Below are 57,480 nucleotides of genomic sequence, written 5' to 3' on the forward strand. Positions count from 1 at the left end.
GCGCACGAGGCGCCGGGCCACCGGTGTGTCAGGGGCGGCTGCGCAGTGCCGCCCGGGCGGGCAGCGCGGTCGCGGCCAGGCCCAGGGCCAGCGCCGACAGGGCGAAGGCGGCGTAGAGGTGCGGTGGGATGTAGGGCCCTTCACCGGTGAGGGCGCGGGCCATGGGGCCGAGCGTCGCCAGGGCGATGGCCGTCCCCAGCCCGATGCCGGACAGGGCGACCAGCAGCGCCTCCCAGCGGACCATCCGCAGCACCTGGCGGCGGGTGGAGCCGATCAGGCGCAGGGTGCCCAGTTCGCGGCGGCGGTCGGCGATGGTCATCACCAGGGTGTTGGCGGCGGCGGCCGCGGCGAAGCCGCCGAGGACCGCGGCCATCGTGTAGTTGGCCCAGGCGTTGACCTCGCGGTCCACGCTGCGCGAGGCGGCGAGGCCGTCGCGGTCGGTGACCGTGCCCAGGGCGGCGAGGGCCTTGTCGGGACCGCCCCGGGCGGGGGCCGCGGCCGTCGCGGGCGCGGCGGCGGCGCGCTGCGGTGCGGCGGCCGTGTCGTGGGTGCGCAGCAGGATGTCGGTGTCGAAGGCCGCGGTGACATGGGCGGCCAGGGCGGCGCGCGGCAGCGTCACCTGGGCGGTGCCCAGGCCGCGGTCGTAGGTCGCGACGACCTTCGGGGCCACCGCGGTGCCGTCGGGCAGGCGCATCCGCAGGCGGTCGCCCGTCCGTACCCCCGCGGAGTCGGCCAGGCGGCGGTCGACGGCGACCGTGCCGGGCTCGGTGGTCAGGGCGTCCAGGCTGCCCGTACGGACGCCGAGGTCCTGTACGGCGGCCAGTTCGCGGCCGGTGCCGGAGATTCCCTGGGCGGAGGTGCCGCGCAGCTCACGGCCCTCGCCCGAGCCGGTGGGTATCAGGACGGAGGTGCGCAGCACGCCCACGGCCGTGCGCACGCCGTCCACGGCGGCGGCCTCGGCCCTGGCTCCGGCGGGCAGACCGGGCCCTCCCGCCGGAGCGGTGAGCACGCGGTCGGCCGTGACGGCGGCGCGCTGCTCGGCCCCGGTGGCGTGCTCCTCGCTGGTGTGCAGGAAGACCAGCGTCGAGGCGAAGGCCATGGCGAGCACGATGGGGGTGATCGCGGAGGCCAGACGGCGGGCGTTGGCGCGGGAGTTGGCGGCGGCGAGGCCGGCGGAGGCGGAGGCGGCGCGCATGGGCAGCCCCATCAGCCAGGCGCAGGCCCGGGCGATCAGCGGGCCGAGCAGGGCGACGGCGAGCATGAACAGGAAGACGATGCCGGAGGCGGCGTTCGCGGCGTTGTCGCCGCTCGAGGCGGCGGCCAGGCCGCCCAGTGACACTCCGCCGGCCGCGGCGGCCACGCCGAGGACCGTACGGATGGTGCCGGGGCGGGTGCGCTCCACGGAGGACTCGGCCAGGGCCTGGCCCGGCTTGATACGGGCCGGCCTGCGGGCCGCGGCGGCGCCCGCGATCAGCGCCGTGAGCAGGGAGACGCCGACGGCGCTCACCAACGGCAGCCAGGAGACGTGGAGTTGGAGCGCCTCGGGGACGGCGCCCCGGTCCTTCAGCTCGCCGAACCACCAGCGGGCGAGCGCGATACCGGGCAGGCAGCCCAGCAGCCCGGCGGCGGGCGCGACCAGCAGCGCCTCGGTGGCGATGGAGCGGCGCAGCTGGCGCGGGGTCGCCCCGATGGCGCGCAGCAGCGCGAACTCGCGGCTGCGCTGGCCCACGCAGAGGGCGACCGTGCCGGCGGCGGTGAAGGCGGCGACCATCGCGGCGACGCCGCCGAAGGAGCCGCCGAGGCCGGTGAGGGTCTCCTCGGCCGTCGCCATGCCGGGCGTCTCCACCGCTCCCCTGTCCTCTCCCGTACGGACCTCGGCACGGTCGCCGACGGCCCGGGTCACGGCCCGGGCCAGCTCGGCCGTGGTGGTACCGGGGGCGGGCAGTACGGCGATGGCGTCGACCGCGCCGGGGTGGCCGGACAGGCGGCGCGCCTCGGCGTCGGAGAACCACACGGTGGGGCCGGTGGCCGGGCCGGTGGACGCGCGGGTGAGGCCGCGGACGCGGACCCGGTGGGGGCCGTCGGCGGCGGTGACGGTGACGCGGTCGCCGACGGAGACCCCGGCGGCGCGCGCGGCGGCGGCGTCCAGTACGGCTTCGCCGCTGCCGGGCGCGCCGCCGTCGGAGAGCCGGGTGCCGGTGAAGGCGGTCGAGCCCCAGCCGTGGACGGTGACGGAGGCGGCCGGGGAGGCTGCCGGACCTCCCTTCCCGGAGCCGGCGTTGAGGAGCGCGGGGTAGGTGACGTCCGCGACGGCGCGGGCGACGCCGGGCGCCTTGGCGATGTCGTCGGCCAGGGATGCCTTCAGGCGGGCCCGGTCCGGGACCGGCCGGGAGACCTCGGTGCGCGACTCGCCGCTTCCGATGGTGAAGCGGATGCTCTGGTCGGCCTCGGCCACCACGGGGGCGGCGGCGTACCGGCTGGGCGGCACGGAGGCCCGCAGGCCCGTCTCCAGCAGGATGCCGCAGGCACAGACGATCAGCGCGGCCATGGCCAGCGCGACGAAGGTCCCGGCGAACGCGGCGGGCTTGAACCGGACGGCCGCCCTGGCCAGACCGTTGGTCAGGGCTTTCATACCGCCGCGCCCGCCATGGGAGCCGTCGCGCGGGGTGCGTACGCCGTGAGGGTGCTCATGCGGTCGGCGATCTGCTGGGCCGAGCCGCGGGCCAGGCTGTCGGCGATGGAGCCGTCGGCGAGGAAGAGGACCCGGTCGGCCCAGGCGGCTGCCACCGGGTCGTGGGTGACCATCACGACCGTCGCGCCGAGGGTGTCCACGGCGTGCCGCAGCAGGCCCAGGACCTCGGCGGCGGTACGGGTGTCCAGGGCGCCGGTCGGCTCGTCGGCGAAGACCACGTCGGGGCGGGTGACCAGCGCGCGGGCGACGGCGACGCGCTGCTGCTGGCCGCCGGAGAGCTGGCCGGGGCGGCGGCTCGCGTGCTCGTGCAGCCCGACCTGGGCCAGGACCTCGGCCGCGCGGCGGCGGTCGGGGCGGTGTCCGGCCAGCCGCATCGGGAGGAGGACGTTCTGCTCGACGGTGAGGGAGGGCAGCAGGTTGAACGCCTGGAAGACGAACCCGAGGCGGCTGCGGCGCAGTTCGGTGAGCTTGTTCTCGCTCATGCCGGTGATCTCGGTGCCGCCGAGGCGGACGGAGCCGGCGGTGGGCCGGTCCAGCCCGGCGGCGCACTGCAGGAAGGTGGACTTGCCGGAGCCGGAGGGGCCCATGATCGCGGTGAAGCTGCCGCGGGGCAGGGTGAGGTCGATGCCGCGCAGGGCGTGGACGACCTGGGAGCCGCGGCCGTGCCGGCGGCGGACGCCGTGGAGTTCCACGGCGGCGGACCCGTCTGCGGCGGGGGACGTCACCTGGTCCCGTACATCGCGTCGGTTGCTGCGCAGGCCCATGGTTTCGTCCTCTGTCTCGTGCGTCCGATCTACACGTCGAACGTACGGATGCAGAGCCGTACCGGACCATGACGGCCGCCGGTGGATCAGGGGTGGGGAAAACCCGACCATGGGGGTGGGGTGCGGGTGGACCCGCCTTCAGTCCCGGCAGATCAGCAGGAGGGCGCGGTCGTCGTTGACGTCCTTGGCGACGGCCTCGATGAGGTGCCAGGCGGCGCCCGCGAAACCGGAGGCGACATAGCGGTCGGCCTCGCCGGTGAGGCGGTCGATGCCCTCGGCGATGTCCCGGTCGGCGGCCTCGACCAGGCCGTCGGTGAAGAGCATCAGCACGTCACCGGGGCGCAGGGTGCCCTTGACCGGGTCGAACTGGGCGCCGTCCATGATGCCCAGCAGCGGGCCCTCGGCGGCCTTCTCCTCCCAGCGGCCCGTACCGGCGCTGAGCTGGAGGGCGGGGAGGTGGCCCGCGGAGAGGAGTTCGTAGTCGCCGGACTCCAGGTCCAGGACCAGGTGGACCGAGGTGGCGAAGCCCTCGTCCCAGTCCTGGCGCAGCAGGTAGCCGTTGGCGGCGGGGAGGAAGCCGTGCGGCGGGAGGGAGCCCAGGAGGCCGCCGAAGGCGCCGGACAGCAGCAGCGCGCGGGAGGCGGCGTCCATGCCCTTGCCGGAGACGTCGGTCAGCACGACTTCGAGGATGTTGCCGTCGTGGGTGCGCGAGGCGACGACGAAGTCGCCGGAGAAGGACTGGCCGCCGGCCGGGCGCAGCGCCATCTCGCGGTGCCAGCCCGGCGGGAGCTTGGGCAGCTTGCTCTGGACGCGGATACGTTCGCGCAGGTCGAAGAGCATGGTGCCGCCGCGTCTCCAGGGGACGCCGACGCGGCTGCGGAACTGCGCGAGGACCAGCCCGAAGAGGCCGGAGGCGGCCACCACCAGGACGGTGCCGGGGGTGATCCGGTCAGGGCCGGTGTCGTACGGCCCCAGGAGCGCGGCCTCCACGATCAGGGCGGCGGCGGAGGACCCGTACAGGGCCAGCAGGCTGGCGGGGCGCAGCAGCAGGCCGCCCGCCACGACCGGCAGGACCAGCGCGGTGGGCGCGATCCAGTCGGGGCGCAGGACGGTGCCGCAGGCGATGGCCGGGATGGCGATGAGCAGGGCGGCGAAGGCGATCCAGTCGGAGCCGTCGCCGCGGAAGTAGTCGACCCCGGCTTTGCGCACGGCGTTGCGGACCCGGTGCAGTCCTTTGCGCATCCGGGCCGTCAGGGTCTCTGCTCCCGTTCCGCTTGCCATCGCTCTGGGACCTTATCCACCCGTTCGGCGGCGCGTCGATTCACGGCGCGCCAGGCAGCCCCATTCGCGGGAAGCCGCGTTCGAAAAGCGGTCGCGCTGGCGGAGAACGTGCTGCTAGGCATGGCATATGACGACAGACTTGCGGGTGCTGGATCCGGCCGAGTGGGACGGGTGGTACGCGAAGCTGGAGCGGGCCTTCGGCGAGCCCGAAGAGGCCCCTGAGGAAAGGGCCTTGTACCGGGAACTGACGGAGCCCGAGCGCTCCTTCGGTCTGTGGGACGGTGCCGAGTGCGTGGGCACGGCGGGGGCCTTCTCCTTCCGCCTGTCGGTGCCGGGCGGATCACTGGTCCCGGCGGCCGGTGTGACGATGGTCTCGGTCCAGCCCACGCACCGGCGGCGCGGGCTGCTCTCGCGGATGATGCGGCACCAGCTGGACGACGTACGCGCCCGCGGCGAGGAGCCGCTGGCCGTGCTGACCGCGTCCGAGCCCGGGATCTACGGGCGCTTCGGGTACGGCGCCGCGACGGAGCAGATGGCGCTGACGGTCGACACCCTGCGGGCCGGACTGAGGGTGCCCGAGGGCGCCGACGCGGTACGGCTGCGGCTGGTCGATCCGCAGGAGGCGCTGGCGCGATGCGAGGCGGTCTACGCCCGTCTGGTCGAGGACCGGCCCGGCATGCTGGCCCGGCAGCCGGGCTGGGAGCGGCAGCCGCTGCTGGACCCGCCCGCCAACCGCGACGGCGCCAGCGAGCTGCTGTGCGTCCTGGCCGAGGCCGACGGCGAGGTGCGCGGCTATGCGCGCTACGCGGTCAAGCCGGAGTGGGACGAGGCGGGCCCGGACGGCACGGTCCTCCTCCGCGACGTCCAGGCGCTGGACCCGGTGGCGTACGGGGCGCTGTGGCGCTATTTGTTCGACATCGACCTGACCTCGCGTGTCACCTCCAGGAACCGTCCTGCCGACGACCCGCTGCTGCATCTGGTGTCGGACCTGCGGCGGTGCCGGATCAACGTGCGCGAGTCGCTGTTCGTACGGCTGGTTCAGGTGGGCGAGGCGCTCCAGGCGCGGACGTACGCGGCGCCGGTGGATGTGGTGCTGGAGGTCACGGACGCGTTCTGCCCCTGGAACGAGGGGCGTTGGCGGCTGACCGGCGACGGGAAGGGCGCCTCGTGCGCCCGTACCACCGATGCGGCCGATCTGGCGCTGTCCGTACGGGAGTTGGGCGCGGCGTATCTGGGCGGCTTCTCGCTGCGGGCGCTGGCGGGGGCCGGGCGGGTGCGGGAGCTGCGGCGCGGGGCGCTGGCGGAGGCCTCGACGGCCTTCGGCTCCGATGTGCGGCCGTGGCTGCCGCACGGGTTCTGACGTCCCGGGCGGCGTACGGGAGTTGGGGCCGGGCCCCGGTCGCCGGGGGTCAGCGCTGCTGGCAGCCGGGGCACCAGAAGAGGTTGCGGGCGGCGAGATCGGCGGTGCGGATCTCGCCGCCACAGAGGTGGCACGGCTGGTGCGCGCGGCGGTAGACGTACACCTCGCCGCCGTGGTCGTCGACCCGCGGCGGGCGCCCCATGGCCTCGGGGGTGTGCTCCGGCCTGACCGTATCGATGCGGTTGAGGCGGACGCCCTCGCGCATCAGATCGACCAGATCGGACCAGATCGCGTCCCATTCGGACCGGCTGAGATCGCGGCCGAGGCGGTACGGGTCGATCCGGTGCCGGAAAAGGACCTCGGCGCGGTAGACGTTGCCGACGCCCGCGATGACCTTCTGGTCCATCAGCAGCGCGGCGACGGTGGTGCGGCTGCGGCTGATCCGGGCCCAGGCGCGCTCCGGATCGGCGTCCGGACGCAGCGGGTCGGGGCCCAGCCGGTCGTGTATCGCCTGCTTCTCGCCGTCGGTGATCAGGGCGCAGGTGGTGGGGCCGCGCAGGTCGGCGTACGCGGTGGGGCCGGCCAGGCGCAGCCGTACGGTGTCGGTGGGGGGTGGGGCGGGGGTGTCGCCGAAGGTGAGCTTGCCGAAGAGGCCCAGGTGGATGTGGACCCAGCCCGTCTCGGCGAAGCCGAGGAAAAGGTGCTTGCCGTGGGCTTCGGTGCTGGTCAGGGTCTGGCCGTCGATCAAGGCCGCGCTGTCGGAGAACTTGCCCTGGGGGCTGGTGGCCCGGACCTTCTGCTTGCCGAAGCGGGCACGGTAGTCCAGCGCGAGGCGGTGGATGGTGTGCCCCTCGGGCATGCGGGTCTCCTCGTGCTGCGCCATTGCGCCTGCGGCGGGCTGCTGTCCGCCGCGCGGGGCTGTCGGGTGCGGTGACGGGCCCGCGCGGCCTGGTGTGCGGACTGCTTCGCTTTACGTCCGCACACCAGGCCGCTCCGGCCCGTCACCTCCCGTTGGGGGATGAAAAACTACGGCTGGGGGTGGTGGGCCGGGACGGGCGGGAGTTCGCCGGTGGTCTCGTAGGTGGAGAGCATGGCGATGCGGCGGGTGTGGCGCTCCTCGCCGGAGTACGGGGTGCTCAGGAAGACCTCGACGAACTTGGTCGCCTCTTCCTGGGAGTGCATCCGCCCGCCGATGCTGATGACGTTGGCGTCGTTGTGCTCGCGCCCCAGCTTGGCGGTCTCCTCGCTCCAGGCCAGCGCGGCCCGTACGCCCTTGACCTTGTTGGCGGCGATCTGCTCGCCGTTGCCGGAGCCGCCGATGACGATGCCCAGGCTGTCCGCGTCGGCGGCCGTCTTCTCCGCGGCGCGCAGGCAGAACGGCGGGTAGTCGTCCTGGGCGTCGTAGATGTGGGGACCGCAGTCGACGGGCTCGTGGCCGTTGGCCTCGAGCCACTGGACGAGGTGGTTCTTCAGTTCGTAACCGGCGTGATCGGAGCCGAGGTAGACGCGCATGCCCCTGAGTGTGGCATGCGCGGGCCGGGGTAGGCGCTGCCGGGTCTTCGTACGAAAGAACGATTCCCGCGACTCCGGCAACGATCTGGACTCAGATCTTCCAAAACGCTTGTTAACGAAGATCTAATGCGGGGACTCGAACTTGAGAACCACACAAGGACGGTGCACATGGGCGCGCCCCCGCCGACCAAGACGGTGGCCCCGACGACCGGAGACCCCGGCAAGGGCCCCACGCAGGACGGACTGCAGGCAGGACTCAAGAACCGCCATCTGTCGATGATCGCCATCGGCGGCGTGATCGGTGCCGGGCTCTTCGTGGGCTCCGGCGCAGGCATCTCCGCCGCCGGTCCCGGCATCCTCATTTCCTACCTGCTGACGGGCCTGCTGGTCGTCCTGGTGATGCGGATGCTCGGCGAGATGGCCGCCGCCTCCCCCACCTCCGGCTCGTTCTCCGCCTACGCGGACCGGGCGCTGGGGCGCTGGGCGGGCTTCACCATCGGCTGGCTGTACTGGTTCTTCTGGTCGGTGGTGCTGGCCGTGGAGGCGACCGCGGCCGCGGCGATCCTCACCAACTGGGTGCCGGCCGTCCCGCAGTGGGCCTGGGCGCTGCTGGTCATGATCGTGCTGACCGGCACCAACCTGATCTCGGTCGGGTCCTTCGGCGAGTTCGAGTTCTGGTTCGCCGGGATCAAGGTGGTGGCGATCGTCGTCTTCATCGTGATCGGCGCGCTGGCGATCTTCGGCATGCCGCCGGGCGACGCGGCGGTGGGCATGACGAACCTGACCGGGCAGGGCGGATTCCTGCCCAACGGGCCGGGCGCGATCCTCTCCGGCATGCTGCTGGTGGTCTTCTCCTTCATGGGCAGCGAGATCGTCACCCTGGCGGCGAGCGAGTCGCCGGACCCGGTGGTGGCCGTGCGCAAGGCCGTCAACAGCGTCATCTGGCGCGTCGCGCTCTTCTACATCGGCTCGATCACCGTGATCGTCACGCTGCTGCCGTGGAACGACCCGGCGGTCAAGGCGAGCCCGTACGTGGCGGTGCTGGAGTCCCTGAAGATCCCTTACGCGGGCACGGTCATGGACGTCATCGTGCTGTGCGCGGTGCTCTCCTGCCTGAACTCGGGCCTGTACACGGCCTCCCGGATGGCCTTCTCGCTCGGCGAGCGCGGGGATGCGCCGAAGTCCTTCACCCGGCTGAACAAGGGCGGCGTGCCGTCCGTCGCGATCTGGGCCTCGGTCGCCTTCGGCTTCGTCGCCACGATCTTCAGCTACACCTCCAAGGACACCGTCTTCCAGTTCCTGCTGAACTCCTCGGGCGCGGTGGCGCTGTTCGTCTGGCTCGTCATCTGCTTCTCGCAGCTGAAGATGCGCAAGGTCATCGAGCGGGAGATGCCGGAGCGGCTGACGGTACGGATGTGGCTCTACCCCGGACTGACGTACGCCACCATCGGGCTGATCCTCTTCGTCGTGGGCTACATGTTCTACAACCCCGACGGGCGGACCCAGATGGTGATGTCGGTGGTCGTGGGTGCGCTGGTGCTGGTGGTCGGGCTGGTGCTGCAGCGGCGTCGGGCCGCCCAGGGCGTGGCCTCGGGTGCGTCGGGCCCGTCGGGTCAGGACGTGCGGAAGGACTCCGAGACCCGGTCGTAGATGCGCAGGGCGGTGGCCTCGGCGGAGTCCAGGTACCACATGTTCAGCGAGTAGGTCCGGCCCTTGGTACGGAAGCCGAGCTGCCGCCCGTGCGCGGGGGTCTCGCCGTTGCGCAGGAAGGCGAACTCCCAGATGACGGCGGGCTTCCCCTGGAAGGTCGTCCGCTCCAGACGCAGGTTCTGGTAGCCGGGCACATTGTGCTGCTGCGCCTCGAACTGCTGCCAGTTGGCGAGCAGGTCGCCGCCCTCCTGCGGCTTCTGGCGGGCGGAGATCTCGATGGTGCCGTCCGTGGCGAAGTAGCGGATGACGCGGGGGCTCTCCTGCGTGCGGTTGAAGCCCGCGGGCGGCACCCAGTTGAAGCCCTCCTCGAAGCGCCGGGCGCCGTCCGTGGCGGACGCCTGGGTCGGCGGGCGGCTGGTGGCGGTCTGCACCGGGGGGTTGTCGGTGCCGCCGCCCCGGGTGGCCAGCATGATCCCCGCCACGGCCGCGGCGGAGGCGGCCACGGTCCCGGCGGCCAGCAGCGCCCGGCGGGCGGGGCGGCGGGTGCGGGCCAGCGGCTGGTCCTCGGCGGGCCGCGGTGGTGGCTTGTGGTCGGGCTGCGGTGACTGCTCCTGGTCGGGAGGTGACTGTTCCTGTTCGGGGGCCGGGCGCTGCTCGGGCGGTTCGGTGCGTACGGCGCTGTGCGGGGCGTCGGGCTCGGGGGCGGGCTCGGGGCCGGAGTCGGGGTGGGGGTGGGGGTGGGGGTCGGGCGCAGGCTCGGGCTCGTGTGACGTGGGTTCGGTGAGGTCGGTGGCGGCGGCGGGGGTGGGCTCGGGGGCGACCTCTTCCGTTTCCTGCGGTGCTTCCGGTGCTGCTTCTTGCGGTGCTTCCGGTGCCTGCGCTTCTTCCGTCTCCTCCTCTTCCGCCGTCTCCTCGGCTTCCTCTGCCTCTCCGGCTTCCGTCGTCACTTCTGCCGCACCCGGTGTCCCGTTCACCGTGGCCCTGCTGTGGGGGGCCGGGATCTCGGCGGGTACGTCGGCCACGGTGGGCGTATAGCTCACGGTGCCGGGACCGGCAGCGGGCTCGGGCTCGGGCTCAACAGGCGGCGCCTCGGCCGGCGGTGCGCTCGGTGGCCGCGCGACCGTGGGCGTACGGGATTCTGGCGGGTCGGCGGGGAAGAGGGCGGTCAGGGTCTGGGCCACGACGGGCAGGGTGGGGCGGTCCTGCGGGGACTTGCGCAGCAGTGCGGCCAGGAGCTCGCGCAGCGGACCGGCGGCGGGCGGGATCTGCGGCTCCTCGTACAGGACCGCGTGCAGGGTGGCGAGTGTGGTGGGGCGGGTGAACGGCGACTGCCCTGCCAGCGCGGCGCACAGGGTGGCGCCCAGCGACCACAGGTCCGAGGGCGGTCCCTGGGTCTTGCCCTCGACCCGCTCGGGCGCCATGTAGTCCGGCGAGCCGATGAGCATGCCCGCCATGGTGAGCCCGGCCAGGTCCTGCATCGATGCGATGCCGAAGTCGGTCAGCACCACCTCGCCGCGCTCGTCGATGAGGACGTTGCCCGGCTTGATGTCGCGGTGCAGCACGCCCACCGCGTGCACCTCGTGCAGCGCGCGCACCAGCCCGCGGCCGATCCTGGCCGCCCCTTCCGGTGCCAGCGGGCCGTCCTGGACCAGGATCTGTTCCAGGGAGCGGGCGTTGACCAGCTGCATCACGATCCACAGCCGGTCGCCCTCCTCGGCCACGTCGTGGACGCGCACCACGTTGGGGTGGTCGATCCGGGCGGTGGCCCGCGCCTCGCGCAGGCTGCGCTCGCGCTGGATCTCGCTCTCCTCCCCGGCCAGCTCGTCGATGCGTATCTCCTTGACCGCCACCAGCCGGTCCAGGATTTCGTCCCGCGCGCGCCAAACCGATCCCATTCCGCCTCGACCGATCAGTTCCAGAAGCCGGTAACGACCGACCGCCAATCGCCCCAGCCTCGCTTGACTCGAATTCCCCACCATTCCCTGCCCCCACAGCGTGTGCGGAATCTTGTGGTACCCCTCAAATATCCCAGAAGGGGATGGAGATAGGGGGGCTCAGAAATGCACAGGATTCATACCGGAAAGCGTGCGGTATCGGTGAGTGCCGTTGCCGCCGCGCTGCTGCTGTCGGTCGGCTCCGGCGGCGCGGCGTACGCGGCCGAGCCGGAGCCCGGCAGCAGCCAGGGCGGCAAGCCGGGGCCGAGCGTGCCGTCCGGGTACAAACTCACCACCGAACTCCCGAAGACGATCTCTGTCGACAACGACTCCGACGCCACATCACTGACCGCCAAGGTCACCAACAACGGCTCCGCCGCCACCGATGCGATCCGCCTCTCGGTCGTCGGCTTCAAGGGGCTTACGGTCAAAAACGTTGAGGGCTGCGCGCAGATTCCGAAAGAAAAGCTCCCGAAGGGGTCAAACAGCGGATTCGCCTGCGCCATCGACAAGCTGGAGAGCGGAAAGAGCCGCTCGTACAAAGTCACCGCATCCTTCGACCTCAAGCAGGAAGGGCAGATTTGCCTTCCGGTGACACTCGGCGACACCGAAACGCTCCTTTGGCAACAGGGTCCGGTCGACTTCGGAACCTCCAAGCCGATTCCGGACGCACCCGACACACCCCTGCTCCTGGGCGTCAAGAACGCCACGGCCGCCGGCGGCGCCTCCCCCAGCCCCTCACCCACCACCCCTTCCACCCCTGCCCCTCCCGCCGACCCTTCCGGCCCTGACGCTCCCGGCAAGGACGGCCAGAATCCCCCGCAGGACAAGCTGCCCGACACCGGCCCCCCGGACGTGCTGCCGATGGCCGGCGTCGCCGCCGCGCTGCTGCTCGCCGGCGGCGGCGGACTGTGGCTGACGCGCGGACCCTCCCGCAGGGCCGAGCGCCGCTGAGCCGCCGGGGCCGGTACCTGCTTGCGGGCGGCCCCGTACGCACAAGGCCGGGCCCCGCACCACATCGGTGGTGCGGGGCCCGGCCTGTGCTCCGTGGTGCCGGACGCCTCAGCCGCGGCGGCCGAGCAGCTTCCAGGCGGTGGGCAGCGCGCCCATGGCGAGCGCGGCCTTGAGGGCGTCGCCGATGAGGAAGGGGACCAGGCCCGCGGCGACGGCCTCGGACAGCGACAGGTCGGCGGCCAGCGCCAGGTAGGGGACGCCGACCGCGTAGATGATCGCGGAGCCCGCGGCCATGGCGCCCGCGGTACGCAGCACCGAGCGGTCCGCGCCACGGCGGGCCAGCGCGCCGACGACGGTCGCGGCGAGCAGCATGCCGAGCACGTAGCCGAAGGACGGGAAGGCCGCGCCGGCCTTCGCCTCCGCGAACCACGGCATGCCCGCCATGCCGACGAGCGCGTACAGCGCCAGGGAGAGGAAGCCGCGGCGGGCGCCGAGCGCGGTGCCGACGAGCAGGGCGGCGAAGGTCTGGCCGCTGACCGGGACCGGCGAGCCCGGGACGGGGACGGCGATCTGGGCCGCGATGCCGGTGAGCGCGGCGCCGCCGAGGATCAGTGCGGCGTCGCGGACGCGGGCGCGCCCTGCGGTGGCGGCGGGCAGCAGGTCGGCCAGGACCGTGCCGGTACGGCCGGTGGCGCCTGCGCTGAGGGGGGCGGCTGCTGAACTCATCAAGACTCCGCGGGTGTGAGACGGGTACGGGACGGTGGGACGGGCAACGACGCGTTGACGTTAGTTCAGCGGACCGGGCGCGATCATCGTGTGTCGGCGACAAAGGCGCACCGGCCGCCTTGGAGGCTTCCGAACAATCGTGAGGATCCCACGCCGTGCCGCACCGGCGGCCGTTGCACCAGGTCACGTGATGCTCATCACGGCGGCAGCCGCGGCCGGTGGCGCATTTTGTGGTAGCGCGTACCCTGCGGGGACACTGTGGGGATCTCCCAAAAATCCGGAGATCGAGAGATCCATCGCGAGAGTACGGGCCCCATGCACGACGCCAAGGACACCAAGACCGCCGCCGAGCCGCGCCCGGCCGACGGCGCGAAAGAACCGCTGTCCGGCGGGCTCAAGCAGCGCCACCTGACCATGCTCGGGCTGGGCGGGGTGATCGGCGCGGGCCTGTTCGTGGGCTCCGGCGCCGGGATCTCGGTGGCCGGGCCCGGCATCGTGCTCTCGTATCTGATCGCCGGTGCGCTGGCGATGCTGATCATGCGGATGCTGGGCGAGATGTCCTCGGCGATGCCGGCGTCCGGCGCGTTCTCGGTGCACGCGGAGCGGGCGCTGGGGCGCTGGGCGGGCTTCAGCGTCGGCTGGCTGTACTGGTTCCTGCTGGTGGTCGTGCTGGCCGTGGAAGCCACCGCGGCGGCGCAGATCGCCAACGGCTGGGTGCCCGCCGTCCCGCAGTGGGGCTGGGTGCTGATCTTCATGGTGGTGTTCACGGCGGCGAATCTCACGGCCGTGAAGAACTTCGGTGAGTTCGAGTTCTGGTTCGCGGCGCTCAAGGTCGGCGCGATCGTGCTCTTCCTGGCGCTGAGCCTGCTGGCGATCTTCGGCGTGCTGCCCGACACCGACGCGGTGGGGCTGGCCAACCTCACCGGGCAGGGCGGTTTTCTGCCCAACGGCTGGGCGGGCGTGGTCTCCGGCGTACTGGCCGTGGTCTTCGCCTTCGGCGGCCTGGAGGTCGTCACCATCGCGGCGGCCGAGTCGGACGACCCGGCGCGCTCGATGGCGCGGGCGGTGCGCAGCGCGGTGTGGCGGATCCTGTTCTTCTACGTCGGTTCGATGCTGGTCATCGTGACGCTGCTGCCGTGGTCCTCGATGCACGCGGGCCAGAGCCCGTACGTGGCGGTGCTGGACCACATCGGGGTGCCGGGCGCCGGCCAGATCATGAACATCGTGGTGTTCGTGGCGCTGCTCTCCGCGCTGAACGCCAATCTGTACGGCTCCTCGCGGATGGTCTTCTCGCTGGCGGAGCGGGGCGAGGCGCCGCGCGCGCTGCTGAAGGTGTCCAAGGGCGGGGTGCCGCGCCGGGCCGTGCTGGCCTCGGTCGCCTTCGGGTTCGTCTCGGTGCTGCTCAATCTGAAGTGGCCGGATTCGGTCTTCCTCTACATGCTCAACTCGGTCGGCGCGGTGCTGCTGTTCGTCTGGGGTCTGATCGCCGTCTCGCAGCTGCGGCTGCGCCGCCGCATCGAGGCCGAGGCGCCCGAGAAGCTGACCCTGCCGATGTGGTGCTTCCCCTGGCTGACCTGGGCGGCGCTGGCCGGGATGGCCGTGGTGCTGGTGCTGATGCTGACCGACGACGGGGCGCGTCCGCAGCTGCTGTGGTCGGCGGCGGCCACCGGTGCGGTGCTGCTCTTCGCGGGTCTGCGGGAGCTGCGCGCCAAGCGTGCGGGTACGGCGTCCCGTCACTGAGCGTCGTCCCATGGCGCACATGCGCCGCCGTGGGCACACAGCGAACACAGACGGTCACGATCTCGTCTGAATAGCGAACAACTCCTGCACGAGTGTTGCCCTGAGCGGACACCGGCGCTCAGACTGAGCGAACTTTTCCGCCCCATCAGCACCCCCGCCCCGCTCCCCTCTCACATAACGGGACAGGTACGACCATGAATCGGACACCTTCGTCCACCGCGCCCGCGCGCGAGACGACGGGCCAGGCCACCACGGACAGCGGCACCCCGCTCTCCCACGGCCTCAAGCAGCGTCACCTGTCGATGATCGCCCTCGGGGGCGTGATCGGCGCCGGTCTGTTCGTCGGCTCCGGCGCGGGGATCGCGGCGGCGGGCCCCTCGATCGTGCTCGCCTATGCGATATCGGGCTGTCTGGTCATGCTCGTGATGCGCATGCTCGGCGAGATGTCGGCGGCCAACCCGGCCTCGGGGTCCATGTCCGTGCACGCGGAGCGGTCGATCGGCCCCTGGGCGGGGTTCACCGCGGGGTGGATGTTCTGCGTCCAGCTGTGTGTGGCGGTGGCCGCCGAGGCGATCGGCGCCGCGAAGATCATGACCGGCTGGTTCCCCGACACCCCGTCCTGGATGTGGGTGCTGCTGTTCATGCTGATCTTCTGCGGGACGAACCTCGCCGCCGTCGGCAACTTCGGCGAGTTCGAGTTCTGGTTCGCGACGCTGAAGGTGAGCGCGATCTGCATCTTCCTCGTCCTGGGCCTGCTCGCCATCTTCGGCGTGCTGCCGGGCACCCAGGCGCCGGGCGCCACCCACCTCGCCGGCGACGGCGGCTTCATGCCCCAGGGCCTGGACGGGCTCATGATCGGCCTGCTCGCCTCGGTCTTCGCCTACGGCGGCCTGGAGACGGTGACGATCGCCGCCGCGGAGTCCAAGAACCCGGTCCGCGGCGTGGCCGTTGCGGTACGGACCGCGATGTGGCGCATCGCCCTCTTCTACATCGGCTCGATGGCGGTCATCGTCACCGTCATCTCCTGGAAGAACCCCTCGGTCAAGGAGGACGGCCCCTATGTGGCGGTGCTGAACCTCCTGGGGATCCCGGCGGCCGGCCAGATCATGAACGTCGTCATCCTCATCGCCCTGCTGTCCGCGATGAACGCCAACATCTACGGCTCCTCGCGGATGGCCTACTCCCTCACCGCCCGCGGCCAGGGCCCGGCCTTCCTCAGCAAGGTCTCCGGCGGCGTCCCGCGCCGCGCGGTGCTCATGTGCTCCGCCTTCGGCTTCGTCGCGGTGCTGTTCAGCTACTGGTGGCCGGACACCGTCTTCACCTGGCTGCTGAACATGGTCGGCGCCGCGGTCCTGGTGGTCTGGGGCTTCATCGCCGCGGCCCAGCTGCGGATGCGCCGGACGCTGGAGCGCGAGTCGCCCGAGCGGCTGGTCGTACGGATGTGGGCGTTCCCGGTGCTGACCTGGGTGGCCCTGCTCGGCGTGGTGGCGGTGCTGCTGCTGATGCTGCGCGACGGCGAGACCCGCGTCCAGCTGTACTTCACCGGCGGGCTCACGGTGGCGCTCGCGGTCATCGGATATCTGCGGCAGCGGATGGCCTCGCGTGCCCGGCCGTCGGCGGACCTGACAGACACGGCGGATCGCGGCGCGTAGAGCGGATCGCGGCGCGCAAAAGCGCCTGACGGCCAACGCGCAGCACAGGCGGGGCGGGACCTCCTACCGAGGTCCCCCCCCCCCCCCCCCCCCCCCCCCCCCCGCCTCGGTCTTTGGGTCCAAGCCCCGCCCCGGACCCAGCCGATGATCACTGCTGCTGATAGCGTGCTCTTGCAAGTTGATTGCAATTAGAGGTCGTAAGCAGTTGGAGAGGCTCGGCATGGCCATCTACACACTTCCTGAACTTCCGTACGACTACTCGGCGCTGGCCCCGGTCATCAGCCCCGAGATCATCGAGCTGCACCACGACAAGCACCACGCGGCGTACGTGAAGGGTGCCAACGACACCCTGGAGCAGCTCGCGGAAGCCCGCGACAAGGACGCCTGGGGCTCGATCAACGGCCTGGAGAAGAACCTCGCGTTCCACCTCTCCGGCCACATCCTGCACAGCATCTACTGGCACAACATGACCGGCGAGGGCGGCGGCGAGCCGCTGGACAAGGACGGCGTCGGCGAGCTGGCGGACGCCATCGCCGAGAGCTTCGGCTCGTTCGCGAAGTTCAAGGCCCAGCTCACCAAGGCCTCGGCGACCACCCAGGGTTCGGGCTGGGGCGTGCTGGCCTACGAGCCGGTGACCGGCCGTCTGATCGTGGAGCAGATCTACGACCACCAGGGCAACGTCGGCCAGGGCTCGGTCCCGATCCTGGTCTTCGACGCCTGGGAGCACGCCTTCTACCTTCAGTACAAGAACCAGAAGGTGGACTTCATCGAGGCGATGTGGCAGGTCGTCAACTGGCAGGACGTGGCCAAGCGCTACACGGCCGCCAAGGAGCGCGCGAACAACCTGCTGCTGGCCCCGTGAGGCCGTAGCACCCTGAAGCGCCCTGCCTCGTGATCGTCTTCTCAACCTTCGCCAGGCAGGCGGATCAAGGAAAGGCCCCCGTGAGGACGTGACTCACGGGGGCCTTTCTGTGCCCCGGCCGGGCGGCGCACAGTGGCAGCATGACGGAGCTCTGGTGCACCACGTGCAGGGAGTACGAGCCCCACCGGCCGGTGGAGGGCGAGCGGGAGAAGAACTGGGTCCGCAAGCGGATCGACAAGGGCGAGGACGCCTTCGTCGACGACTACTGGATGTGCGAGAAGCGCGGCTGCCGCAACGTCCGTTACCGCTGGTCGACCACCGACGCCCCGGGGAAGATGCCGCCCCTGGACTGACCGGTCCGCAGCCGGGTCAGTCGAAAACCGGCCCCTGGGTGCGGGTGCGCTTGATCTCGTAGAAGCCCGGGATCGAGGCGACGAGCAGGGTGCCGTCCCACAGCTGGGCGGCCTGCTCGCCCTTGGGGGCCGGGGTGACGACCGGGCCGAAGAAGGCGATCTGCTCGCCGTCGGAGCCGGGCACCGCGATCACCGGGGTGCCGACCTCCTGGCCGACCAGGTCGATGCCGGCCGCGTGCGAGGCGCGCAGCTCGGTGTCGTAGGCGTCCGTGTCGGCGGCGTCGGCGAGTTCGGCGGGCAGGCCGGCCTCCTCAAGAGCGTCCAGGATCGTCTCGCGGGTGCGCGGCAGACCCTGGTTGTGGAAGCGGGTGCCCAGCGCGGTGTAGAGCTTGCCGAGCACCTCGTTGCCGTACTTCTGCTCGGCGGCGATGCAGACGCGCACCGGGGCCCAGGCCCGGCCGCCCGGCTGCATGGCCTCGCGGTACTCCTCGGGCAGCTCGTCGAGTTTGTTCTCGTTCAGGACGGCCAGGCTCATCACGTGCCAGCGCACCTCGACCGGGCGGACCTTCTCCACCTCCAGCATCCAGCGGGAGGTCATCCAGGCCCAGGGGCACGCCGGGTCGAACCAGAAGTCGGCCGGGGTCTTCGTGGTGCCCATCGCGGTGTCGGTGGTGTTCGCGGACACGGTGTCTCCTCTGGGAAGTGGGTCGGTGAAAGCTTCAACCACCACCCGGCGTGCCATGATTCCCGTGTTCGATATTCGAGACGAGGACGAGGGAGTCGCGTCGTGCCCGGTGAGAATCTGTCCCGAGACGAGGCCCGTGAGCGGGCCCGCCTGCTGAGCGTCGACGGGTACGAGGTGGCGCTGGATGTGCGCTCCGCCGTGGAACAGGGCGAGGCCGCCCGCACCTTCCGCTCGCGCACGACCGTGCGCTTCCGCTGCGCCGAGCCGGGCGCCACCAGCTTCGCCGACCTCGTCGCCCCCGCCGTGACCGCCGTCCGGCTCAACGGCCGCGAGCTGGACCCGGCCGAGGTCTTCGACGGCGCCCGGATCGCGCTGGCGGACCTGGCCGCCGAGAACACCCTGGAGGTGGACGCGCGCTGCGCCTACAGCCGTACGGGTGAGGGTCTGCACCGCTTCGTGGACCCCGAGGACGGCGAGGTCTACCTCTACACCCAGTACGAGCCGGCCGACGCCCGCCGGGTGTTCGCGAACTTCGAACAGCCGGACCTGAAGGCCCCCTTCCGCTTCGAGGTGACCGCGCCCGAGGGCTGGGTGGTCCTCAGCAACGGCGCCCAGGACGGTCCGGTCCGGGGCGGCACATACCACTTCGTGCCGACCGAGCCGATCTCCACGTACATCACGGCCGTCGTCGCGGGCCCGTACCACTACGTCTCCGACAGCTACCGCCGCACCCTCAAGGACGGCAGCGCGCTGGAGATCCCGCTGGGCGCGCTGTGCCGCAAGGGGCTGGCCAAGCACTTCGACGCGGACGACATCTTCCTGGTCACCAAGCAGGGCCTGGACTTCTTCCACGACCACTTCGACTTCCCCTACCCCTTCGGGAAGTACGACCAGGCCTTCGTGCCGGAGTACAACATCGGGGCGATGGAGAACCCGGGGTGTGTGACCTTCCGCGAGGAGTTCGTCTTCCGGGGGAAGGTGACCACCGCCTCCTACGAGCGGCGGGCCAACGTCATCCTGCACGAGATGGCGCACATGTGGTTCGGCGACCTGGTCACCATGCGCTGGTGGGACGACCTGTGGCTCAAGGAGTCCTTCGCGGACTTCATGGGAGCGCTCTCACTGGTGGAGGCGACCCGCTTCACCAACGGCTGGATCACCTTCGCCAACGGCCGCAAGGCGTGGGCGTACCGCGCCGACCAGCTGCCCTCCACCCACCCGGTCACCGCCGACATCCGGGACCTGGAGGACGCCAAGCTCAACTTCGACGGCATCACCTACGCCAAGGGCGCCTCCGTGCTCAAGCAGCTGGTGGCCTACGTCGGGCGGGACGCCTTCATGGAGGGCGCGCGGCGCTACTTCCAGCGGCACGCCTACGGCAACACCGAGCTGGGCGATCTGCTGAGCGTGCTGGAGGAGACCTCCGGGCGCGACCTGGCCGCCTGGTCCCGGTCGTGGCTGCAGACCGCCGGGGTCAACTCGCTGACCCCGCAGGCCACTTACGACGCGCAGGACCGCATCACGGAGCTGAGCGTGCTCCAGGAGGCGGACGCCGCCCACCCCGAACTGCGCCCGCACCGGGTCGCGGTGGGGCTCTACCGCCGCGAGGAGGCCGACGGGGCGCTGGTGCGCTACGCCCGCGCCGAGCTGGACGTCGCCGGTCCGCGCACCGTCGTCACCGAGCTGGCGGGGGCCGAGCGGCCCGAGCTGATCCTGGTCAACGACGAGGACCTCACGTACTGCAAGATCCGTTTCGACGCGGCGTCGCTGGACACGCTGCGCACCCAACTGGGCCAGCTGACCGACCCGTTGGCGCGCGCCCTGTGCTGGTCGGCGGTGTGGGGCCTGACCCGGGACGGGCTGATGCCGGCCCGCGACTACCTGGACCTCGTCCTGCGCTTCGCGGGCCGCGAGAGCGACATCGGCGTCCTGCAGTCGCTGCACGCCCAGGCCCGGGCCTCGCTGACGCACTACACCGCCCCCGAGCGGCGCGAACAGGCCGCCAGGGAGCTGGCGCAGGGCGCGCTGCGCGAGCTGCGGCTGGCACAGCCGGGCAGCGGACACCAGCTGTCCTGGGCCCGCTTCTTCGCCTCGGTGGCCACCACGCAGGCCGATCTCCAGCTGCTCCAGGGCCTGTTGACGGGCAGTGCCCGCATCGACGGCCTGGAGGTGGACCAGGAGCTGCGCTGGGCGTTCCTGGTGGCGCTGGCCTCGCACGGCGCCGCCGGCGCGGCCGCCGTCGACGCCGAACTGGCCCGGGACGACACCGCTTCGGGCAAGCGGCACCACGTGCGCTGCCTGGCCGCCCGGCCCGACGCCGCCGTCAAGGCGAAGGCCTGGACGGATGTGGTGGAGTCCGACGCGCTGTCCAACGCCCTGGTGGAGGCCACGATTTCAGGCTTCGCGCAGGCCGGTCAGCGCGAGCTGCTGGCGCCGTACGCACCGAAGTACTTCGAGGCGATCGAGCGGGTCTGGCAGCAGCGCTCGATCGAGATCGGGATGGCCGTGGTACGCGGGCTCTTCCCCGCGCTCCAGGGCGACGCGGCGACGCTGGAGGCGGCGGAGACCTGGCTGGCCTCCCACCCGCAGGCGGCCCCCGCGCTGCGGCGGCTGGTCTCGGAGGAGCACGACGATCTGGCGCGGGCACTGCGGGCACAAGCTTGTGACGCAGCGGCCGCCAACAGGCCGTAACCCCCGTCCGGACCTGCCCTTTTCGGCAGTCGAACGCCCGTACTTTAGGACGGGGTTGTCCGGATTTGTCGACGGGCGTGTAACAGCGGTTAGGAGGCGGATCGGGGGCGGGAATGGCCGGGTCATGAACCACAACACCCCGCTCTCGCCCCGCCCCCTCCGCCACCTCACCGACGTCCAGCTGCGCGTCATGACCTCCCGCCAGCTGCGCGAGCACGGGGTCTCGGCGACGGACACCACCGAGCGCTGCCGCCCCGGCGGCCCCTGGCAGCAGATCCTGCCGGGCGTGCACCTGCTGCACCCGGGGCCGCCCACCAGCGAGGAGCGGCTGCACGCGGTGGTGATGTACGCCGCCGGCCGCGCCCCGGCCGTGCCGCAGCAGGGCGCCAGGGACGCCGACGACAGCGCGATGATCACCGGACTGGCGGCGCTGGCCCTGCACCGCTTCGCCTCCGCTCCCCCGCTGCTCTCCCTGGACCGGATCGACGTCCTGGTGGCGCGCACCCGCCGGCTGCGCTCGACCGGCTTCGCGCATGTGGTCCGCGCGCACACCCTCCCCCAGCCGCAGCAGCTCACCGGGGTACCGGTCGCCCCCGTTCCCAGAGCGCTGGCCGACGCGGTCGCCCAGCTCGCCGACGCCTCCGCCGTACGCCGGCTGCTGACCGAGGCGGTGCGCGGCGGGCACTGCGAGGCGGCCTCGGTGGTAAGGGAGCTGACCCAGGCCCGGCTGCTGAACCGGCCGCACGTGGTGGACGCGGTGGACTCCCTGCTGGCCGAGGGGCGGGCGATGGCCGAGGGACGGCTCTACGCGATGGTGCGCGAGTACGGCCTGCCCGACCCGCTGTGGAACGTGGATCTGCGCCTGCCCGGCGGCCCGCACCTGGGCGGGGTGGACGCGTACTGGCCCGACCAGGCCGTGGCACTGGAGATCGACGCGCGGGCACCGCGCCAGGAGGAGGACGCCCTGTGGTCCGAATACGCCCGCAAGCGCGAGCACTTGGAGCGCCTGGGCATCACGGTCGTGCACGTCACGCCGAGGAAGCTGCGGGATTCCCTGGAGCAGCAGGCGGCGGTGGTCCGTACGGCGCTGATCGCGGCCACCGACCGGGACCCGGGGGCGTACGTGGTGGTACTGCCGAGGTAATCGGGGAACCCGGGAACACCGGGGAAACCGGAGGACCAGGGGACCTCCGGGAAGCAGGAGGGGAAGGGAGGGCGGGCCCGGCGGCCCGCCCTCCCTCATGCCGTCAGGCGCGGGGCGTCACCGGCCGCAGAACTCCGCCTCGATGATCGAGGCGGTGTCCCCCGCGTAGTCGCCGTTGAGGTTGAGCGCCAGGGAGTGGCGGGCGTCACGGGTGGTCAGGCCCTCGGATATGGAGCCGTGGATGCCGCCGCCGTGGCCCCACACGGTCACCCCGCACGAGAGCTTGGTGGCGTACACGCCCAGTCCGTAGCGGGCGCCGCCCAGTTCGTCGCCGGTGCCGACCGTGGTGAGCATCTCCTTGAGCTGGGCCTTGGGCAGCACGCGGCCGCCGAACAGGGCGCGGTAGAAGCGGTTGAGGTCGCCGGTGGTGGAGATCATCTCGCCCGCCGCGCCGCCCCAGGAGGGATTCAGCTCGGTGACGTCGTGGATCTTGGCGCTGGGGTCGTCGGTGAGCTTGGAGTAGGCCCGGCCGTGCGGGTCGGGCAGGGTGACGCGGGTGCCGGGCAGGTAGGTGGCGCTCAGCTTGAGCGGTTTGAGGACGCGGCGCTCGATCTCCTTCGCGTACGAGCGCTTGGTGGCCTTCTCGATGACCAGGCCGGCCAGCACGAAGTTGGTGTTGGAGTACTTCCAGCCGGTGCCGGGCTCGAAGTCCGCCTTGTTGCGCAGGGCGATGCGCAACAGCTCGCGCGGGGTGACGGTGTCGAAGCGGTGCTCGAAGAATCCGCGGGAGAGCTTGTCCTGCATCTCGGCGTCCGCGGTGTAGTTGAAGATGCCGCTGGTGTGGTTGAGCAGCTGGCGCAGGGTGATCCTGGAGCCGTCGTGGCCGTTGCCGTGGACGAGGCCGGGCAGCCACGTCTCGACGGTGTCGTCCAGGCTCAGTCTGCCCTCGGCCTCCAGTTGGAGCAGGACCGTGGCCACGAAGGTCTTGGTGATGCTGCCGACGCGGAAGGTGTCCTCGGCGCCGCGCGGGGTCCGGTTCTTCAGGTCGCCCAGGCCCGCGGTGCCCTTCCAGGTGCCGCGCTCGTCCACGGCCCGGGCGAGCACGCCGGGGGCGCCCGCCTTGACGACGGCGTCCAGGGCGGCCTGGGTCCTTTCGTGGCCGGTGGTGGAGGCGGCCGCGGGGGCCGGGCTCGCGGCGAGCGCCGCGGGCGCGGTGAGCACGGTGGTGCTCACCGCCGCGAGCACGGCCAGTCCGGCCACGGTGATCCGCTTGGTACGTGCGGGTGCTGACATGGAGTCCCCTTGGGTCCCGCCAGGCGCGGGCTGCGCCTGGCTGCGGTCGGGGGGCAGGACTCCGCCGGATCGTGGGGAGTTGTCAGGTGCCGTACCGGTTGAGCGTCAACCGGCCAATGTCCGCAATGCGGCGATCAGGGCTTTTCCAGCAGGAGTTCGGCGTTGCGGTCGGGCGCGGTGCCCACGAGATCGGTGCGGGCCTCGGGCGCGTTGAAGGACAGCTCGCGGTAGAGGGCGGCCAGGCCCGTCTGGGAGAGATCGGCGAAATCCGTACGGTGCGGGGCGGCCGACTCCACGAGGGTGGTCAGCAGCGACAGCGTGCCGTCGTGGTTGTCCACCAGCTCGATGACGCGGGCGAGTTGGGGGAAGTCGATGTGCGAGGCGGTGGAGATCTCCCAGAAGGTGCCGTGCGGGGTGATGGCGTTCATGTGGCTGTGGCCGTTGATCCAGGCCAGTACGTTGCGGTGGCGCGAGAGCAGGTGCACGAGCCGGGCACCGCTGTGCCGCTTCTCGTGCGGACGGGCCGGGTCGGGGCGGGTGTTGCGCATGGTCTTGCTGGTGTGGTGGCTGAAGACCAGGACGTAGGAGTCGCGGTGCTCCTTCAAGGTCCGCTCCAGCCAGCGCAGTTGGGAGGTGCCCACCGAGCCGGTGTAGTGGCCGCCGGGGTCGGTGGTGTCCAGGCTGATGCCCAGCACGTTCCCGGCGACGGGGAAGGTGTAGTGGAGGCGGTCCTCGGCGAGGTTGGCCAGGGAGTAGCCGTGGCCGGTGGGGCCGGGGCCGGTGCGGGAGGGGTCGAGGTGTGCGGCGAGGTACTGGAAGCGGGTGAAGGGCGCGCGCCGCTCGTCGGGGGTGACGGTCCTGGCCTTCTTGGCGTGCTCGCGCAGCAGCCCGGTGAACTCCTCGCCCAGGGGGTCCAGCCCCTTCTTCAGAGCCCGCCACACCCGCCGCGCCTGGTCGGCCGGGAGCGTCTCCAGCTTGCGGGCGCCGGTGGCGACCTCGGCGAAGTAAGGGTCGCCCGCCGCGTAGCAGCCGCCGGGCAGCCAGTCGTGGTTGCCCGGCGTGGAGTACCAGGGGATGCGCAGGCCCGGGCTGTCGACGGGGCGGATGGCGGCGGCGAGGAAGCCGGGCAGGCGGGGGAAGCCCAGGCGCTTGTCGGCGTCGCGCAGATCGCTGTCGGGCTGCCAGTACAGCGGGCGGCCGCTGTTCTGTACGCCTTCGTAGAACTGCGGGTCGCCGGTGTTGGGCGTGATCCGCCCGCCGTTCATGGCGGTCAGGAACCAGTCCAGTTCGACGGCCGAGTTGTTGTCGGTGTTGTCGCCGGTGGTCATGACGAAGGAGAGCGGCGCTCCGGTGGCGGGGCCGCCGGGCAGCGCGTTGACCCGCTCGATCAGGGAGACGACGCCGGGCACCGACAGCGCTTCCTGGGGGCGCCAGGCGCTGGCGTCCGGGGTGCGCAGGAACTCGTACCGCAGCGGGCTCTGCACATCGACCAGGTGCAGATCGGTGAACTGCACGAAGGCGGCCAGGACGGTGCGCCGCTGGGCGCGGCCGCGCCGGGCGGCGGCCAGCGCGGTGCGGACCACCCGCTGCCAGGCGGGGCCCTGGGCCAGGCGCCGGTAGGAGGTCTCGGAGGGCCGCCCGGCGGCCACCGAGACCAGCGTGGTACCCCGGGTGAAGGGGGTGGGTACGGGGGCCCGGGTGGGCCGGGGGTGCGGTGCGAAACCACGGGCGGGCGGGGCCTCGGGCGTTGCGGAGGCGGGCCTGGCGTCACCGCCGAGGCCGAAAGCCAACCCGATGCCGGTGGCGGCCCCCACCGCCGAGGTGGCGGCCAGGAAGGTACGGCGGTCGATGGCGGCGACGGCCGCGCGGACACGGGACGGATGAAGGCTGCGGGACATTCGCGTGCTCCCCCCAGGTACGGACGCGATGGGCCGGGACCGCTCGACGGCCCCTCCACCACTGAACGTTGACACCGGGGGTGACCTGCACGTGAACACCACGGCAACGCGGTACGCCGAGCACCGCACAGGGATCTTCAGCCGTGGCGCACCCGGCGCCGGCCGGGACTCGACGGCCCGCCGCGACACCCGGCACGGGCACCCATTCATCACCAATAGCGGGGGTATGGGCGACATACAAGGCGATGTGCAGCCAAGCCGGCGGCGGCCGGGAGGAAGCGGGCCGGGCCCGCCCCCGGCCCCCTTTGGGCGAGGGTCACCGATCCACTCCAGCGGCCACGGAGTGGAACGGATTGGACAAGGCGAGGTGTCTCACACACATGATGGGAGCACTTCTGAGCAGGTGTTCCCACGCAGCACCGATGTCAGGTAAGGAAGAAGGAGTCCCATGAGGATCGGAATCGTCGGAGCCACCGGCCAGGTCGGCGGGGTCATGCGGGGCATTCTCGCCGAGCGGAACTTCCCGGTGGAGCAGCTGCGGCTGTTCGCGTCGGCGCGTTCCGCGGGGCGTACGCTCCCCTGGAAGGACACCGAGATCACGATCGAGGACGCGGCCACCGCCGACTACTCCGGCCTGGACATCGTGCTCTTCTCCGCCGGCGGCTCGACCTCCAAGGCGCTGGCGCGCAAGGTCGCCGAGGCCGGTCCCGTGGTGATCGACAACTCCTCCGCCTGGCGCATGGACCCCGAGGTCCCCCTCGTCGTCGCCGAGGTCAACCCGCACGCGATCGCGGACCGCCCCAAGGGCATCATCGCCAACCCGAACTGCACGACCATGGCCGCGATGCCGGTGCTGCGCCCGCTGCACGCCGAGGCCGGCCTCGTCTCGCTGGTCGTCTCCACCTACCAGGCGGTGTCCGGCAGCGGTCTGGCCGGCGCCGAGGAGCTGGACCAGCAGGTCCGCAAGGTCACCGAGCAGGACGCCACCAAGCTCGTGCACGACGGCGCGGCGGTGGAGTTCCCCGCGCCGAACAAGTACGTGCGCCCCATCGCCTTCAACGTGCTGCCGATGGCGGGCTCCGTCGTCGAGGACGGTCTGAACGAGACCGACGAGGAGCAAAAGCTCCGCAACGAGAGCCGCAAGATCCTGGAGATCCCGGAGCTCAAGGTCTCCGGCACCTGTGTGCGGGTGCCGGTCTTCACCGGCCACTCCCTCCAGGTCAACGCCCGCTTCGAGCGTCCCATCAGCCCGGAGCGCGCCACCGAGCTGCTGGCCGGCGCCGAGGGCGTCGTGCTGTCCGACGTGCCCACCCCGCTGCAGGCCGCCGGCCAGGACCCGTCCTACGTGGGCCGTATCCGCAAGGACGAGACGGTCGAGCACGGCCTGGCCCTGTTCCTCTCCAACGACAACCTCCGCAAGGGCGCGGCCCTGAACGCCGTCCAGATCGCGGAGCTGGTCGCGGCCGAACTGCGCGGCTGATCCGCGTGGGGCTCGTACGGGGATCTCCGTACGAGCCCCATCGCCCTTCACGGCAGGACGCCGCTCCGCCCCCTGGCGGCCGTGGCCCTCAGGCCCCGTCCCGCGCGGCCTCCTCGGCCGGGAAGCCACTGGTGCCGATGGTGAACTCCCGGCCGTCGGCCAGAGACAGCGTGATCGTCTCCCCGTAGGCGAACTTCTCGGGTTCGCCATAGCCGTCGGCGCCTGCGCCTTCGTAGAGGCTGCACATTCGGGAGAAGGGGTCAACGATCAAGTACGTCTCGATGCCGAAGCGGCTGTACTTGGCGACCTTCGTGACGTAGTCGTCGATGTCGTCCTTGGTCGAGACGACTTCGATGGCGGCGACCACGTCCATGTAGACATAGCGCTTGCCCCGCGGCTGGGCGTCCAGGTCGAGGACGGCGATGTCGGGCGCCAGCGACGTCTCGCCCGGGAAGTCGATTCCCACGCCGAAGACCACCGGCGCCGTCTCCCCCAGCGGCCGAGCGGCCTGGAACAGCAGGCTGCGGATCGTGTTCGACGGTTCGGGCTCTGCGGCGTCATGATCACCTTTCCGTCGATGATCTCGACGACACACCCCTCGATGCTGGTCTGGGCTTCCACCTCCCGCCAGAGCCGGTCGAGAACCGTCATGCCCTTCACCTCCGCGTCCCAGTACCTCCTCGGTCAGCGTATCCATCACCAGTGACAGCCCGGCGTACGCCGAGGCAGCCGAGCGCGAACTCCTTCGCGGTGCGTCCGTGCGCCGTGGAAGGATGGGCGAAATAGTCCGATGCGAAGGAGAAGACCGGGTGCCTGGCACGAATCTGACCCGCGACGAAGCGCAGCGGCGGGCGGCGCTGCTGACCGTGGACGCGTACGAGATCGAACTCGACCTCTCCGGCGCGCAGGACGGAGGCACCTACCGGTCCGTGACCACGGTGCGCTTCGACGCCGCCGAGGCGGGCGCCGAGTCCTTCATCGACCTGGTGGCCCCGACCGTGCACGAGGTCCGGCTCAACGGCGAGGCGCTGGACCCCGCCGAGGTGTTCAAGGACTCCCGGATCGCGCTGCCGGGCCTGCTGGCGGGCCGCAACGAGCTGCGGGTCGTCGCGGACTGCGCGTACACCAACACGGGTGAAGGTCTGCACCGCTTCGTCGACCCGGTGGACCAACAGGCCTACCTCTACACCCAGTTCGAGGTGCCGGACGCGCGCCGCGTGTTCGCGTCCTTCGAGCAGCCGGACCTGAAGGCCACCTTCCAGTTCACCGTGAAGGCGCCCGAGGGCTGGACGGTGATCTCCAACTCCCCCACCCCCGAGCCCAGCGACAACATCTGGCGCTTCGAGCCCACCCCGCGGATCTCCACCTACATCACCGCGCTGATCGTGGGTCCGTACCACAGCGTGCACAGCTCCTACGAGAAGGACGGGCGCAGCGTCCCGCTGGGCATCTACTGCCGTCCCTCGCTGGCCGAACACCTCGACTCCGACGCGATCTTCGAGGTCACCCGGCAGGGCTTCGACTGGTTCCAGGAGAAGTTCGCCTACGACTACCCGTTCGCGAAGTACGACCAGCTCTTCGTGCCGGAGTTCAACGCGGGCGCGATGGAGAACGCGGGCGCGGTCACCATCCGCGACCAGTACGTCTTCCGCTCCAAGGTGACCGACGCGGCGTACGAGATGCGCGCGGAGACCATCCTGCACGAGCTGGCGCACATGTGGTTCGGCGACCTGGTCACCATGGAGTGGTGGAACGACCTGTGGCTGAACGAGTCGTTCGCCACCTACACCTCCATCGCCTGCCAGGCTTACGCGCCGGGCAGCAAGTGGCCGCACTCCTGGACCACCTTCGCCAACTCCATGAAGACCTGGGCCTACCGCCAGGACCAGCTGCCCTCCACCCACCCGATCATGGCGGAGATCCGCGACCTGGACGACGTCCTGGTCAACTTCGACGGCATCACCTACGCCAAGGGCGCCTCCGTCCTCAAGCAGCTGGTCGCGTACGTCGGCATGGACGAGTTCTTCAAGGGCGTGCAGGCGTACTTCAAGGCGCACGCCTTCGGCAACACCCGGCTCTCGGACCTGCTGGGCGCGCTGGAGGAGACCAGCGGGCGCGACCTGAAGGCCTGGTCGAAGGCGTGGCTGGAGACCGCCGGGATCAACGTCCTGCGGCCCGAGCTGGAGGTCGCGGCCGACGGCACCCTCACCTCCTTCGCCGTACGCCAGGAGGCCCCGGCGCTCCCCGCCGGCGCCAAGGGCGAGCCGACGCTGCGCCCGCACCGCATCGCGATCGGCTGCTACGACCTCAAGGACGGCAAGCTGGTCCGCACCGACCGCATCGAGCTGGACGTGGACGGCGAGCTGACCGAGGTGCCGCAGCTGGTGGGCCGGGCGCGCCCGGCCGTCGTCCTGCTCAACGACGACGACCTGTCCTACGCCAAGGTCCGGCTGGACGAGGAGTCGCTGCGGGTGGTCACCGAGCACCTGGGCGACTTCACCGAGTCGCTGCCGCGCGCGCTGAGCTGGGCCTCGGCCTGGGACATGACGCGCGACGGCGAGCTGGCCACCCGCGACTACCTCGCGCTGGTGCTGTCCGGCATCGGCAAGGAGTCGGACATCGGCGTGGTGCAGTCCCTGCACCGGCAGGTGAAGCTGGCGCTGGACCTGTACGCGGCGCCCGACTGGCGCGAGAGCGGCCTGGCGCGGTGGACCGAGGCGGCGCTGGAGCAGCTGCGGGCGGCCGAGCCGGGCAGCGACCACCAGCTGGCCTGGGCCCGCGCCTTCGCCTCCGCGGCCCGTACCGACGCCCAACTGGACCTGCTCCAGGGCCTGCTGGACGGCACCGAGGCCGTCGAGGGGCTGGCCGTGGACACCGAGCTGCGCTGGTCGCTGCTGCACCGCCTGGCGGCCACCGGGCGGGCGGACGAGAAGGCGATCGCGGCGGAGCTGGAGCGCGACAAGACCTCGGCGGGCGAGCGGTACGCCGCCGCGGCGCGCGCCTCCCGGCCCACCACCGAGGCCAAGGCCGAGGCCTGGGCGTCGGTCGTGGAGAGCGACAGCCTGCCCAACGCCGTGCAGGAGGCCGTCATCAGCGGCTTCGTGCAGACCGACCAGCGTGAGCTGCTGGCGCCCTACGCCGCGAAGTACTTCGAGGTGGTCAAGGGCGTGTGGGAGGCCCGCAGCCACGAGATGGCGCAGCAGATCGCCATCGGCCTCTACCCCTCGCTCCAGGTCTCCCAGGAGACGCTCGATGCGACCGACGCGTGGCTGGCCTCGGCCGAGCCGGGCGCGGCGCTGCGCCGCCTGGTCACCGAGTCGCGCGCGGGCATCGAGCGGGCGCTGAAGGCGCGGGCGGCGGACGCGGCCGCCGGCTGACGCACACGCTGCCGTCAAGGGCGCCCGGGACCTGCTCGGTCCCGGGCGCCCTCGCCGTTCACGGGAGGTGGCGTCAGCCGTTCAACTCCTCGAAGCGGCGCACCAGTTCGGCCCGGCCGGCATCGGTCAGGTCGCCGTGCACCCGCATCCGGGCCAGCCCGCCGTCGGGGAAGACCTCCAGGCGGATGTGGGTGGCGGTGACCGGGCGCGGCAGGGCGAAGCGGTGCGGGGTGTCCGGCTGGAGCTTGGTGCGGGGCAGGATCTCGAACCACGATGCCTCGTCCGCCGCGTCGGCGCCGGCGGCGTCACAGCCGTACAGCGCCGCCCAGCCCGCCGAGTTGCCCTTCAGATACGCGGTGTCGATCTCCACGGCGCGGATCTCGCCCTGGGCGGCCAGCCGGAACAGGACCCAGTCGTTGGTGTCCTTGACCCGGCGGCGGCGGTTCTCCCAGCCGTCGTCCATCTTGCGGGACAGGTCGGGCTGGATGATCTGGGTGGGCGAGGAGTAGAAGCGGTCGGAGGCGTCCTCCACGCTCCCGCCGTGCATCACCGAGGCCAGGTCGATGGTGCCCAGCACGTCCAGCCACGCCGGATCGGGCACGACCTCGCCGTACACCCGCAGCCGGGCGATGCCGCCGTCGGGGTGCTGCTTGAGGCGCAGGTGCGTGAAGCGGCGCTCGCAGGCGACCTCGAAGCCGTTGGCGGCGTGGCCGCGCACCTGGCTGCGCGGGACGAGTTCCTCCCACTTCACGCCGTCGGCCAGCAGGTCCTCGGGGCCGGGGCTGCCGGGCAGGGAGGTGGCCTCCAGGGTGATCTGCTGGGGGTAGTTGCCGCGGAAGTGGGCGGTGTCGACGATGACGCCGCGGATCACGCCGGGGGCCGCGAGGCGGATCAGCGCCCAGTCGTGCTCGTCATCGGCGGGGAAGGGGTGAAGGGCGTCGGCGCCACGGCGGCGGCGGGTCTCCCAGCCGTCCATGATCTTGCCCTTGTGCCCGAAGTGCTCGGGGTCGAAGACGGCCGGTCCGGGCTTGAGGAGGTTCTCCCGCTCGGCGAAGAACTCGTCGTTGGCCGCGATGACCCCGGCGCCGAAGCGGCGGTCGGCGAGGTCGACCAGCGAGGTGAAGGGGAAGTCGCCGCCCCGGTAGTCGGCGTAGGGGTCGCCGCCGCCGTAGGGGTTGGCGTCGTGGGCGTGCGGGTCGGTGGTCATCGTTGCCTCCATCGCGGTGTGGTGTGGATAGCGATGACCCTCGCAGAGCCCGTATCCCCAGGTCCATCGAAAGTTTCTGCAGTGGTTGTTCAGTGCGTCTGAACGGTCTGCTCGGCGGCGGCCGCCTGGAGCGCGGCCAGTACGCGGGCCAGGCCCGGCGCCTCCTCCGAGCCCCTGCGGACGGCCGCGACCACGTGGCGGCGCGGCTGGTCGGCGTGCAGTACCCGTACGGCGACCCCGGCGCCGCCGCCCTTGTCCCGGCCCGCGGTCATCGCCATCCGCGGCACCAGCGCCACCCCCATGCCCGCCGCGACCAGCGCCAGGATCGCGCTCCAGTCGGCGGCGGCGTGCGCCTGCTCGGGCAGGAAACCGGCGTTCTCGCACGCGGTGGTGGTGATCTGCGACCAGGGGCCGCTGCGCCCGAAGATCCAGGGTTCGCCCGCGAGATCGGCCAGGCGCAGGCCCGGTTCGGCGGCGAGCGGGTGGCCGGCGGGCAGCGCCACGTCCAGCGGGTCGGCGAGCAGCGAGAGCCGGGTGAACTTGGGGTCGCGCGGGGTGGGGGCGTGCGCGGCCAGCGAGAGCGCGAGGTCCACGCTGCCCTCGGACAGCAGCGCGTACGCCTCGGCCGCCTCGGCCTCCCGTACCGCGATTGCCAGGCCCGGGTGGGAGTGGCGCAGCCGCTGGACGGCGGGCACGACCAGGGCGGGGATGGCGGTGGAGAAGGCGCCCAGGCGCACCTCGCCCGCCTCGCCCTTCAGATAGCCCTGCAGCTCGGCGTCGGCGCGCTCCAGCTGGGCGAAGAGCGCCTCGGCGTGCCGCAGCACCAGGTGGGCGGCGTCGGTGAGCCGCACCCGGCGCCCGTGGGCCTCCAGCAGCGTCACACCGAGCTGCTTGGCCAGGCCGGTCAGCTGCTGCGAGACCGCGGAGGGCGTCATGTGCAGCGCCTCCGCGGTCGCGGTGACCGTGCCCAGCTCTTGGAGGGTGCGCAGGATGCGCAGCTTCTTGATGTCCCAGTCGGCGGCCATGCGGGCAGCGTACGCACCCGCCGGGGGCCTCATCGCCGCTCACCCGCCGCGCCGAGCGCGACCCCGGCGACGATCGGCGCCATGCACACCAGCTGTACGGTCCTCTGTCGGTGGAGGTCCTCACCGTGGCAGCGCACACCGCGCAGGCCCATCGAATTTTTTCGATGCTTTACTTCAGCTCAACTGAAAGGTTGAGGTGCGGGACAGCACAAGGGTGGCCCGGCTCGCGTGGACGAGCCGGGGCACCCTTGGGAGCTCTTCGGCAGCGGGGCGGGGCCCCGTGGGTCAGCTGTCGGACTGCTGCTTGCGGGACTTGTCGCCCGCCATGACCAGACCGGCGATGACCAGGAAGAGGACGATGGGAGCGGCGACATAGAGGCCGAGCGTCTGCACGACGCTCAGGCCCGGACCCGGGTCGTCGCCGTCGTCGCGGGTGAGCGCGAACGCGGGGGACGACATCAGCAGCATCAGCGCGGTGCCGGCGGTGACGGTTCCGGCGCGCAGGGCGTTCTTCTTGACCTTGTTGCTCACGCGCCCAAAGTATCGGACGCCCGTGCGGGCCGCGCGCCCGGGGTGGCCTAACGCGTGAGGGGGCGCCGCGACAGGTGCAGGGCCGGCGCCTTCAGGTGGGGCGCCGCGCGGCTCTCCAGGACCCTGACCCGTACGGCGTCCGCGGTCACCGGCGCGGGCAGGGCCAGGATTCTGCGGTACCCGACCGTCGTGCCCGCGGCGACCGGCCGCCACCGCCCGCCGGTGCGGGCCTGCACCTCGAAGCGCTCCACCCGCTGCCCGCGCCGGATGTCCTCGCCCAGGCCCACCCGGTCGACGACGTACGGGCCCGGGCCCCGGCGCCGCAGATCGGTGCCGTACGTCTGCCGTACGGCCGCGCAGAAGGCGGTGAGCTGCGCGAGGTCGCCGTCTTCGGGCGCTCCTGCGGGCCCTGGAAGACCACGGTGCCCGGCGAGAGCGCGTGGATCATGCGAAACCACCCGCCGACGTCGTAGCGCTGGGTGATACCGGCGTCCGCCCAGGGGTTGGCGCCGTCCAGCCACAGCTCGTCGATCGGCCCGTACTGGGTGAGCAGCTCGTAGACCTGGTTGAGGTAGTACGCGTTGCAGTCGTCGGCCCTGACCGTGAAGGAGGGCAGCTTTCCGGCGCGTACGGCGGCCGTGCGGTCGTCGCCGGGGACCAGGGTGGGGATGGTGCGCTCGCGCGCCGCCGACCCGCTGCCGAAGCGGCCCAGGCCCGCCGGGGAGCGGTCTCCGTCCTCCAGCGCGACCCGCTCGGGCAGGGTCAGCTCCTTGCCCTCGGCCTGCTTGGCGCGGGCCTTCTCCACCCAGGCGGCGTGCCGGGCGCGCGGCAGTTCGGCGCCGTCGGACGGGGAGAGGTACGGGCCGGTCCTCAAGCCCGCGGCGCGGGCCCGCGGCGGCAGCGGGCCCGCGGCGGCCAGGGCACCGGCGCACAGCGGCACGAGGAGCGCGGCGACGGTGCGGCGCACGCTCACCCGCGCCGCTTCCTCGGCTGCTTCCGGTCGGCGAACTCCCGCATCAACGCGTGCAGTCGCGGCGCGGCGGCGATCTCCTCCAGGGTCATCGGGTGCCCCTCGGCGTTGCTGATCGGCAGTCGCCAGTTGGGGTATTCGTCCCATGTCCCGGGGAGGTTCTGCGGGCGCCGGTCCCCCACCGCGTCCGGCAGCCACACCCCGGTCATCCGCGCCGGGGTCCGCAGCAGGAAGCGGTGTACGGCCTTGACCGCGGCCTCCTCGTCGCCGGGCCCCTCGGGCAGCAGCCCCAGCTGTCCCAGCCACGCCAGCCACTCCGCGACCTCGACCGCCTCCAAGGCCTGCTCCTCCTGGAGCGAGCCGTCCAACAGGCCCAGGCGGTGCCGCAGTTCGACGTGTTCACCGGTCAGCCGGGCCGCCGTGGAGGGCAGGTCGTGGGTGGTGACGGTGGCCAGGCAGTCGGCGCGCCACTCGTGCGGGGCCAGCGGGCGGGGCGTGGGCCGGGTGTAGTCGCGCTCGAACCACAGCACGGACGTCCCCAGCACGCCCCGGTCGGCGAGCTGGGAGCGCACGCCGGGCTCGACCGTGCCCAGGTCCTCGCCGATGACGGCGGCACCCGCGCGGTGCGCCTCCAGGGCCAGGACGGAGAGCATCGCCTCGGCGTCGTAGCGGACGTAGCAGCCCTCGGTGGGCGGGCGGCCCTGCGGCACCCACCACAGCCGGAACAGCCCCATGACGTGGTCGATGCGCAGCGCTCCGGTGTGCCGCAGCAGGCCGCGCAGCAGCTCCCGGTAGGGGGCGTACCCGGCGTCGGCCAGCGCGTCGGGCCGCCAGGGCGGCAGGCCCCAGTCCTGGCCGCGGGAGTTGAAGGCGTCGGGCGGGGCGCCGATGGACATGCCGGCGGCGAAGGCGTCCTGCTGTGCCCAGGCGTCGGCGCCGGAGGGGTGCACGCCGACGGCCAGGTCGTGCACGAGCCCGATGGCCATGCCGGCGTCCAGCGCGGCCCGTTGGGCACCGGCCAGCTGCTGGTCGGTGAACCAGGCCAGCCGGCTGTGGAAGTCGATCCGGTCCAGCAGCGCGCCGCGCATACGGGCGGTGCGCCCCGAGCGGGGGTCGCGCAGCCCGGCGGGCCAGGTGCGCCAGTCGGGCCCGTAGATCTCCGCCAGCGCGCACCATGTGGCGTGGTCCTCCAGGGACTTGCCCTGTGCGGCGAGGAAGTCGCAGTACGCGGCGCGCCGCCCGGGGCTCAGCGGGACCTCCCGCAGCAGCTCCAGGGCCTCCTTCTTCAGCTCCCACACCGCGTCCCGGTCGATCAACGCGCCCTGGCTCAGCACCGCTTCGCGCAGCTTCCGGGCCCGCTGGAGGAGTTCCTCCACGCGCGTGCGGGCCGCGCCCTGCAGATGGGCGAACTCCGGTACGTCCTCGATGCGCAGATGGACGGGGTCGGGGAAGCGGCGGGAGGAGGGGCGGTAGGGCGAGGGGTCGGTGGGCGGCCCGGGGACGGCGGCGTGCAGCGGGTTGATCTGCAGGAAGCCGCTGCCGAGCGCGCGCCCCGACCAGGAGGCGAGGTCGGCGAGGTCGCCGAGGTCGCCCATGCCCCAGGAGCGGGCGGAGAGCAGGGAGTAGAGCTGCACCATGAAGCCGTGGGTGCGCCGCGGCGGGCCCGGCATCCGGTCGGGGGCGACGACGAGGTGGGCGCGGGCGCAGCGGCCGTCGGGCGCGGCGGCGCGCAAGGTGTGGATGCCGAAGGGCAGTTGGCCGACGCCCCCGTCCGGCTGCGCGGCGCTCCCGGCGCCGTCACCCGGGCCTTGGGTCCCCCAGTCGAGGCTCTCGCCGCTCTCCGTCTCCACCCGCAAGGCGGTGTCCGGCGGCAGGCGGGAGAAGTCGGGCGGGCGGCCGGGGCGCAGGACGACGGTGGGCGGGAGCAGGGCACGGCCCTCGCCGTGCTCGTACTCCTCCAGCGCGGCGCTCACGGCGCGCGGGGTCGAGGCGTCGACGCCGAGCGCCTGCAGGACGGCGACGACGGTGTCGTCCGCGATACGGACGGTGCGGCCCGGTGCGGGCTCGTAGGACGTGCAGACGCCGTGCAGCCGGGCGAGCCGCGCGCGGCCCATCACACCTCCATGGACTCCGTGCCCAGGCCGGCCGCGGTCGGCTCGCTGGTCAGCGGCAGTTCGGCGGCGATGGGCTGCTCGCTGGTGAGCGGGGCGGCGTCCGCGAGCGGGGGCTCGCTGGTCAGGGGCGGCTCGCTGAAGCTGAAGGAGCCGGATCCGTCCATACCGGAGTCGGGGTCGGACACCCCGTCGAAGAGATCCGGCTCGGCCGGTTTCGACAGGGCGTCAAGGAGGAGCTGAGCGGACGCGGCCACGAAGGCCTCCCGTTCGTCGGTGATGGGGACAGCACTGCCCTACCCATTCAACGCGCCCGCAGACGTATCCTTCGCGCCAACGTGACCCAGGTCACAATCCGCTCTGGGCAGGCGATTTGACGGCCCGGACCGCCGGACGACACAGAGCGTACGGACTTTCCGGACATCCCCCAGCAAGCCCTTCGGCCCGCCACGACGCCTCAACAGCCCTCGCCACACAGGGCAAACCCGGCACTTCGGTTACCGTCGTTGACACCGTGCCCGCCTCAGTGGTGGGCTCCGGCTCTGAACCCTGTCGCGCGCGGGCCCAGGCACCGGACCTGGCACGGTCCGACGGCGGTCCTCCGGACGAGCGACAGGCGTAAGAACGTAAACAGACCGACAGGGCCGCCAGGGGCTGTCGGGGACCGTCGGGGACGAGGAGAGGCCGTGCGATTCCGCGTTGCTCGGAACGTCGGAAGGCTGGCCGGCACCGGTGTCGGCCAGGACACGGGGAAGGCCGCCGAGCGCGGCGGCGGCCGGGGCATCGGCAGGAACAGCGCCGTCTCCGGCGCGCTGGCCGCCGCCGTCCTGAGCGGGCTGCTCGGCTCCGCCGCGGCGCCCAGCGCCTTCGCGACCCCCGCCGACCCGTCCGTCGGCGCCCCCGACACCGACGCCGAGCGTCCCGAGGACGGCCACGCCGCCCGGGCCGAGGTGCCCGCCGTGTGGCCCCGCCCGCAGTCGGTGCAGCCCGCCGGCGGCCCCTCCGTAGCGCTGCGCGGACGGGCCGCGCTCGTCGCCGCGCCCGACACCGACCCGTACACCCTGCACGCGCTGCGCGCCCTGCTGCGCGATGCCGGGGTGAGCGCGGCCGAGGTGCGGCCCGGTGCGCGGCTGCCCGCCGAAGGGCCGGTGATCCTGGTCGGCGGAGAGCAGGCCGAGCAGGCGCTGCGGGCCCTGCGCGCGCCCGCGCGCGGCAACGACCTGCCCTCCGGCGGCTACCGCCTGGCCATCGGCAGGACGGCGGCCACTGGAGGCCGCGACACCGTGGCCCTGGAGGGCGTGGGCCCCGACGGCCTCTTCCACGCCGTGCAGACGCTGCGCCAGCTCGTCGCCGCGAGCCCCGCGGCGGCGGAGGGCGGGCGCGGCGGCGGCAGGCGGCTGGCTCCCGTGGCCGTCCTCGACTGGCCCGGCACGGCCGTACGCGGCACGACGGAGGGCTTCTTCGGCGAGCCCTGGAGCCGCCAACAGCGCCTGGAACACCTCGACTTCATGGGGCGCACAAAGCAGAATCGCTACCTCTACGCGCCGGGTGACGACCCCTACCGCCAGTACCGCTGGCGCGACCCCTACCCGGCCGCGCAGCGCGCCGACTTCCGGGCGCTGGCCGAGCGGGCCCGCGCCAACCACGTCACGCTGGCCTGGGCGATCGCCCCCGGCCAGGCGATGTGCATGTCCTCCCAGGACGACATCAAGGCGCTGCTGCGCAAGGTGGACGCGATGTGGGCGCTGGGGGTGCGCGCCTTCCAGCTCCAGTTCCAGGACGTCAGCTACAGCGAGTGGCACTGCGGCGCGGACGAGGACGCGTTCGGCTCCGGGCCCGAGTCCGCCGCCAAGGCGCAGGCCAAGGTCGCCGGCGCGCTGGCCGGGCACCTGGCCGAGCGCTACCCGGAGGCGGCCCCGCTCTCCTTGATGCCGACCGAGTACTACCAGGACGGCGCGACCGCGTACCGCACCGCGCTGTCCGCCGCGCTGCCCCGCAACGTGGAGGTGGCCTGGACCGGCGTGGGCGTGGTGCCGCGCACCATCACCGGCGGCGAACTGTCCAAGGCCCGCGAGGTGTTCGGCCACCCGATGGTCACCATGGACAACTACCCGGTGAACGACTACGCGCAGGACCGTATCTTCCTGGGCCCCTACACCGGCCGTGAGCCCGCCGTCGCCACCGGCTCCGCCGCCCTGCTCAGCAACGCCATGGCCCAGCCCACGGCCTCCCGTATCCCGCTGTTCACCGCCGCCGACTACGCCTGGAACCCGCGCGGTTACCGCCCTGCCGAATCCTGGCGGGCGGCCATCGAGGACCTGTCCGGCGGCGACGCGCGCGCCCGCGACGCCCTGCACGCGCTGGCCGGCAACGACTCCTCCTCCGTCCTGGACGCCAAGGAGTCCGGCTACCTCACGCCGCTGATCGAGACCTTCTGGAAGGCCCGCGCCACCGCCGTCAACAGCGGGGACCCCGGCGACGACCGCCGCTACACCGCGGCCGCCCAGCGGCTGCGCGCGGCCTTCGCCACCATGGCCAAGGCCCCCGGGCATCTGACCGGTGACCTCTCGGGCCTGGGCGGCGAAGTACGGCCCTGGGCCGAGCAGTTGGCGCGCTACGGCACGGCGGGCGGGCACGCCGTGGACATGCTGCTCGCGCAGGCCAGGGACGACGGCGCGGCGGCCTGGCGCGCCCAGCGCGAGATCGAGCGGCTGCGCAAGGAGATCAAGAAGAGCCCGGTGACGGTCGGCAAGGGCGTGCTCTCCCCGTTCCTGGAGCGCGCCATGACCGAGTCGGACGCCTGGACCGGCGCCCGCGCCAAGGACGCACCGCAGCCCACCGAGGGCGCCCACCCCACCACCTTGACCGTCCCCTTCGAGCGCGCCCGCCCGCTCGGCGCCGTGACCGCCCTCACCGAGCCGGGACCCGGCAGCTCCGAGGTCCTCCTGGAGGCGCGGGTGCCCGGCCGCGGCTGGCAGCGGCTCGGCCGCCTGTCCGACACCGGCTGGACCCAGGCCGAGGCCCGCGGCCTGCGCGCCGACGCGGTCCGGCTGTCCTGGCCCGAGGACGCCCCCGCGCCCTCCGTGCACACCTTCACGCCGTGGTTCGAGGACACCCCGCCGGCCGGGCTGGAGCTCTCCCGCAAGGAGGCGGACGCCGAGATCGGCGGCAGCACGGCCGTGGACGCCCGCATCTTCTCCCGCCGCCCCGCCGACGTACGGCAAAAGCTCCAGGTCAAGGCCCCCAAGGGCTTCACGGTCAAGGCACCCGGGGACCTGACGGCACCGCGCGGCGGCACGGCCAGCGCCCGGATCGAGATCACCGTTCCCGCCGACGCCCGCTCCGGTACGTACGAGATCCCCGTCTCCTACGGCGACCAGGAGCGCGTCCTGACCGTACGGGCCTACCCGCGCACCGGCGGCCCCGACCTGGCCCGCGGCGCCGCGACCACCTCCTCGGGCGACGAGACCGACCGCTTCCCGGCCTCCGCCGCCACCGACGGCGACCCCAAGACCCGCTGGTCCTCCCCCGCCGAGGACGGCGCCTGGCTCCAGTTCGACCTGGGCCGCCCCACCCGCCTGGGCCGCCTCCAGCTGACCTGGCAGGACGCCCACGCCGCCGCCTACCGCATCCAGGTCTCCCCCGACGGCCGCACCTGGCGCACCGCGGCCACCGTCAAGGACGGCAAGGGCGGCCGCGAGGACATCCGCATGGACGCCAAGGACGCCCGCTACGTGCGCATCCAGGGCGAAAAGCGGGCCACGCGGTTCGGTTACTCGCTGTGGTCGGTCCAGGCGTATGCGGTGGAATCCGAGAAGGAAAAGGAAGGGGAAACCGGCAAGGACCGGGAAGCCGACGCAGCCCGGGAATCCGGTAGATCCAGCCACTCCGAGGATTCCGCGCCGCCTCGTTCCAGCGCGCTCGGTGATGGAGGGCACCCGCCGAAAACCAGCCCGTCCGGCGAGTGAGGACGCCCGCCGCACGCGCAACGGCGCCGCACCCGAAGGTGCGGCACCGCTACGGGCGGAACACGGCGCGGCGCCGCCAACACAAAGGCCCGGATATCAAGCCGATACGGCATTGATCCGGGCCAGGGCGTCATCCGCGCCGTACGGCTGCAGATATGGCAGCCAGCGCGGGTCCCTATGCCCCGTGCCGATGATGCGCCAGGCCAGCCCCGACGGCGGCGCGGGCTGATGCCGCAGCCGCCAGCCGATCTCGGCGACATGGCGGTCGGCCTTGACATGATTGCAGCGGCGGCAGGCTGCCACCACATTTTCCCAGGTGTGCTGGCCGCCGCGACTGCGCGGGATGACGTGGTCGACGCTGGTTGCGACGCCACCGCAGTACATGCATCTCCCGCCATCACGGGCAAAGAGGGCTCGACGGGTCAGAGGGACAGGGCCGCGAAAGGGCACCCGCACAAAACGCTTCAGTCGCACGACGCTCGGGGCGGGGATGACATGGGTCGCACTGTGCATCAGGGCGCCGGAGTCCTCGAGGCTGACTGCCTTCTCATTGAGTACGAGGATGAGCGCGCGGCGGAGCGGTACGACGCCGAGCGGCTCGTACGACGCGTTGAGGACCAGGACATGCGGCACGGGTGCCTCCTTGTACGCCGGCGGCGCGTGGCTCGCGCCGGGACGATCTCTCCACAGTGTCCCCCGGTGCCTGGTCGGAGCGCCACCATGACCGGGTAACGGGCCGGAGGTGTTTTCGACCACACCCCTTTACTTCCCCCCAATTGGGCCCGGCTCTCTCGAACACCGGCTCGGACCGCACCCGTTGCCCCGTTAGTGTGGTGGGTCTGCCCGCGCCGAGGCCACACCCGACCCCCGCCCCGGCCCGGGTCTGAAGTCCCACACGGAGGTTCCTGCTGTGTCCTGGTCCACTGCCTTGCTCGCCGCCGCGTCACCCGGCACATCCACGCCGTCGTCGCTGGACGACGCCGCGGAGAAGGCCACCAACGCCGCAGGCTGGGTGGAGGAGAACTGGTCGACCTGGCTGACCGCCGGTCTGCGCATCACGCTGATCATCGTGATCGCGGTGATCCTGCGCAATCTCGTACGGCGCACCATCACCAAGCTCATAGGGCGGATGAACCGCACCTCCTCGGGCACCCAGGGCTCGGCCCTGGGCGGCCTGCTGGTCAACGCCGAGCGCCGCCGGCAGCGCTCCGAGGCCATCGGTTCGGTGCTGCGTTCGGTCGCCTCGTTCGTGATCCTGGGCACAGCCGCGCTGACGGTGCTGTCCGTCCTCAACATCAATCTCGCCCCGCTCCTGGCGAGCGCGGGCGTGGCCGGCGTCGCGATCGGCTTCGGCGCCCGCAACCTGGTCACCGACTTCCTCTCCGGCGTCTTCATGATCCTGGAGGACCAGTACGGCGTCGGCGACGAGATCGACGCGGGAGTGGCCACCGGAACGGTCGTCGAGGTCGGCCTGCGGGTAACCAAGCTGCGCGGGCCCAACGGCGCCATCTGGTACATCCGCAACGGCGAGGTCAAGCGCATCGGCAACCTCAGCCAGGGCTGGTCCACCGCGCACGTGGACGTACAGCTGCGCGCCGATCAGGACCTGGACGAGGCCCGCGCGATCATCAAGGCCACCGGCGAGGAGATGTCCAAGACCGAGCCCTTCAACGAGCAACTGTGGGAGCCGGTCGAGGTCCTGGGCCTGAGCGAGGTCTTCCTGGACTCGGTCACCATCAGCGTCTCGGCCAAGACCATGCCCGGCAAGGCGCTGGGCATAGAGCGCGAGTTGCGCTGGCGTATCAAGAAGGCCCTGGACGCGGCGGGCATCCACCTCGCCCCGCGCCCGGCCGCCGAGGACGCCGCCGAGGCCGCCCCGGACCCCGCCGCCTCGGTCGCCGCCCCGTCCGCCCTGGCCAACCCCACCTCTCCGCAGTCCCTGGCCACGGCGCCGGTCCCGCCGCCCCCCAACCTCACCAAGTAGCCACAACTACAGCGGCGATGTGACCCACGTCACACCCACCCTCGTCATACATCCGTCCCCCCTCCTTCGTATCCGCAGTGTCAGTACCCACCGACGAAGGAGGACTTCATCATGATGAAGATCCGCAATCGCGTGGCCACGGGGGCCGTCGCTTCGGTTCTGATGTTCGGCGGCTTCGCCGCCGTCGCCTACCCCGCGTCCGCGTCCGCCCAGCCCGCCGCCGAGTCCGCGCACCCGGCGGCGGACGCCAAGATCCTCAACGACCTCAACTGCCGCACCTGGGTCGACGGCTACAAGGGCTTCGCCGACTGCACCAACAACACCAACCGCGCCATCGCCTTCCGCGCGACCATCGTCTGCGGCCTGTGGCCCGACACCGTCGGACAGTGGATCACCCTCAACACCGGCCAGCGCGGCACCTCCGAGGGCGAATGCGGCGGCGGCTCCGGCGCCGGCAGCGCCAACTGGCAAGAGGGCTGAGCCGACTAGCCGGCTCCGCGCACCGGATAACCGCGAAGGGGCGTACCGGCAGTTCCGGTACGCCCCTTCGTCCCACCGGCCGGGCTCAGAAGAACGTCTTGTCCCAGTCGCCGGACACCAAGGCACGGATCGCGTGGTCGAAGCCGCCGGCGACGCGCTGGATCCCGGCGTCCCCGGCGAGGAAGACATCGCCGCTCTCGCCCAGCAGCACGACGTCCTCGGTGGAGAAGGCCGCCCCGACGACAAGCACGGGCTCGCCGATGCGCTTGCCGTAGATGCGCGCGCTGCGGGGCGTCGCATGCGGAGCATCCATGGTCCGCTCGACCACGGTCGACAGGTCCGTCTGCCCGTGCCGGTAATTCCAGGACACCGTGAACTCGCCGTAGGCCCCGAGGAATTCCCGGAGCCGGTCGGTGAATTCGAAGCCCTCCTCGGCGTACCGCAGGCGGGCGTCCTCGATGTCCAGCGGGCGGATGTCGAAGTGCGCCGCTCCCGCAAGGGAGTCGCGCAGTTCCTCGATCGCCGGCCGCTCGGTCCCGCCGCTCATCCCGTCAGCACCTCTCCCCCGAAATCGGGCACCCACGTCTTGCAGTTGTCACACATCTTGAATTTCTTCCCCTTGGGGTTGACGGTCACCAGGTCGATGTTCTGGGGATCGGCGCCGTCCTTGATGGCGTTGGTGAACATGCGCGGCTCTGCGCACACCCCGGGGGGACGGCCCGACGGGTGCTGCGATTCGGAAGGCATCGCATCGGTCACGGCCTTTTCGTGGCCGGTGTCCGGACCGCTGTCGCCGTAATAGATCTTACCGGTGGTCCGGTCCCTTCCCACGGCGTAGGCGCCCGGGGGCTCCTCGTCCTCACCGAGCCCGCTCGCGACGTGCTTGATCCGGTCCTTGCCCAGGTTCATCAACGACTTCTTCAGTTCGTCGTTGGCGTCCGGCATCAGACCCAACGGGTCCGACCACGTATGCGGGTTGTGGACGTAGGCGTCGGGGTTGGGGGCGGGGCTCAGCCCGAGCGGGTCCGGGCTGGCGTAGCGGGCGGTCTCGGGGTCGTAGTAGCGGTTGAGGTTGTAGTGGAGGCGCGTCTCGGGGTCGAAGTACTGGCCGGGGAAGCGCAGCGGGGTGTAGGCGGTGCTGTCGCGGGGCCAGGCGGTGTTGCCCCAGAGCGTGGGCAGGGCACGCCAGGCGATGGATTCGGTGGCGGTGTCGACGAGTTCGGTCGGAGTGCCGACGAGGTCGGTGACGATCGCGAAGAAGCGGCGGTCGATCTGCTCCTGCGGTGCGTCGGCCGACGCCGGTGTCCTGATGGTTTCGGTCTGGGCGAGCGGGTACCGGCCCCGATGGTCCCAGCTCATGGTGTACGGACCGGGCAGGTTCGGCCCGTAGGCCGTCTGCTCGGCGAGGGTGGAGCCGTCCCAGGTGAAGTCGGTGCGCGCGTCCACCGTGGCGCCGTCCGCGGCCAGGCGCAGCTTGGCGATACGGCGGCCGAAGGGGTCGTAGACGTAGCGCCAGCGGGTGCCGTCGGGTGTGGTGACGTGGGTGAGCCGGTCCTCGGCGTCCCAGGTGTAGTGCCAGGTGTCGGGCTTTCTCGACAGGCGGGTGACTTGGCGGAGCGTGGTGCGGCCAGCGGCGTCGTGCTCGTAGCGGATCCGGCCCGCCGTGCTGAGCTGGGTGCCGGTGTAGACGCGGGTGCCGACCGCCGCCTGCGTGCCGCCGGTGGTGGGCCAGTCGGCGTCGGTGAGGTTGCCCGCCGGGTCGTAGGCATAGCGCTCGGTCCAGCCGGCGGCGTGGACGGCGGTGACGCGTCCGGCGGCGTCCAGGTCGAAGGTGCGCGGGCCGTTGAGGTGGTCCTCGACGCCGGTCAGGACGCCGTCGGCACGGTAGGTGTAGTCGCGGCGCTGCAGCACCGACTGCTCGGAGCGCAGGATCTGGCCGGTGAGGCGGTGCTCGGAGTCCCAGGTGCTGGCCAGGGTGAGGCGCTCGCCGACGGTGCGCTCGTACTCGTGCCCGGCGGCGTCGTAGGCGAAGTCGATCCGGCCGCCGGACGTGGTCAGGGAGGTGCGGCGGCCCGCCGCGTCGTAGGCCCAGGCGCTGGTGTGACCACTGGGAGTGGTGCGCCCGGTAAGGCGGCCCAGAAGGTCCCGGGTGTGGGTGAGGGTGCGTCCGTTGACGGTCTCGGAGAGCAGATGGCCCAGGGGGTCGACGGTGCGCAGCAGGTCGGCGTCCGGGCTGGTGGCCCGGATCAGATGCCCGGCGTGGTCGTAGGCGTAGCTGGTGGCCACTCCGTCCACGTGCTTGGCCACCAGTTGGCCCAGCACGTCGTAGGTGTACTGGATCTGCTGTCCCAGCGGCGTGGTCCGGGCGACCACTTGGCCGGCGGCGTCCAGCTGGTAGCCGACGCTGCGGCCGTGGAAGTCGGTCTCCGATATCAGCTGACCGGCCGCGTCGTAGGTGTACTGCCAGGTCTGCCCCAGGGCGTTGGTTACCCCCACGAGCTGCATCTGGGCGTCGTAGGTGAAGGTGAGCCGGGCGCCGTCGGGGCCGGTGCGGGCGGCGATCGTCTCGAAGGCGGTGTACTCGAAGGTGCTGACCTGGCCGAGACGGTCGGTGTGGGCGAGCAGGTTGCCCTCGTCGTCGTAGGTCCAGGTCTCCCTGGTCCCGTCGGGCGCCTCGTACGAGGCCAGATGGCCCTCGACGCTCCAGGTCAGCCGGGTGACCGCGCCCAGCTGGTCGGTGACGGCGACGACCCGGCCGAAGGCGTCGCGCTCGTAGCGGCTGGTGGCTCCGGCCCGGTCGGTGACCTCGACGGGCAGGCCCGCGCGGTTGCAGCGCACCCGGGTGGAGTGGCCGAGGGGGTCGGTGACCGAGGCCAGGTGTCCGAACTCGTCGTAGGAGTAACGGGTGGTGGCGCCGGTGGGGTCGGTGAGGGAGGTGCGGCGTCCTGCCGCGTCGAAGGTCTGCCGCCAGGTCAGGCCGCCCGGCCGGGTGATCTGCGTCGGCAGGCTGGCGTCGCTGTAGTAGGCGGCGGTGGACTGCTCGCCGTCGGGGCGGGTGACGGCAATGAGGTCGCCCGCGTCGTCGTAGGCGAAGCGGGTGGTACGGCCGAGGGGGTCGGTACGGGAGAGCAGGCGGTCGTACTCGTCGCGCTCGAAGGTGGTGGTGTTCCCCAGCGGGTCGGTCTGGGCGATGATCTGGGCGTGCTCGTTGACCTGGTAACGAGTGGTGTGGCCAAGGGCGTTGGTCTCGCAGTGCACCTTGATGCCGGTGGCCGGGTCCGGGTCGCCGTAGGCGAAGCGGAATGCGAGCGTGCCGTCGGCGCCGCCCTCCTCCACGACCCGGCCGAGGTGGTCGTAGGTGTAGAGGTAGCGGGTGCCGTTGCGGTCGGTCCAGGACACGATGCGGCCCTGGTCGTCGTTGGCGAAACACAGGGGGCGGCCCGAGGAGTTGTGGACCGCGGTGAGGTGGCCGTCGGTGTAGCCGTAGCGGGTCAGCGGGGTGTCGGAGCCGTCCGGGCCCGCGCCGGCCAGCTGCAGGGCGGTGATGCGGCCGGCGTCCACGGTGACCAGGACGCGGTAACCGCCGGAGTGGGTCATGCTCAGCGGCGTGCCGCCGGTGCCGTACGCGAAGTCGACGCGGTGGCCGGCCCGGTCGCGGATGCCGGTCAACAGGGCCTCTTCGCCACCGGGCTGCCGGGTGAACTCCCGGACCAGGCCCGTGGCGGGGTCCGTCAGGGTGTAGTTGCCCGTCAGCTCCTCGGATTCCAGGTCCAGCCGCGCGCCCGCGCTCGCCTGTACGGGCTCGCCGGGCGTCGGGTGCGGATAGGCCTGGGTCGTCCGGTCGGCGCTGAGGTGGACCACGCCCTCGGCGTCGATCTCCAGGCGTTCGTCGAAGGTGCAGACCCAGCGCGGGCCCATCCAGCGGCCGGCCCGGTAGCCGGACTCGAAGGAGCGCTTGAACAGCAGCGGCAGGGCGCCGGGGAGGGACAGGTCCAGCTGCTCGATGAACATCCGCCCGGTCGCCATGTCGACCGGCTCGCCGCCCTGGCAGACCGAGTCGCGCGGGCGGCCTGCCTCACGCGGGTTCTCCGCCTGCTCGCGGCCCCGCCCCGTGCCGTCGCTTCCGCGGCCCTTGTCGCCGCCCTGCCCCTTGGGCCCGCCGCCCGAGTGGGACCCGCCGCCCCCGGCGCCGCCACCGGAGCGGGGGGCCTTGGGATCGCTCTTGCCGCCCTTGCCGATGCCGCCGAAGTGGGAGGCGAGGCTCTTGTCGTTGTCGTGATGGTTCTTGGCCATCTGCTGGACGCCGCGCTTCATGCTGTCGTCCAGGTGCTTGGCGGACTTCTTCACGCCCTCCTCGATGCCGTCGATGACCTTGTCCAGCATCGCGTTCGCGGCGTTGGCGAGGGCGTCCTTGCCCTTTGTACGGCCGTGGTGCCCCTTGGCCAGGCCGATCTTCCCGCCCGCCTTGTTGCGGAAGATGTCGCCGCCCTTTTCCAGGCCCTTGGCGGCGCTCTCGTACCCGTCGGGGTCCACTTTGAAGCCGCTGCCCGCGCCACCGCCACCGCCCCCGCCTCCGCCGCCCGCGCTCAGCAGCCGCATCTGGCCCTTGGCGTTCTGCACGCCGTCGTGGAAGCCCTGCTTGCCGGCGTCGGCGGTCTGGTTGAGGTCCACGCCCTTCTGTACGCCCAGCGCGTTGGCGCCGAGCTGGACGACCATGTCGCCCACCATCGCGCCCAGCGCCTCCTCCACCGGGGTCAGCGCCATCTCGATGACATGCTCGGCGACCTGCTGGCAGGCCTCCTTGAACAGCTTCTTCAGGATCACGCGGGTGGCCCCGGTCGCGGCCAGCGCCCCCAGTTCGGACAGGCCCAGCGTGAAGGGCGCCGCCACCTGGGCGGCGGCCACCTCGGCGGCCAGGATGCCCAGCTGGACCAGCGCGGCACCCTTCGCCCCGGCGATGAGGGTGGCCACCCCGTCCATCGCGGTCGCCGACAGCCGCCCGCACTCGGCCAGCTTCTTCAGATGCTTGCCATTGATCTTGCCCCAGTGGGCATTGAGCGCCTCCACGGCCACCGAGCCGCCCGCCGAGGAGACCAGGTCCTGGATCGCGGTGTGCGCCTGGCCCGCGCCGTCGTCGATGTCATCGGCGAACTCCCGCATCGCCGTCGCCATCTCGCGATAGTCGTCCTCGTCGACATTCGGCCACGAGACGCCTATCAGGTCCAGCAGCTCATCCGCCCACCCCGGCAGCACGACACCCATGCGAAACCAGCCCCCGTTACCTTCCGCGTTCCCCGTTGCATCGTGAGGAGACGCTGCCGCTGGTACAGACGGTTCCTCAGAAGGTGAACAGATTAGCCGTTGCGAATGAGACGAGGAACAACGATGAGGAGCGCGACAACAGTTGACCGGTACACACCTTTTGATCTGCTTTTGCCGCTGTCCGAAATACGCCCTACAGGCCGAGGTGAACTGGCCGCCACCCACGGTGCATTCGGCCGGGACGCAGGTCCCGCTCGCGGGGTCGCAGGTGCCGCGCTCCACCGGGCGGCAGCGCGCGAAAGTCACGGAGGTGAACCCATTGACGGGGCGCTGACGCGCCGCCTACCTTCCTGTTCACCGATTGGAAAGTTTCCTAACAGATGGTCGACGGCGACTGTCGAAGGCGGGGTGGCAGTCATGGCCGGAGCGTCGGGGGGCCAGGGAACGCCCGGGACGCCACGGGTGCTGCGGGCCATGAACGACCGGGCCGCGCTGGACCTGCTCGTGTCGCAGGGGCCGCTGACCCGTACGCAGATCGGTGAGCTGACGGGGCTGTCCAAGCCCACCGCGTCGCAGCTGCTGGGGCGGCTGGAGGCCGCGGGGCTGGTGCGTACGACGGGGAATGTGACCGGCAGGCCGGGGCCCAACGCCCAGCTGTACGAGGTCGACCCGGCGGCCGCGCATGTGGCCGCGCTCGCCGTCGACCCGCTGGGGATCACCGCGGCCGTCGCGGACATCACCGGCCGGGTGGTCGGCGAGGAGTACGTCGCCGCCGACGCGCTGGGCGAGGACGTCCCGCACCGCACCGCGCGGCTGGTGGCCGACGCCGTGGACGGGGCGCTGCACAAGGCGGGGCTGGCCCGGGAGCAGCTGCACGGCGCCGTCATCGGGACGCCGGGGGCGATGGACCCGCAGACCGGGGAGCTGCGGTACGCGCCCCACCTGCCCGGATGGCACTCGCGCACGCTCAAGGGCGAGCTGGCCCAGGTCCTGGGGACCCCGGTGGTGATCGAGAACGATGTGAATCTGGCGGCCGTCGCCGAGCAGCACGACGGCACAGCGCAGGACTTCGACGACTTCGTACTGGTGTGGGCCGACTGCGGGGTCGGTGCCGCGATCGTGCTGGGCGGGGTGCTGCTGCGCGGCGCCACCGGGGGCGCCGGCGAGATCGGGTACATGCCGCTGCCGGGCGCCCCGCTGTCCCGCGGCGGGGCCAGGAGCGCGGCGCTGCCGGACGCCGGCGGCGGGTTCCAGCGGCTGGTCGGCTCGCCGAGCGTGGTGGAGCTGGCGCGCGAGCACGGGGCGGAGCGGGTCCGTACGGTCGGCGAGGCGCTGGCCGTGGACTCCGTGCGCGCGGAGGTGGCCCGGCGCCTGGCCACCGGGATCGCGGCCGTGGTGGCCGTGGTCGACCCCCGGCTCGTGGTGCTCTCGGGCGAGGTCGCGCAGGCCGGCGGCGAGCCGCTGCGGGCCCTGGTCGAGGAGGAGTTCACCGGACTGGTGCTGCCCCGCCCTCAGCTGCGGATCAGCGATCTGCGGGGCAATCCGATCCTCACCGGCGCGCTGCGGACGGCGCTCGCCCAGGCACGCGACAGTGTCTTCGACACGGCCTGACGCCCCGGCCGCGGCCCTTCCTTCTTCCGGCGCCCTCTCGCGCGCGCCGCATCGCACCTCGCTCTCCTTGTACGTCCCCCCTGCAACCACCCCTGCCGCAAAGGAAGTCCGCCATGCCGCGAATACGACCGCGCATGCGCCTACGCCCGCGCATACGCCTCGGCCTCACGGCCGCGCTCGCCGGTGCCGGCCTGCTCGTAGCGGGCTGCGCCAATCCGAGCGTGGGCAGCAACCAGGACGATCCGACCGAGCCCGTCACGCTGAAGTTCTGGCACGGCTGGTCCAACGACGCCGAGGTGAAGGCGGTCGACGACAGCCTCGCCCGGTTCGAGAAGCTGCACCCCAACATCAAGGTGAAGGCGACCAACAACGTCACCGACGCGACGATGAACCAGGCGCTGCGGGCGGGCGGCGACGACGCCCCCGATGTGGTCTCCTCGTTCACCACCAACAATGTGGGGCAGTACTGCTCGTCGGGCATGTGGGTCGATCTGGACCCGTTCATGAAGAAGAGCGGGCTCCGCAAGGAAAAGGTCTTTCCCAGGACGCTGCTGGACTACACGCAGTACAAGGGGACGCAGTGCGCGCTGCCGCTGCTGGCCGACGCGTTCGGGATGTACTACAACAAGGACGCCTTCGAGGAGGCGGGGATCGCCCGCCCGCCGCGGACCATGTCCGAGCTGAAACAGGCCGCCGAGAAGCTGACCAAGCGCGGCAAGGACGGGTCGCTGGAGCGGGTCGGCTTCATGCCCAACTTCCGTCTGTACCAGAACAGTCCGGACCGGCTCTTCGCCCAGTGGGGACCCACCTACTTCGACGCGAAGGGAAAGGCGCAGCTCGCCAAGGACCCGGCCGCCAAGGACTACTTCAGGACCACCGACGAGCTGATGCGGGCGCAGGGCGGCTACAAGGCGCTGGAGAAGTTCCGTACGCACTTCGGTGACGAGATGTCCTCGCAGAACGCCTTCCTGACCGGCAAGCTCGCCATGCATCTGGACGGTGAGTGGCGCGGGCTGATGCTCGACGACATGAAGGCGAAGTTCGCCTGGGACACCGCGCCGCTGCCCGTACCCGACGACAAGGCCGATACGTACGGGCGCGGATATCTGACCGGGACCGTCGCGGGCATCGCGCACAGCAGCAAACACCAGAACGCCGCCTGGGAACTGGTGAAGTTCCTGACCTCCGACACCGACCAGGTCGTGAAGTTCGCCAACGCGATCCACAACGTCCCCTCGACGTTCGAGGCCCTCAAGTCGCCGAAGCTGGACGCCGATCCGAGGTTCCGCACCTTCCTGGACATCATGCGAAACCAGCACAGCGTCGCGCTGCCGCCGTCCGTCAACGGCGGTCAGTACGTCGTCTCGCTGCAGGACTTCTCCTATTCCTACGAGGCCGGGAAATTCCCCGACCTGGACAAGGCCCTGCGCGAACTCGACGAGCAGATAGACGCCGACAACCTCCAGTCCGAGAGCTGACGGAGACCCGCCATGGCCACCACCTCACTGACTCCCCCGGCCAAAGCGCCGGGCGCAGCGCCCGCCAAGGCGCCCGAGCTGCGCCGCAAGCACACCCGTCAGCGGCTGCGCACCCTCGGTTTCCTCTCCCCCTGGCTGGTCGGTTTCTCGGTCTTCTTCGGCTATCCGCTGATCGCCACCGTCTATTTCTCCTTCATGCACTACAACCAGATCCAGGCGCCCGACTTCGTGGGCCTCAGGAACTGGAAGTACGTCTTCACGCAGATGCCGCTGTTCGGGCCCGCCCTGTGGAACACCCTGTGGCTGGTCGTGGTGATGGTCGCCCTGCGAGTGGTCTTCGGGCTCGGTATCGGGCTGCTCATCACGAAGATCAAGTCGGGCGTCGGCTTCTTCCGTACGGCCTTCTACCTGCCGTATCTGGCGCCCCCGGTGGCCGCCACGGTCGCCTTCGTCTTCCTGCTCAACCCCGGCAGCGGACCGGTCAACGAGATCCTGGGCGCGATCGGCATCGAGGCGCCGACCTGGTTCAACGACCCCGACTGGGCCAAGCCGTCGCTGGTGCTGCTCTCCCTGTGGGGCATCGGCGACCTCATGGTCATCTTCATGGCGGCCCTGCTGGACGTGCCCAAGGAGCAGTACGAGGCCGCCGAGCTGGACGGCGCCGGGGCCTGGAGCAAGTTCCGGTACGTCACCTGGCCCTCCATCACCCCGATCGTGATGTTCGCGGTGGTGACCGGCGTCGTACAGACCATGCAGTACTACACGCAGGCGCTGGTCGCCGGAAAGCTGGCGTCCGGGGTCTCGATCGGCCCGGGCTCGGTGATCCAGCCCGGATATCCGGACCACTCCACCCTCACCGTGCCGCAGCTCGTCTATTCGCTCGGCTTCCAGAACTTCAACACCGGCGCGGCGTGCGTGCTCTCGCTCGTGCTCTTCGCCATCGCCATGGCCGTCACCACCCTGCTGATGCGCAAGCGCGCCGGCCTGCTCTCGGCGGAGGACTGATCGCAGATGACCACCACGACCCTGACCGCGACCAGAACGCCCTCCCGTACGAGTGGCGGCCGCGGCCCGGCCGCCGCCCGCGCCCAGCGCAAGCGCGTACTGCACTGGATCGCCGTGCACAGCGTGGCGATCGCCGCCGCCCTCTTCTTCGTCCTGCCCTTCGTCTTCGTCTTCCTGACCTCCGTGATGAGCGACGAGCAGGCGATGAGCGGCGAGCTGTGGCCGCACGAGTGGAACTGGTCCAATTACGCGAAGGTCTTCAGCACCCCGGGCTTCCTCGACTGGTGGCGGAATTCGCTGCTCTACGCGGGCCTGGGCACGCTGTTCACGGTCTGTTCCTCGATCCCGGTGGCGTACGCGCTCGCCAAGTTCCGCTTCCGGGGCCGCCGCACCGCGATGATCCTGGTGATCTCGACGATGATGCTGCCGCCGCAGGTGATCGTCATTCCGATGTATCTGGTGTGGGCGCAGCAGCTGCATCTGTCGGGATCGCTGTGGCCGCTGATCATTCCGATGGCGTTCGGCGACGCGTACTCTATCTTCCTGCTGCGCCAGTTCCTGCTGACCATTCCCAAGGAATACATCGAGTCGGCGAAGGTGGACGGCTGCGGTGAGCTGCGCACGCTGCTGCGCATCATCGTGCCGATGGCCAAGCCCGGTATCGCCGCGGTCGGCCTGTTCCAGTTCTTCTACTGCTGGAACGATTACTTCGGACCGCAGATCTACGCCGCCCAGAACCCGGCGGCCTGGACGCTGAGTTACGGCCTGGAGTCCTTCAAGAGCGCGCACAGCGTCAACTGGAACATGACCATGGCCGCGACGCTGCTCATCATGGCCCCGGTCATCATCGTTTTCTTCTTCGCACAGAAGGCCTTCGTCGAAGGCGTCACTCTCACCGGAGTAAAGGGCTGATTCAGCAATGAAGCTCGCAGTGGTCGGCGGAGGCTCGACCTACACCCCCGAACTCATCGACGGGTTCGCGCGGTTGCGCACCCCCGGAAACGGCGGTCTGCCGATCGAGGAGCTGGTCCTGATCGACCCGGCGGCCGAGCGGCTGGAGCTGGTGGGCGGCCTGGCCCGGCGGATCTTCGCCAAGCAGGGGCACCCGGGCCGTATCTCCTGGACCGGTGACCTGGACGCCGGAGTGGACGGCGCCGACGCGGTGCTGCTCCAGCTGCGCATCGGCGGACAGACGGCCCGCAACCAGGACGAGACCTGGCCGCTGGAGTGCGGCTGCGTGGGCCAGGAGACCACCGGCGCCGGCGGTCTGGCCAAGGCGCTGCGCACGGTCCCGGTCGTGCTGGACATCGCCGAGCGGGTGCGCCGCCGCAACCCCGACGCCTGGATCGTGGACTTCACCAACCCGGTCGGCATCGTCACCCGGGCCCTGCTGAGCCACGGCCACAAGGCCGTCGGGCTGTGCAATGTCGCCATCGGCTTCCAGCGCAAGTTCGCGAAGCTGCTCGGGGTGGGCCCGGAGCAGGTCGAGCTGGAGCACGTGGGCCTCAACCACCTGACCTGGGAGCGCGGCGTACGCGTCGGCGGCGAGGATGTGCTGCCCAAGCTGATCGCCGAGCACGGCGCGGCGATCGCCGAGGACCTGCGCATGCCGCGCTCGCTGGTGGAGCGGCTGGGTGTGGTGCCCTCGTACTACCTGCGCTACTTCTACCAGCACGACGAGGTCGTACGGGAGCTGCGGACCAAGCCGTCGCGGGCCGCCGAGGTCGCCGCGATGGAGAGGGAACTGCTGCGCATGTACGGCGACCCGGCACTTGAGGAGAAGCCGGAGCTGCTGGCCAAGCGCGGCGGGGCCTTCTACTCCGAGGCCGCGGTCGCGCTGACCTCCTCGCTGCTCAACGACACCGGCGACGTCCAGGTGGTCAACACCCTCAACAACGGCACGCTGCCCTTCCTGCCCGACGACGCGGTCATCGAGGTCCCGGCGCGGGTGGACGCGCGCGGCGCCCACCCGGTGCCCGTACGGCCCCTGGAGCCGCTGTTCGCCGGGCTGGTGGCCAATGTGACGGCGTACGAGCACCTCGCGCTGGACGCCGCTTTGAAGGGCGGGCGGGACCGGGTCTTCCGGACGCTCCTGGCACATCCGCTGGTGGGACAGATCGAGTACGCGGACAAGCTGGCCGACGACCTGATCGCGCACAACCGGGAGCACCTCACGTGGGCCTGAGCGGCACCGCCGGAGCGGAGATGGCGCTGGCCGTCGACGCGGGCAACAGCAAGACGGACGTGGCCCTGGTGGCCGCGGACGGGACGGTCCTGGGCACGGCCCGCGGCGGGGGCTTCAAGCCTCCGGTGGTGGGCCCCGAGCGGGCCGTGGCGCAACTGGCTCCGCTGGTGGCCTCGGTGCTGGCGCAGGGCGGCGTACAGGGCCCGGTGGCGCAGGTCTCCGCGTACCTCGCCAACTGTGATCTCCCCGTGGAGGAGCGGGAGTTGACACAGGCCGTCGTCGCGCACGGCTGGGCCCCTGCCGCGTCGGTCACGGTCGGCAACGACACCTTCGCGCTGCTGCGGGCCGGGCTGCCGGACTCCGGCGAGGCGGCGGGGGTGGCCGTGGTGTGCGGCGCGGGCATCAACTGCGCGGGGCTGGGGCCCGGCGGGCGCACCGCCCGCTTCCCCTCCATCGGCATCATCTCCGGCGACTGGGGCGGCGGCGGACACCTCGCGGACACGGCGCTGTGGTGGGCGGCGCGGGCGGACGACGGGCGCGGCCCGGCCAGCGCGCTGGCGGCCGAACTGCCCGCGCACTTCGGCCTGTCCACCATGCCGGAGCTGATCGAGGCGCTGCACCGGAAGGCCATCGAGCCGCTGCGCAAGCACGAGCTGACGCCGGTGCTGTTCGCGGTGGCCGCGGCGGGTGACGCGGTGGCGCGCGAGATCGTGGCCCGGCAGGCACAGGAGATCGCAGTAATGGCCACGGTCGCCCTGGAGCGGCTGGAGCTGCTGGCCGAGCCGACGACGGTGGTGCTGGGCGGGGGTGTGCTCGCGGCGCGGCATCCGCTGTTGCACGACCGGGTGGTGCAGTTGCTCGCGGAGCGGGCGCCGAAGGCGGTGCCGCGGGTGGTGTCGGCGCCGCCGGTGCTGGGAGCCGCGCTGTACGCCCTGGACCGGGCGGGGGCGCCCGGTGAGGCGTATGAGCGGCTTCGGGGGCGCTGGGGGTAGGGCCACTCGGTTCACCTACTCCCCCACAACGGGAGGGGACAGGCCGGAGCGGGCTGATGTCCAGACGTAAAGCGAAGCAGTCTGCACATCGGCCCGCGGAGGCCCCTCACCGCACCCGACAGCCCCGCGCAGCGGACAGCGGCCCGCCGCAGGCGCAACGGCGCGGAGCGGGCGACTCAGTCGATCCAGATACTGCGCCCCTGGCCCGCGACAGCGGACTCGCCCGGGTGGACGGCGAAGTCGAGTTCGCCGGTGCAGCCCGGGCCCTGGAGGATGTAGGCGATGTCGTTGGTGTGGTTGATGACGGTGTCGAACCGCTTCATGTCGTAGCAGCCGCTGGGGTCGATGTAGCCGAAGTCCTTCACGACGAGGACCCCGCTCGTCGCGCCGGCGGAAGTGGGGACGGTCAGGGAGATCATCGCGGCGGCGGCCAGGGCGCCGAGTGTGGTGACGATGCGTCGCATGGTCGTACCTCCTGTGCGCCGGGGCCGCTCCTTTACGGCCTCCGACGATCATCGAACGTACGCGATCACGCACTCGTGGTCACCGGCGTGCGGAGGCATGGCTTCCGTCACGGAATGCACCTTTTGGCGCCGTTCACCACTGGACAAGATCGGTCGCGGAATGGTGGGGGTTCGGTGGGAACCGGACACTTGGCGTCTGCGTGGTGGCGTATGAGGGGTTGTGGGCCGACCGCCGGGCGGTCCCCGGCGCGGCCGGATGTCGCGATCAGAACAAGATCCGGGCAATTTCGGTGTGGTTGTCAGTGGCTGCGGCCATACTGCTGGCCGTGCACCTGTTCCCGTGCGCCGGGCGTGCGGGGCCGGGTCCGCCGTCCGTGACCCAGGGGGAGGTTCCGTGTCACAGCCGCAGACCGGCACCGCGCCACCGCCACCGCCCGCGCCCGCTCCTGACGCGCGCCGCCTGGCCTGGATCGAGGCGCTGGAGCGGCTGCGGGCCGGAGCGACGACCGAGCCGGGGCGGCTGCGCATCATCGGGGCCGTACTCGCCCTGCTGGTCGTGCTGTTCGGCGCGGTCACGGCCTGGCAGGTCACCGACCGCGCGGCGGCCGCGCGCGATGTGGTGGAGCGCAGCCAGCCGCTGAGCGCGGACGCCGCCAGCATCTACCGCTCGCTGGCGGACGCCGACACCACCGCGGCCGGCGGCTTCCTCGCGCGCGGCACGGAGAGCCCCGCCACCCGTGAGCGCTATGCGGACGACATCGCCACCGCGTCCAGGCTGCTGGTCACGGCCGCGGCCAACACCCGCGGCTCGGACGACTCCCGCCGCCTGATCGAGAAGCTCAGCGGCGAACTCCCGCGCTACACCGGCCTGATAGAGACGGCGCGTACGAACAAGCGGCAGGGCCTGCCCCTGGGCGGCGCCTATCTGCGCTACGCCAACGACCGGATGCGCAACGAACTCCTGCCCACCGCGCGCAAGTTGTACGACGCGGAGTCGGCCCGGCTGAGCGCCGACTACGACGAGGCCAAGGCCTGGCCGTGGGTGGCGCTGGGCGCGGGCGCGGTGGCGCTGGCCGGGCTGGGCTGGGCGCAGCGCCGCAACTACCGCCGTACGAACCGCGTGTTCAACCACGGCCTGCTGGCCGCCACCGCCGCCTCGGCCGTGGTCCTGCTGTGGCTGACGGCCGCGCACGCCGTCGCGAGCACGGGCCTGAACAACTCCTGGAACCAGGGCGCCAGATCACTGCGAGTGCTCAACGAGGCGCGCATCGACGCCCTTCAGGCGCGCGGCGACGAGAACCTGACCCTGGTGGCGCGTGGCGCGGTTCTGACCAAGGACCAGCAGGACTTCTATGAGGTCGGCTACCGATCCGGTATGAAGGGTCTCGCGGGCGGGAGCGACGGCAAGGGCGGCAAGCTGGGCACGGCGCTGGCGCTGGCGGACGACGAGGAGGGCAAGCGCCTGGTCCGTAAGGCGCAGACCAATGTGGGCGAGTGGCAGCAGCGGCACGTCCGGGCGCGCGAGGCGGACGACCGGGGCGCCTACGAACAGGCGCTGAAAAGGGTCAACGGCACGGACCGGCCCACCCGCGAGTCCTTCGACCGGGTGGACGCACACCTGAGACAAGCACTGGAGCACGAGCAGCGGGAGTTCAGGCAGGCGGCCGACGACGGGCGCGGGGCGCTGGGCGGGCTGGCGGCGGGCGCCGCCGTACTGGCCGTGCTCGGCGCCGCGGGCGCGGTGCTCGGCATCGGGCGCAGACTGTCGGAGTACCGCTGATGAAAGCGGCGGCGGGGCCTGGTGACGGGACTGGGGATGAGGGCATGAGGACGCGGAGGAAGCGCGCGAGCCGGGCGAGGGCGAATCTGCGCGCCGTCCTGGCGCCGGCCGCGGCCGGGGCGGGCGTGATGGCGGCGACCGCCGCGGTGCTGGTGCCCGTCCTGGCCGGCGGCGCCCGCGGCGGCCCGTCCTCCCAGGCCGCGTATCCGCCGCGGGCCACGCACGCCGGGCCCGCGGCCCAGGCCTGCACACCCGAGAACGCGGTCCAGAGCCTGCGGCCCTCCACCGACGGCGGCGCCGCGGTGGACCGCATCAAAAAGCGCGGCCGCCTGGTGGTCGGCGTCGACCAGAACACCTACCGCTGGGGCTACCTCAACCC

The 57,480-nt window shown here is 71.8% G+C and carries 43 protein-coding genes and 1 pseudogene (1 of these 44 only partly in view); 23 read left to right on the forward strand and 21 right to left on the reverse strand.

Features of this window, described 5'->3' with window-relative positions; translation table 11 throughout:
- Window positions 1-28 precede the first annotated feature (28 nt).
- The 3 genes from AC4IJH_RS28445 to AC4IJH_RS28455 form a co-directional block, all read right to left on the reverse strand.
- Complete coding sequence (locus tag AC4IJH_RS28445) at window positions 29-2,632, reverse strand: ABC transporter permease (protein ID WP_490854748.1); 2,604 nt, start codon at window positions 2,630-2,632, stop codon at window positions 29-31.
- The gene (locus AC4IJH_RS28450; RefSeq protein WP_490854749.1) at window positions 2,629-3,456 is read right to left on the reverse strand and encodes an ABC transporter ATP-binding protein; all 828 of its coding nucleotides are present in this window, start codon (window positions 3,454-3,456) and stop codon (window positions 2,629-2,631) included. The genes AC4IJH_RS28445 and AC4IJH_RS28450 overlap by 4 nt, the downstream gene beginning before the upstream one ends.
- 138 nt (window positions 3,457-3,594) lie before the next feature.
- Window positions 3,595-4,737, reverse strand: a complete 1,143-nt coding sequence (locus AC4IJH_RS28455; protein WP_490854750.1) for a SpoIIE family protein phosphatase — start codon at window positions 4,735-4,737, stop codon at window positions 3,595-3,597.
- A gap of 127 nt (window positions 4,738-4,864) precedes the next feature.
- On the opposite strand from AC4IJH_RS28455, the gene AC4IJH_RS28460 reads away from it, so the two are divergent.
- The gene (locus AC4IJH_RS28460) at window positions 4,865-6,097 is read left to right on the forward strand and encodes a GNAT family N-acetyltransferase (protein WP_490854751.1); all 1,233 of its coding nucleotides are present in this window, start codon (window positions 4,865-4,867) and stop codon (window positions 6,095-6,097) included.
- A 49-nt stretch (window positions 6,098-6,146) separates the two neighbouring features.
- Here the strand turns inward: AC4IJH_RS28460 and AC4IJH_RS28465 are convergent, their stop codons facing one another.
- Window positions 6,147-6,956, reverse strand: a complete 810-nt coding sequence (locus tag AC4IJH_RS28465; RefSeq protein ID WP_490854752.1) for an Fpg/Nei family DNA glycosylase — start codon at window positions 6,954-6,956, stop codon at window positions 6,147-6,149.
- 167 nt (window positions 6,957-7,123) lie between these two features.
- Window positions 7,124-7,609, reverse strand: coding sequence for a ribose-5-phosphate isomerase (locus AC4IJH_RS28470; protein ID WP_490854753.1), 486 nt, complete (start codon window positions 7,607-7,609; stop codon window positions 7,124-7,126).
- Window positions 7,610-7,777: 168 nt separating this feature from the next.
- Between AC4IJH_RS28470 and AC4IJH_RS28475 the strand changes: the two genes are divergently transcribed.
- A complete protein-coding gene (locus tag AC4IJH_RS28475) occupies window positions 7,778-9,259 on the forward strand; it encodes an amino acid permease (RefSeq protein ID WP_490854754.1) in 1,482 nt (493 codons plus the stop codon).
- Here the strand turns inward: AC4IJH_RS28475 and AC4IJH_RS28480 are convergent.
- On the reverse strand, window positions 9,223-11,238 hold the full coding sequence (locus AC4IJH_RS28480) for a protein kinase domain-containing protein (RefSeq protein WP_490854755.1): 2,016 nt from the start codon (window positions 11,236-11,238) through the stop codon (window positions 9,223-9,225). The genes AC4IJH_RS28475 and AC4IJH_RS28480 overlap by 37 nt on opposite strands.
- Window positions 11,239-11,355: 117 nt before the next feature.
- Here AC4IJH_RS28480 and AC4IJH_RS28485 point away from each other — a divergent pair, with 117 nt between their 5' ends.
- Window positions 11,356-12,147: a hypothetical protein gene (locus AC4IJH_RS28485; RefSeq protein ID WP_490854756.1), complete on the forward strand. Its 792-nt coding sequence runs from the start codon at window positions 11,356-11,358 to the stop codon at window positions 12,145-12,147.
- Window positions 12,148-12,255: 108 nt separating this feature from the next.
- Here AC4IJH_RS28485 and AC4IJH_RS28490 read toward each other — a convergent pair whose 3' ends face one another.
- The gene (locus AC4IJH_RS28490; protein ID WP_490854757.1) at window positions 12,256-12,873 is read right to left on the reverse strand and encodes a biotin transporter BioY; all 618 of its coding nucleotides are present in this window, start codon (window positions 12,871-12,873) and stop codon (window positions 12,256-12,258) included.
- 315 nt (window positions 12,874-13,188) lie between these two features.
- Here AC4IJH_RS28490 and AC4IJH_RS28495 point away from each other — a divergent pair, with 315 nt between their 5' ends.
- The 4 genes from AC4IJH_RS28495 to AC4IJH_RS28510 all read left to right on the forward strand — a co-directional run bounded on the left by AC4IJH_RS28495 (window position 13,189) and on the right by AC4IJH_RS28510 (window position 17,480).
- Window positions 13,189-14,613, forward strand: coding sequence for an amino acid permease (locus tag AC4IJH_RS28495; protein WP_490854758.1), 1,425 nt, complete (start codon window positions 13,189-13,191; stop codon window positions 14,611-14,613).
- 194 nt (window positions 14,614-14,807) lie between these two features.
- Window positions 14,808-16,265: an amino acid permease gene (locus AC4IJH_RS28500; protein WP_490854759.1), complete on the forward strand. Its 1,458-nt coding sequence runs from the start codon at window positions 14,808-14,810 to the stop codon at window positions 16,263-16,265.
- A gap of 220 nt (window positions 16,266-16,485) precedes the next feature.
- Entirely contained in the window at window positions 16,486-17,127 is a 642-nt protein-coding gene (locus AC4IJH_RS28505) for a superoxide dismutase (RefSeq protein ID WP_490854760.1), read from the forward strand.
- A 140-nt stretch (window positions 17,128-17,267) separates the two neighbouring features.
- Window positions 17,268-17,480, forward strand: a complete 213-nt coding sequence (locus AC4IJH_RS28510) for a hypothetical protein (RefSeq protein ID WP_490854761.1) — start codon at window positions 17,268-17,270, stop codon at window positions 17,478-17,480.
- Between the two features lie 16 nt (window positions 17,481-17,496).
- Here the strand turns inward: AC4IJH_RS28510 and AC4IJH_RS28515 are convergent, their stop codons facing one another.
- Window positions 17,497-18,138 carry a mycothiol-dependent nitroreductase Rv2466c family protein gene (locus AC4IJH_RS28515; RefSeq protein WP_490854789.1) on the reverse strand — a complete coding sequence of 214 codons (642 nt, stop codon included), beginning with the start codon at window positions 18,136-18,138 and terminating at the stop codon, window positions 17,497-17,499.
- A 129-nt stretch (window positions 18,139-18,267) separates the two neighbouring features.
- On the opposite strand from AC4IJH_RS28515, the gene pepN (AC4IJH_RS28520) reads away from it, so the two are divergent.
- Together pepN (AC4IJH_RS28520) and AC4IJH_RS28525 are read left to right on the forward strand one after the other, a co-directional pair.
- Window positions 18,268-20,856, forward strand: coding sequence for an aminopeptidase N (gene pepN, locus AC4IJH_RS28520; protein WP_490854762.1), 2,589 nt, complete (start codon window positions 18,268-18,270; stop codon window positions 20,854-20,856).
- A gap of 124 nt (window positions 20,857-20,980) precedes the next feature.
- Window positions 20,981-22,000 carry a hypothetical protein gene (locus tag AC4IJH_RS28525; protein WP_490854763.1) on the forward strand — a complete coding sequence of 340 codons (1,020 nt, stop codon included), beginning with the start codon at window positions 20,981-20,983 and terminating at the stop codon, window positions 21,998-22,000.
- A 117-nt stretch (window positions 22,001-22,117) separates the two neighbouring features.
- On the opposite strand, the gene AC4IJH_RS28530 is transcribed toward AC4IJH_RS28525, so the two are convergent.
- Window positions 22,118-23,293, reverse strand: coding sequence for a serine hydrolase domain-containing protein (locus tag AC4IJH_RS28530; RefSeq protein WP_490854764.1), 1,176 nt, complete (start codon window positions 23,291-23,293; stop codon window positions 22,118-22,120).
- Window positions 23,294-23,427: 134 nt separating this feature from the next.
- The gene (locus tag AC4IJH_RS28535) at window positions 23,428-25,191 is read right to left on the reverse strand and encodes a TIGR03767 family metallophosphoesterase (protein ID WP_490854765.1); all 1,764 of its coding nucleotides are present in this window, start codon (window positions 25,189-25,191) and stop codon (window positions 23,428-23,430) included.
- 448 nt (window positions 25,192-25,639) lie between these two features.
- On the opposite strand from AC4IJH_RS28535, the gene AC4IJH_RS28540 reads away from it, so the two are divergent.
- Window positions 25,640-26,671, forward strand: a complete 1,032-nt coding sequence (locus AC4IJH_RS28540) for an aspartate-semialdehyde dehydrogenase (protein WP_490854766.1) — start codon at window positions 25,640-25,642, stop codon at window positions 26,669-26,671.
- A gap of 88 nt (window positions 26,672-26,759) precedes the next feature.
- On the opposite strand, the gene AC4IJH_RS28545 is transcribed toward AC4IJH_RS28540, so the two are convergent.
- A complete protein-coding gene (locus AC4IJH_RS28545; protein ID WP_490854767.1) occupies window positions 26,760-27,266 on the reverse strand; it encodes a Uma2 family endonuclease in 507 nt (168 codons plus the stop codon).
- Between AC4IJH_RS28545 and AC4IJH_RS28550 the strand changes: the two genes are divergently transcribed.
- Window positions 27,249-27,377, forward strand: coding sequence for a hypothetical protein (locus tag AC4IJH_RS28550; protein ID WP_490854792.1), 129 nt, complete (start codon window positions 27,249-27,251; stop codon window positions 27,375-27,377). The two genes, AC4IJH_RS28545 and AC4IJH_RS28550, sit on opposite strands and share 18 nt — an antisense overlap.
- Window positions 27,378-27,480: 103 nt before the next feature.
- On the forward strand, window positions 27,481-30,048 hold the full coding sequence (gene pepN / locus AC4IJH_RS28555) for an aminopeptidase N (protein ID WP_490854768.1): 2,568 nt from the start codon (window positions 27,481-27,483) through the stop codon (window positions 30,046-30,048).
- A gap of 73 nt (window positions 30,049-30,121) precedes the next feature.
- Here the strand turns inward: pepN (AC4IJH_RS28555) and alc are convergent, their stop codons facing one another.
- The 6 genes and pseudogenes from alc to AC4IJH_RS28585 form a co-directional block, all read right to left on the reverse strand.
- Window positions 30,122-31,255 (reverse strand): allantoicase, encoded by a 1,134-nt coding sequence (gene alc, locus AC4IJH_RS28560; protein WP_490854769.1) that lies wholly within the window; start codon window positions 31,253-31,255, stop codon window positions 30,122-30,124.
- Window positions 31,256-31,344: 89 nt separating this feature from the next.
- Complete coding sequence (locus AC4IJH_RS28565) at window positions 31,345-32,280, reverse strand: LysR family transcriptional regulator (protein WP_490854770.1); 936 nt, start codon at window positions 32,278-32,280, stop codon at window positions 31,345-31,347.
- A 285-nt stretch (window positions 32,281-32,565) separates the two neighbouring features.
- Window positions 32,566-32,811, reverse strand: a complete 246-nt coding sequence (locus AC4IJH_RS28570) for a hypothetical protein (protein ID WP_490854771.1) — start codon at window positions 32,809-32,811, stop codon at window positions 32,566-32,568.
- Between the two features lie 47 nt (window positions 32,812-32,858).
- A pseudogene (locus tag AC4IJH_RS28575) lies at window positions 32,859-33,700 on the reverse strand (alpha-L-fucosidase); the annotation flags it as partial.
- An 80-nt stretch (window positions 33,701-33,780) separates the two neighbouring features.
- Window positions 33,781-35,895 carry a 4-alpha-glucanotransferase gene (gene malQ / locus AC4IJH_RS28580; RefSeq protein ID WP_490854772.1) on the reverse strand — a complete coding sequence of 705 codons (2,115 nt, stop codon included), beginning with the start codon at window positions 35,893-35,895 and terminating at the stop codon, window positions 33,781-33,783.
- Window positions 35,895-36,149 carry a hypothetical protein gene (locus AC4IJH_RS28585; RefSeq protein ID WP_490854773.1) on the reverse strand — a complete coding sequence of 85 codons (255 nt, stop codon included), beginning with the start codon at window positions 36,147-36,149 and terminating at the stop codon, window positions 35,895-35,897. Before AC4IJH_RS28585 ends, malQ begins: the two co-directional genes overlap by 1 nt.
- A 525-nt stretch (window positions 36,150-36,674) precedes the next feature.
- On the opposite strand from AC4IJH_RS28585, the gene AC4IJH_RS28590 reads away from it, so the two are divergent.
- Window positions 36,675-39,860 carry a glycoside hydrolase family 84 protein gene (locus AC4IJH_RS28590; protein ID WP_490854790.1) on the forward strand — a complete coding sequence of 1,062 codons (3,186 nt, stop codon included), beginning with the start codon at window positions 36,675-36,677 and terminating at the stop codon, window positions 39,858-39,860.
- A gap of 96 nt (window positions 39,861-39,956) precedes the next feature.
- Here the strand turns inward: AC4IJH_RS28590 and AC4IJH_RS28595 are convergent, their stop codons facing one another.
- On the reverse strand, window positions 39,957-40,493 hold the full coding sequence (locus tag AC4IJH_RS28595; protein WP_490854774.1) for an HNH endonuclease: 537 nt from the start codon (window positions 40,491-40,493) through the stop codon (window positions 39,957-39,959).
- Window positions 40,494-40,770: 277 nt separating this feature from the next.
- Between AC4IJH_RS28595 and AC4IJH_RS28600 the strand changes: the two genes are divergently transcribed.
- Window positions 40,771-41,844, forward strand: a complete 1,074-nt coding sequence (locus AC4IJH_RS28600; protein ID WP_490854775.1) for a mechanosensitive ion channel family protein — start codon at window positions 40,771-40,773, stop codon at window positions 41,842-41,844.
- 111 nt (window positions 41,845-41,955) lie between these two features.
- Window positions 41,956-42,324: a hypothetical protein gene (locus AC4IJH_RS28605; protein WP_490854776.1), complete on the forward strand. Its 369-nt coding sequence runs from the start codon at window positions 41,956-41,958 to the stop codon at window positions 42,322-42,324.
- An 85-nt stretch (window positions 42,325-42,409) separates the two neighbouring features.
- Here AC4IJH_RS28605 and AC4IJH_RS28610 read toward each other — a convergent pair whose 3' ends face one another.
- Window positions 42,410-42,871, reverse strand: coding sequence for an SUKH-3 domain-containing protein (locus tag AC4IJH_RS28610; protein ID WP_490854777.1), 462 nt, complete (start codon window positions 42,869-42,871; stop codon window positions 42,410-42,412).
- On the reverse strand, window positions 42,868-47,586 hold the full coding sequence (locus AC4IJH_RS28615) for a DUF6531 domain-containing protein (protein WP_490854778.1): 4,719 nt from the start codon (window positions 47,584-47,586) through the stop codon (window positions 42,868-42,870). The genes AC4IJH_RS28610 and AC4IJH_RS28615 overlap by 4 nt, the downstream gene beginning before the upstream one ends.
- 417 nt (window positions 47,587-48,003) lie before the next feature.
- Here AC4IJH_RS28615 and AC4IJH_RS28620 point away from each other — a divergent pair, with 417 nt between their 5' ends.
- From AC4IJH_RS28620 to AC4IJH_RS28645, 6 genes are all read left to right on the forward strand, one after another.
- A complete protein-coding gene (locus AC4IJH_RS28620; RefSeq protein ID WP_490854779.1) occupies window positions 48,004-49,197 on the forward strand; it encodes an ROK family transcriptional regulator in 1,194 nt (397 codons plus the stop codon).
- A gap of 113 nt (window positions 49,198-49,310) precedes the next feature.
- Entirely contained in the window at window positions 49,311-50,675 is a 1,365-nt protein-coding gene (locus tag AC4IJH_RS28625) for an ABC transporter substrate-binding protein (protein ID WP_490854780.1), read from the forward strand.
- Window positions 50,676-50,687: 12 nt separating this feature from the next.
- Complete coding sequence (locus AC4IJH_RS28630; protein WP_490854781.1) at window positions 50,688-51,680, forward strand: carbohydrate ABC transporter permease; 993 nt, start codon at window positions 50,688-50,690, stop codon at window positions 51,678-51,680.
- Window positions 51,681-51,686: 6 nt separating this feature from the next.
- Window positions 51,687-52,592, forward strand: a complete 906-nt coding sequence (locus AC4IJH_RS28635) for a carbohydrate ABC transporter permease (protein WP_490854782.1) — start codon at window positions 51,687-51,689, stop codon at window positions 52,590-52,592.
- A 7-nt stretch (window positions 52,593-52,599) separates the two neighbouring features.
- Window positions 52,600-53,865, forward strand: a complete 1,266-nt coding sequence (locus tag AC4IJH_RS28640; RefSeq protein ID WP_490854783.1) for a 6-phospho-beta-glucosidase — start codon at window positions 52,600-52,602, stop codon at window positions 53,863-53,865.
- Complete coding sequence (locus AC4IJH_RS28645; protein WP_490854784.1) at window positions 53,856-54,857, forward strand: N-acetylglucosamine kinase; 1,002 nt, start codon at window positions 53,856-53,858, stop codon at window positions 54,855-54,857. The genes AC4IJH_RS28640 and AC4IJH_RS28645 overlap by 10 nt, the downstream gene beginning before the upstream one ends.
- A gap of 176 nt (window positions 54,858-55,033) precedes the next feature.
- Here the strand turns inward: AC4IJH_RS28645 and AC4IJH_RS28650 are convergent, their stop codons facing one another.
- Window positions 55,034-55,321, reverse strand: a complete 288-nt coding sequence (locus AC4IJH_RS28650; RefSeq protein WP_490854785.1) for a hypothetical protein — start codon at window positions 55,319-55,321, stop codon at window positions 55,034-55,036.
- Between the two features lie 394 nt (window positions 55,322-55,715).
- Between AC4IJH_RS28650 and AC4IJH_RS28655 the strand changes: the two genes are divergently transcribed.
- A complete protein-coding gene (locus AC4IJH_RS28655) occupies window positions 55,716-57,101 on the forward strand; it encodes a GlnX family signal transduction membrane protein (protein WP_490854786.1) in 1,386 nt (461 codons plus the stop codon).
- 44 nt (window positions 57,102-57,145) lie between these two features.
- Window positions 57,146-57,480, forward strand: partial view of a glutamate ABC transporter substrate-binding protein gene (locus AC4IJH_RS28660; RefSeq protein ID WP_490854787.1) — the 5' end (the start) only. Its footprint extends 661 nt past the window's final position; 335 of the gene's 996 nt are visible here — the first part of the coding sequence; its start codon is at window positions 57,146-57,148; the stop codon falls past the right edge of the window.

Source organism: Streptomyces sp. UF-297 (assembly GCF_058245575.1).

What these genes read in the sequence shown, in the direction of transcription:
- AC4IJH_RS28630 (WP_490854781.1), top strand. Translation starts at nt 50,688, where the DNA reads ATGGCCACCACCTCACTGACTCCCCCGGCCAAAGCGCCGGGCGCAGCG.
- AC4IJH_RS28480 (WP_490854755.1), bottom strand. Translation starts at nt 11,238, where the DNA reads ATGGTGGGGAATTCGAGTCAAGCGAGGCTGGGGCGATTGGCGGTCGGT.
- AC4IJH_RS28500 (WP_490854759.1), top strand. Translation starts at nt 14,808, where the DNA reads ATGAATCGGACACCTTCGTCCACCGCGCCCGCGCGCGAGACGACGGGC.
- AC4IJH_RS28465 (WP_490854752.1), bottom strand. Translation starts at nt 6,956, where the DNA reads ATGCCCGAGGGGCACACCATCCACCGCCTCGCGCTGGACTACCGTGCC.
- AC4IJH_RS28550 (WP_490854792.1), top strand. Translation starts at nt 27,249, where the DNA reads ATGATCTCGACGACACACCCCTCGATGCTGGTCTGGGCTTCCACCTCC.
- AC4IJH_RS28505 (WP_490854760.1), top strand. Translation starts at nt 16,486, where the DNA reads ATGGCCATCTACACACTTCCTGAACTTCCGTACGACTACTCGGCGCTG.
- AC4IJH_RS28610 (WP_490854777.1), bottom strand. Translation starts at nt 42,871, where the DNA reads ATGAGCGGCGGGACCGAGCGGCCGGCGATCGAGGAACTGCGCGACTCC.
- AC4IJH_RS28525 (WP_490854763.1), top strand. Translation starts at nt 20,981, where the DNA reads ATGAACCACAACACCCCGCTCTCGCCCCGCCCCCTCCGCCACCTCACC.
- AC4IJH_RS28470 (WP_490854753.1), bottom strand. Translation starts at nt 7,609, where the DNA reads ATGCGCGTCTACCTCGGCTCCGATCACGCCGGTTACGAACTGAAGAAC.
- AC4IJH_RS28635 (WP_490854782.1), top strand. Translation starts at nt 51,687, where the DNA reads ATGACCACCACGACCCTGACCGCGACCAGAACGCCCTCCCGTACGAGT.
- AC4IJH_RS28605 (WP_490854776.1), top strand. Translation starts at nt 41,956, where the DNA reads ATGATGAAGATCCGCAATCGCGTGGCCACGGGGGCCGTCGCTTCGGTT.
- AC4IJH_RS28455 (WP_490854750.1), bottom strand. Translation starts at nt 4,737, where the DNA reads ATGGCAAGCGGAACGGGAGCAGAGACCCTGACGGCCCGGATGCGCAAA.
- AC4IJH_RS28540 (WP_490854766.1), top strand. Translation starts at nt 25,640, where the DNA reads ATGAGGATCGGAATCGTCGGAGCCACCGGCCAGGTCGGCGGGGTCATG.
- AC4IJH_RS28640 (WP_490854783.1), top strand. Translation starts at nt 52,600, where the DNA reads ATGAAGCTCGCAGTGGTCGGCGGAGGCTCGACCTACACCCCCGAACTC.
- AC4IJH_RS28620 (WP_490854779.1), top strand. Translation starts at nt 48,004, where the DNA reads ATGGCCGGAGCGTCGGGGGGCCAGGGAACGCCCGGGACGCCACGGGTG.
- AC4IJH_RS28460 (WP_490854751.1), top strand. Translation starts at nt 4,865, where the DNA reads ATGACGACAGACTTGCGGGTGCTGGATCCGGCCGAGTGGGACGGGTGG.
- AC4IJH_RS28495 (WP_490854758.1), top strand. Translation starts at nt 13,189, where the DNA reads ATGCACGACGCCAAGGACACCAAGACCGCCGCCGAGCCGCGCCCGGCC.
- AC4IJH_RS28625 (WP_490854780.1), top strand. Translation starts at nt 49,311, where the DNA reads ATGCCGCGAATACGACCGCGCATGCGCCTACGCCCGCGCATACGCCTC.
- AC4IJH_RS28515 (WP_490854789.1), bottom strand. Translation starts at nt 18,138, where the DNA reads ATGGGCACCACGAAGACCCCGGCCGACTTCTGGTTCGACCCGGCGTGC.
- AC4IJH_RS28445 (WP_490854748.1), bottom strand. Translation starts at nt 2,632, where the DNA reads ATGAAAGCCCTGACCAACGGTCTGGCCAGGGCGGCCGTCCGGTTCAAG.
- AC4IJH_RS28615 (WP_490854778.1), bottom strand. Translation starts at nt 47,586, where the DNA reads ATGGGTGTCGTGCTGCCGGGGTGGGCGGATGAGCTGCTGGACCTGATA.
- AC4IJH_RS28490 (WP_490854757.1), bottom strand. Translation starts at nt 12,873, where the DNA reads ATGAGTTCAGCAGCCGCCCCCCTCAGCGCAGGCGCCACCGGCCGTACC.
- AC4IJH_RS28535 (WP_490854765.1), bottom strand. Translation starts at nt 25,191, where the DNA reads ATGTCCCGCAGCCTTCATCCGTCCCGTGTCCGCGCGGCCGTCGCCGCC.
- AC4IJH_RS28510 (WP_490854761.1), top strand. Translation starts at nt 17,268, where the DNA reads ATGACGGAGCTCTGGTGCACCACGTGCAGGGAGTACGAGCCCCACCGG.
- AC4IJH_RS28565 (WP_490854770.1), bottom strand. Translation starts at nt 32,280, where the DNA reads ATGGCCGCCGACTGGGACATCAAGAAGCTGCGCATCCTGCGCACCCTC.
- AC4IJH_RS28450 (WP_490854749.1), bottom strand. Translation starts at nt 3,456, where the DNA reads ATGGGCCTGCGCAGCAACCGACGCGATGTACGGGACCAGGTGACGTCC.
- AC4IJH_RS28530 (WP_490854764.1), bottom strand. Translation starts at nt 23,293, where the DNA reads ATGTCAGCACCCGCACGTACCAAGCGGATCACCGTGGCCGGACTGGCC.
- AC4IJH_RS28650 (WP_490854785.1), bottom strand. Translation starts at nt 55,321, where the DNA reads ATGCGACGCATCGTCACCACACTCGGCGCCCTGGCCGCCGCCGCGATG.
- AC4IJH_RS28475 (WP_490854754.1), top strand. Translation starts at nt 7,778, where the DNA reads ATGGGCGCGCCCCCGCCGACCAAGACGGTGGCCCCGACGACCGGAGAC.
- alc (WP_490854769.1), bottom strand. Translation starts at nt 31,255, where the DNA reads ATGACCACCGACCCGCACGCCCACGACGCCAACCCCTACGGCGGCGGC.
- malQ (WP_490854772.1), bottom strand. Translation starts at nt 35,895, where the DNA reads ATGGGCCGCGCGCGGCTCGCCCGGCTGCACGGCGTCTGCACGTCCTAC.